Source organism: Geothrix terrae (genome assembly GCF_022808775.1).
Lineage (GTDB): Bacteria > Acidobacteriota > Holophagae > Holophagales > Holophagaceae > Geothrix > Geothrix terrae.
Genome location: NZ_JAKZLA010000002.1, coordinates 171836 through 227294, shown reverse-complemented (window position 1 = coordinate 227294; position 55459 = coordinate 171836). Strand labels below are relative to the sequence as shown.

The 55459-nt window shown below is 69.3% G+C and carries 52 protein-coding genes and 1 tRNA gene (2 of these 53 cut by a window edge); 25 read left to right on the top strand and 28 right to left on the bottom strand.

Features of this window, described 5'->3' with window-relative positions; genetic code table 11:
- The 7 genes in view from MLE42_RS04095 to MLE42_RS04065 are tightly spaced (at most 13 nt apart) and all read left to right on the top strand, a layout consistent with a single transcriptional unit that may run on beyond the window.
- On the top strand, positions 1-248 hold the 3' portion of the coding sequence (locus tag MLE42_RS04095) for a hypothetical protein (protein ID WP_243286613.1). 331 nt of this gene lie to the left of the window's left edge; only the last 248 of its 579 coding nucleotides appear in the window; the start codon falls outside the window, past its left edge; its stop codon occupies positions 246-248.
- Positions 249-253: 5 nt separating this feature from the next.
- On the top strand, positions 254-2083 hold the full coding sequence (locus MLE42_RS04090) for an FAD-dependent oxidoreductase (RefSeq protein ID WP_243286612.1): 1830 nt from the start codon (positions 254-256) through the stop codon (positions 2081-2083).
- 13 nt (positions 2084-2096) lie between these two features.
- Positions 2097-2570, top strand: coding sequence for a QcrA and Rieske domain-containing protein (locus MLE42_RS04085; protein WP_243286611.1), 474 nt, complete (start codon positions 2097-2099; stop codon positions 2568-2570).
- Positions 2567-3337, top strand: a complete 771-nt coding sequence (locus MLE42_RS04080; RefSeq protein ID WP_243286610.1) for a cytochrome b N-terminal domain-containing protein — start codon at positions 2567-2569, stop codon at positions 3335-3337. The genes MLE42_RS04085 and MLE42_RS04080 overlap by 4 nt, the downstream gene beginning before the upstream one ends.
- Entirely contained in the window at positions 3334-4047 is a 714-nt protein-coding gene (locus MLE42_RS04075) for a cytochrome b family protein (RefSeq protein WP_243286609.1), read from the top strand. Before MLE42_RS04080 ends, MLE42_RS04075 begins: the two co-directional genes overlap by 4 nt.
- 10 nt (positions 4048-4057) lie before the next feature.
- The gene (locus MLE42_RS04070) at positions 4058-6070 is read left to right on the top strand and encodes a c-type cytochrome (protein WP_243286608.1); all 2013 of its coding nucleotides are present in this window, start codon (positions 4058-4060) and stop codon (positions 6068-6070) included.
- Complete coding sequence (locus MLE42_RS04065) at positions 6067-6570, top strand: c-type cytochrome (RefSeq protein ID WP_243286607.1); 504 nt, start codon at positions 6067-6069, stop codon at positions 6568-6570. Before MLE42_RS04070 ends, MLE42_RS04065 begins: the two co-directional genes overlap by 4 nt.
- Here the strand turns inward: MLE42_RS04065 and MLE42_RS04060 are convergent.
- Entirely contained in the window at positions 6567-7409 is an 843-nt protein-coding gene (locus MLE42_RS04060; protein ID WP_275975701.1) for a DNA-processing protein DprA, read from the bottom strand. The genes MLE42_RS04065 and MLE42_RS04060 overlap by 4 nt on opposite strands.
- A gap of 133 nt (positions 7410-7542) precedes the next feature.
- On the opposite strand from MLE42_RS04060, the gene rpmB reads away from it, so the two are divergent.
- From rpmB to MLE42_RS04025, 7 genes are all read left to right on the top strand, one after another.
- Positions 7543-7734, top strand: a complete 192-nt coding sequence (gene rpmB / locus MLE42_RS04055; protein WP_243286606.1) for a 50S ribosomal protein L28 — start codon at positions 7543-7545, stop codon at positions 7732-7734.
- An 80-nt stretch (positions 7735-7814) separates the two neighbouring features.
- The gene (gene tsaB / locus MLE42_RS04050; protein WP_243286605.1) at positions 7815-8525 is read left to right on the top strand and encodes a tRNA (adenosine(37)-N6)-threonylcarbamoyltransferase complex dimerization subunit type 1 TsaB; all 711 of its coding nucleotides are present in this window, start codon (positions 7815-7817) and stop codon (positions 8523-8525) included.
- Positions 8522-8944 (top strand): GNAT family N-acetyltransferase, encoded by a 423-nt coding sequence (locus MLE42_RS04045; RefSeq protein WP_243286604.1) that lies wholly within the window; start codon positions 8522-8524, stop codon positions 8942-8944. Before tsaB ends, MLE42_RS04045 begins: the two co-directional genes overlap by 4 nt.
- A gap of 110 nt (positions 8945-9054) precedes the next feature.
- A complete protein-coding gene (locus tag MLE42_RS04040) occupies positions 9055-9531 on the top strand; it encodes an RrF2 family transcriptional regulator (protein ID WP_243286603.1) in 477 nt (158 codons plus the stop codon).
- Between the two features lie 43 nt (positions 9532-9574).
- Positions 9575-10894, top strand: a complete 1320-nt coding sequence (locus tag MLE42_RS04035) for a cytochrome ubiquinol oxidase subunit I (RefSeq protein ID WP_243286602.1) — start codon at positions 9575-9577, stop codon at positions 10892-10894.
- Positions 10895-10905: 11 nt separating this feature from the next.
- Entirely contained in the window at positions 10906-11931 is a 1026-nt protein-coding gene (gene cydB, locus MLE42_RS04030; RefSeq protein WP_243286601.1) for a cytochrome d ubiquinol oxidase subunit II, read from the top strand.
- Between the two features lie 241 nt (positions 11932-12172).
- Positions 12173-12802 (top strand): OmpW/AlkL family protein, encoded by a 630-nt coding sequence (locus tag MLE42_RS04025; RefSeq protein ID WP_243286600.1) that lies wholly within the window; start codon positions 12173-12175, stop codon positions 12800-12802.
- A 67-nt stretch (positions 12803-12869) separates the two neighbouring features.
- Here MLE42_RS04025 and MLE42_RS04020 read toward each other — a convergent pair whose 3' ends face one another.
- From MLE42_RS04020 to MLE42_RS04005, 4 genes are all read right to left on the bottom strand, one after another.
- Positions 12870-13595, bottom strand: a complete 726-nt coding sequence (locus MLE42_RS04020) for an oxygen-binding di-iron domain-containing protein (protein ID WP_243286599.1) — start codon at positions 13593-13595, stop codon at positions 12870-12872.
- Between the two features lie 34 nt (positions 13596-13629).
- Positions 13630-14094, bottom strand: coding sequence for a cupin domain-containing protein (locus tag MLE42_RS04015; RefSeq protein WP_243286598.1), 465 nt, complete (start codon positions 14092-14094; stop codon positions 13630-13632).
- 295 nt (positions 14095-14389) lie between these two features.
- Positions 14390-16138 carry a B12-binding domain-containing radical SAM protein gene (locus MLE42_RS04010; RefSeq protein ID WP_243286597.1) on the bottom strand — a complete coding sequence of 583 codons (1749 nt, stop codon included), beginning with the start codon at positions 16136-16138 and terminating at the stop codon, positions 14390-14392.
- 82 nt (positions 16139-16220) lie between these two features.
- On the bottom strand, positions 16221-17444 hold the full coding sequence (locus MLE42_RS04005) for a DNA methyltransferase (protein WP_243286596.1): 1224 nt from the start codon (positions 17442-17444) through the stop codon (positions 16221-16223).
- A 38-nt stretch (positions 17445-17482) separates the two neighbouring features.
- On the opposite strand from MLE42_RS04005, the gene MLE42_RS04000 reads away from it, so the two are divergent.
- Positions 17483-19594, top strand: coding sequence for a sensor histidine kinase (locus tag MLE42_RS04000; protein ID WP_243286595.1), 2112 nt, complete (start codon positions 17483-17485; stop codon positions 19592-19594).
- A 756-nt stretch (positions 19595-20350) separates the two neighbouring features.
- Here the strand turns inward: MLE42_RS04000 and MLE42_RS03995 are convergent.
- Entirely contained in the window at positions 20351-21448 is a 1098-nt protein-coding gene (locus tag MLE42_RS03995; RefSeq protein ID WP_243286594.1) for an NADH:flavin oxidoreductase/NADH oxidase, read from the bottom strand.
- Between the two features lie 328 nt (positions 21449-21776).
- On the opposite strand from MLE42_RS03995, the gene MLE42_RS03990 reads away from it, so the two are divergent.
- Positions 21777-22286, top strand: a complete 510-nt coding sequence (locus tag MLE42_RS03990; protein ID WP_243286593.1) for a MarR family winged helix-turn-helix transcriptional regulator — start codon at positions 21777-21779, stop codon at positions 22284-22286.
- A gap of 173 nt (positions 22287-22459) precedes the next feature.
- On the top strand, positions 22460-23362 hold the full coding sequence (locus tag MLE42_RS03985; protein WP_243286592.1) for an NAD-dependent epimerase/dehydratase family protein: 903 nt from the start codon (positions 22460-22462) through the stop codon (positions 23360-23362).
- A 35-nt stretch (positions 23363-23397) separates the two neighbouring features.
- On the opposite strand, the gene ric is transcribed toward MLE42_RS03985, so the two are convergent.
- Positions 23398-24102, bottom strand: a complete 705-nt coding sequence (ric, locus tag MLE42_RS03980) for an iron-sulfur cluster repair di-iron protein (RefSeq protein ID WP_243286591.1) — start codon at positions 24100-24102, stop codon at positions 23398-23400.
- Between the two features lie 115 nt (positions 24103-24217).
- On the opposite strand from ric, the gene MLE42_RS03975 reads away from it, so the two are divergent.
- Positions 24218-24874: a Crp/Fnr family transcriptional regulator gene (locus tag MLE42_RS03975; RefSeq protein WP_243286590.1), complete on the top strand. Its 657-nt coding sequence runs from the start codon at positions 24218-24220 to the stop codon at positions 24872-24874.
- Between the two features lies 1 nt (position 24875).
- On the opposite strand, the gene MLE42_RS03970 is transcribed toward MLE42_RS03975, so the two are convergent.
- From MLE42_RS03970 to MLE42_RS03955, 4 genes are read right to left on the bottom strand one after another with little or no spacing between them, the layout of a single operon-like run.
- Complete coding sequence (locus MLE42_RS03970; RefSeq protein WP_243286589.1) at positions 24876-25400, bottom strand: adenine phosphoribosyltransferase; 525 nt, start codon at positions 25398-25400, stop codon at positions 24876-24878.
- 2 nt (positions 25401-25402) lie between these two features.
- On the bottom strand, positions 25403-25675 hold the full coding sequence (locus tag MLE42_RS03965; RefSeq protein WP_243286588.1) for an acylphosphatase: 273 nt from the start codon (positions 25673-25675) through the stop codon (positions 25403-25405).
- Positions 25676-25679: 4 nt separating this feature from the next.
- The gene (gene surE, locus MLE42_RS03960; RefSeq protein WP_243286587.1) at positions 25680-26441 is read right to left on the bottom strand and encodes a 5'/3'-nucleotidase SurE; all 762 of its coding nucleotides are present in this window, start codon (positions 26439-26441) and stop codon (positions 25680-25682) included.
- A 29-nt stretch (positions 26442-26470) separates the two neighbouring features.
- Positions 26471-27604 carry a diguanylate cyclase gene (locus MLE42_RS03955; protein WP_243286586.1) on the bottom strand — a complete coding sequence of 378 codons (1134 nt, stop codon included), beginning with the start codon at positions 27602-27604 and terminating at the stop codon, positions 26471-26473.
- A 155-nt stretch (positions 27605-27759) separates the two neighbouring features.
- On the opposite strand from MLE42_RS03955, the gene MLE42_RS03950 reads away from it, so the two are divergent.
- From MLE42_RS03950 to MLE42_RS03925, 6 genes are all read left to right on the top strand, one after another.
- Positions 27760-28329, top strand: a complete 570-nt coding sequence (locus MLE42_RS03950) for an RNA polymerase sigma factor (RefSeq protein WP_243286585.1) — start codon at positions 27760-27762, stop codon at positions 28327-28329.
- Positions 28326-29432, top strand: a complete 1107-nt coding sequence (locus MLE42_RS03945) for a hypothetical protein (RefSeq protein WP_243286584.1) — start codon at positions 28326-28328, stop codon at positions 29430-29432. Before MLE42_RS03950 ends, MLE42_RS03945 begins: the two co-directional genes overlap by 4 nt.
- 66 nt (positions 29433-29498) lie before the next feature.
- The gene (locus tag MLE42_RS03940) at positions 29499-31868 is read left to right on the top strand and encodes a VIT and vWA domain-containing protein (protein ID WP_243286583.1); all 2370 of its coding nucleotides are present in this window, start codon (positions 29499-29501) and stop codon (positions 31866-31868) included.
- Positions 31869-31981: 113 nt separating this feature from the next.
- Positions 31982-32695: a protein-L-isoaspartate(D-aspartate) O-methyltransferase gene (locus MLE42_RS03935; RefSeq protein WP_420843075.1), complete on the top strand. Its 714-nt coding sequence runs from the start codon at positions 31982-31984 to the stop codon at positions 32693-32695.
- Between the two features lie 31 nt (positions 32696-32726).
- Positions 32727-33017, top strand: a complete 291-nt coding sequence (locus MLE42_RS03930) for a Trp family transcriptional regulator (protein WP_243286581.1) — start codon at positions 32727-32729, stop codon at positions 33015-33017.
- 27 nt (positions 33018-33044) lie between these two features.
- Positions 33045-34418 carry a TrpB-like pyridoxal phosphate-dependent enzyme gene (locus MLE42_RS03925; protein ID WP_243286580.1) on the top strand — a complete coding sequence of 458 codons (1374 nt, stop codon included), beginning with the start codon at positions 33045-33047 and terminating at the stop codon, positions 34416-34418.
- 78 nt (positions 34419-34496) lie between these two features.
- Here MLE42_RS03925 and MLE42_RS03920 read toward each other — a convergent pair whose 3' ends face one another.
- The 14 genes from MLE42_RS03920 to MLE42_RS03855 all read right to left on the bottom strand — a co-directional run bounded on the left by MLE42_RS03920 (position 34497) and on the right by MLE42_RS03855 (position 51078).
- On the bottom strand, positions 34497-36008 hold the full coding sequence (locus MLE42_RS03920; RefSeq protein WP_275975700.1) for an efflux transporter outer membrane subunit: 1512 nt from the start codon (positions 36006-36008) through the stop codon (positions 34497-34499).
- Entirely contained in the window at positions 36005-39175 is a 3171-nt protein-coding gene (locus MLE42_RS03915) for an efflux RND transporter permease subunit (protein ID WP_243286579.1), read from the bottom strand. Before MLE42_RS03915 ends, MLE42_RS03920 begins: the two co-directional genes overlap by 4 nt.
- Before the next feature lie 12 nt (positions 39176-39187).
- Positions 39188-40378, bottom strand: a complete 1191-nt coding sequence (locus MLE42_RS03910; RefSeq protein WP_243286578.1) for an efflux RND transporter periplasmic adaptor subunit — start codon at positions 40376-40378, stop codon at positions 39188-39190.
- Between the two features lie 72 nt (positions 40379-40450).
- Positions 40451-41104, bottom strand: a complete 654-nt coding sequence (locus tag MLE42_RS03905) for a TetR/AcrR family transcriptional regulator (protein ID WP_243286577.1) — start codon at positions 41102-41104, stop codon at positions 40451-40453.
- 386 nt (positions 41105-41490) lie between these two features.
- Positions 41491-42156, bottom strand: coding sequence for a TetR/AcrR family transcriptional regulator (locus tag MLE42_RS03900; protein ID WP_243286576.1), 666 nt, complete (start codon positions 42154-42156; stop codon positions 41491-41493).
- Positions 42157-42536: 380 nt separating this feature from the next.
- Positions 42537-42613: transfer RNA gene (locus MLE42_RS03895), tRNA-Pro, on the bottom strand.
- Positions 42614-42648: 35 nt separating this feature from the next.
- Complete coding sequence (locus MLE42_RS03890) at positions 42649-43050, bottom strand: MerR family transcriptional regulator (protein WP_243286575.1); 402 nt, start codon at positions 43048-43050, stop codon at positions 42649-42651.
- A gap of 106 nt (positions 43051-43156) precedes the next feature.
- Complete coding sequence (locus tag MLE42_RS03885) at positions 43157-44536, bottom strand: sigma-54-dependent transcriptional regulator (protein WP_243286574.1); 1380 nt, start codon at positions 44534-44536, stop codon at positions 43157-43159.
- A gap of 47 nt (positions 44537-44583) precedes the next feature.
- Positions 44584-45171: a molecular chaperone TorD family protein gene (locus MLE42_RS03880; protein WP_243286573.1), complete on the bottom strand. Its 588-nt coding sequence runs from the start codon at positions 45169-45171 to the stop codon at positions 44584-44586.
- 12 nt (positions 45172-45183) lie between these two features.
- Positions 45184-46164, bottom strand: a complete 981-nt coding sequence (nrfD, locus tag MLE42_RS03875; protein WP_243286572.1) for an NrfD/PsrC family molybdoenzyme membrane anchor subunit — start codon at positions 46162-46164, stop codon at positions 45184-45186.
- A 9-nt stretch (positions 46165-46173) separates the two neighbouring features.
- The gene (locus MLE42_RS03870; protein WP_243286571.1) at positions 46174-46725 is read right to left on the bottom strand and encodes a 4Fe-4S dicluster domain-containing protein; all 552 of its coding nucleotides are present in this window, start codon (positions 46723-46725) and stop codon (positions 46174-46176) included.
- 12 nt (positions 46726-46737) lie between these two features.
- A complete protein-coding gene (locus MLE42_RS03865) occupies positions 46738-48924 on the bottom strand; it encodes a molybdopterin-dependent oxidoreductase (RefSeq protein WP_243286570.1) in 2187 nt (728 codons plus the stop codon).
- Between the two features lie 80 nt (positions 48925-49004).
- The gene (locus MLE42_RS03860) at positions 49005-50693 is read right to left on the bottom strand and encodes a DUF3373 family protein (protein ID WP_243286569.1); all 1689 of its coding nucleotides are present in this window, start codon (positions 50691-50693) and stop codon (positions 49005-49007) included.
- Between the two features lie 64 nt (positions 50694-50757).
- Positions 50758-51078, bottom strand: a complete 321-nt coding sequence (locus MLE42_RS03855) for a c-type cytochrome (RefSeq protein ID WP_243286568.1) — start codon at positions 51076-51078, stop codon at positions 50758-50760.
- Between the two features lie 286 nt (positions 51079-51364).
- Between MLE42_RS03855 and MLE42_RS03850 the strand changes: the two genes are divergently transcribed.
- On the top strand, positions 51365-51742 hold the full coding sequence (locus MLE42_RS03850; protein ID WP_243286567.1) for a (2Fe-2S) ferredoxin domain-containing protein: 378 nt from the start codon (positions 51365-51367) through the stop codon (positions 51740-51742).
- A gap of 21 nt (positions 51743-51763) precedes the next feature.
- Here the strand turns inward: MLE42_RS03850 and MLE42_RS03845 are convergent, their stop codons facing one another.
- The 3 genes from MLE42_RS03845 to MLE42_RS03835 form a co-directional block, all read right to left on the bottom strand.
- Positions 51764-52339, bottom strand: coding sequence for an NTP transferase domain-containing protein (locus tag MLE42_RS03845; RefSeq protein ID WP_243286566.1), 576 nt, complete (start codon positions 52337-52339; stop codon positions 51764-51766).
- Positions 52336-53382: a GTP 3',8-cyclase MoaA gene (moaA, locus tag MLE42_RS03840; RefSeq protein WP_243286565.1), complete on the bottom strand. Its 1047-nt coding sequence runs from the start codon at positions 53380-53382 to the stop codon at positions 52336-52338. The genes MLE42_RS03845 and moaA overlap by 4 nt, the downstream gene beginning before the upstream one ends.
- Before the next feature lie 74 nt (positions 53383-53456).
- Positions 53457-55459 carry the 3' portion of a sensor histidine kinase gene (locus MLE42_RS03835; protein ID WP_243286564.1) on the bottom strand. Its footprint extends 1054 nt past the window's final position, so the window shows 2003 of its 3057 coding nt (coding positions 1055-3057); the start codon falls outside the window, past its right edge; it ends in the stop codon at positions 53457-53459.

The window sequence follows — 55459 nt, the reverse complement described above, 5'->3', positions numbered from 1 at the left end:
GCAGCTACACCTTCAAGAACGAGTGCCAGGCGACGCTGCTGTGCAAGGTCCACCCCGAGATGGAAGGCTTCGTCGTGGCCGTCCCCACCCCGTACTTCGCCGTCACCAAGGCGGACGGCAGCTACGAGATCAAGAACGTCCCCGACGGCCAGCTCACTGTGAAGGTCTGGCACCCGAAGCTGAAGGCGACCCAGAAGAGCGTCAAGGTGGCGGGCAGCACGCAGGCCGATTTCGAGATCGCGAGGTAGCTCCCTTGGCCGACGTCAGCCAGGAATGGCTTGAACGGAACTTCCCCTGCAAGTGGGCGTGCCCGGTCCATACCGAGGCGGGCAAGTACGTGACGCTGATCGCGGAGGGGAAGTACCGGGAGGCCTACGCGGTCGCCCGGCGCCCGAACCCGCTCGCCTCCATCTGCGGGCGGATCTGCGCGGCGCCGTGCGAGGCGGTGTGCCGCCGGGGCGAGCTCGACGCCCCGGTGGCCATCCGCGCCATGAAGCGGTTCGTGACGGAGAAGTTCGGCGTCGAGAGCATGATGGACTTCTCCGTGCTGTCCGAGATCTACGGCCACCGGAAGGACCGGTACGCCGAGAAGGTGGCTGTCATCGGCTCGGGCCCCGCAGGCCTGGCCTGCGCCCACGACCTGGCGCTCCTGGGCTACCCGGTGACCATCTTCGAAGCGGCCCCCGTGGCCGGGGGCATGCTGCGGCTGGGCGTGCCCGAGTACCGCCTGCCCCGGGCCCTCATCCAGCTCGAGGTGAACGCCATCCTCTCGCTGGGGGTGGAGCTGAGGACCAACGCCCGGCTGGGCAAGGACTTCACGCTGGAGGACCTGAAGGCCCAGGGCTACCAGTCCATCTTCCTGGGCGTGGGGGCCATGCAGAGCCGCGATCTGCGGACGCCGGGCATCGAGCTGGACGGCGTGCTGAAGGGCATCGACTACCTGCTGAACCTGAACCTGGGCTACAAGGTCGACATGGGCCGGAAGGTCGTCGTCATCGGCGGCGGCAACGTGGCCCTCGACGTGGCCCGCACCGCGGCCCGGGGCGGCGAGCAGGCGAACATGGAGCGCAGCCTGTCCATCGTCCAGGCCCTGGACGTGGCCCGGAGCGCCGTGCGCTTCGGCGGCCGTGAGGTCACGGTCTGCTGCCTGGAATCCGAGCAGGAGATGCCGGCCTCCCCGGAGGAGGTGGAGGAGGCCCACAAGGAGGGCATCCACTTCCGCTACCGCGTGGGGCCCAGGCGCATCGTGGGCGAGAAGGGCGCCGTGACCGGCATCGAGTTCACCCGCGTGGCCCGCGTGTTCGACGAGACCGGCCGCTTCGCGCCCCAGTTCGAGGATGGCTCGGAGGAGATCTTCGAGGCCGACACGGTCATCGTGGCCATCGGGCAGACGGGCGAGTTCTCGTTCCTGCGCCCCGAGGACGGCATCCAGACGGCCCAGGGCCGGATCATCTTCGATCCCGATACCCTCGCCACCACGGCCCCCGGCGTCTTCACCGGCGGCGACGCGGCCTTCGGCCCCCGGATCGCCATCAGCGCGGTGGCCGACGGCAAGCGCGCCGCGCGGTCCATCGACGAGTTCCTGCGGGGCCGGCCGTGCCCCGAGCCCGAGATCACCGTCGAGATCGACCAGGAGGATCGCTACGAGCGCGCCTGGGACTACGAGGGGATCCCCCGCCAGCAGCCGCCCATGCGGCCGACCTCCCGCCGGGTGGGCTTCGCGGAAGTCGAGGAGTGCTTCAGCGAGGGCGCGGCGCGCCAGGAAGGCCTGCGCTGCCTCCACTGCTGGACGAACACGATCTTCGAACAGAACCCCGACGAGGGCACGGAGTGCATCCTCTGCGGCGGCTGCCAGGACATCTGCCCCGAGGACTGCATCGAGATCGTGCCGTCGCGGCTGGAGGGCGAGGCGCCGGCCTCGGCGCGGGAGCTGGCGCCGCTGCTGCTGGACGGCGAGCGGGCCGGCTCGATCTTCATCAAGGACGAGGAGACCTGCATCCGGTGCGGCCTGTGCGCCATGCGCTGCCCGGTGGGGACCATCACGATGCAGAGCTTTGCAGGAAAGGAGCGCGCCAGTGCGTGACGCGGAGGAAGGCATGGCATTGCCGCTCAAGTCGGGCGAGGAGTCGCGCCGGGAGTTCCTGGCCCGGCTGGGGCTGGGCGCCTGCGCCCTGACCGCCGCGGGGGCCGCCCTCACGGTGCTGGACTACATGGAACCGAAGGTGCTCTTCGAGCCGCCGACGGAGTTCAAGGCGGGCCACCTGCAGGACTACCCGGAGGGCACGATCCGCTTCGACGAGGAGCACCGGGCCTACATCGTCGGCGGCCAGGGCGGCGTCTTCGCGCTGTCCGCCGTGTGCACCCACCTGGGCTGCATCACCCGCTACCACGCGGATGAGGGCGTGATCGCCTGCCCCTGCCACGGCAGCCGCTTCGACCCGGAGGGCAACGTGGTCCACGGCCCGGCCCCCCGCTCCCTCCCCTGGCTGGAGGTGAAGGCCGACGCGGACGGGAACCTCACGGTCGACACCAGTGTGGTCGTCCCCCACGGAAAGGTGCTGAAGGTATGAACGGGAACGCTTTCTCCCTCTCCCAGCTGGGCACCCTGATCCGCGGATCCGCGGTGTACCGCTCCATCGTGCGGCACGGCGCGGCGGACACGAACCGCAACCGCTCGCTGGTCATCTTCGAGAACCTCTTCCTCCACGTCCACCCGGTGAAGGTGCGGGAGAAGACGCTGAAGTTCAGCCACACCTACTGGCTGGGCGGGATCACGGTCTCGGCCATGGTGGTGCTCATCGCCACCGGCATTCTGCTGATGTTCTACTACCACCCCTCGGTGCCACAGGCCTACCGGGACATGAAGGAGCTGAAGTTCGTGGTGGACAACGGGGTGTTCTACCGGAACCTCCACCGCTGGGCCGCCCACCTGATGGTGCTCGGGGCGATGCTGCACATGGCCCGGGTGTTCTACCACCGCGCCTACCGGCCGCCCCGCCAGTTCAACTGGGTGATCGGCGTGGTCCTGCTTCTGGTGACGCTGCTGCTGTCGTACACCGGGTATCTGCTCCCCTGGGACCAGCTGGCCTTCTGGGGGGTCTCGGTGGGCACCAACATGGCGAAGGAGGCCCCCATCCTCGGGCCGCCCATCCGCTTCCTCCTGCTGGGCGGGAACATCGTCTCCGAGAACGCCCTGCTGCGCTTCTACGTCCTCCACTGTGTCCTCTTGCCCGCGTCCCTCATCGGCCTCCTGGGCGTCCACATCTGGCGGGTGCGGAAGGACGGCGGCGTGCAGGGTCCGCCTGAACCCCCCGCCGACGACGAGGTGGAACCATGAGCCAGCCCATGCCCCCCCTGCGGGTCGTCGAGTCCAACGATCCCGTGGCCGTGCCCAAGCGCGTGGCCCTGGTGCGCCCGGACGCGAGGGCCACGCTCCGCCGCGTGGAGGAGCGCTGGGTGATGACCTATCCCAACCTCATCCTCCGCGAGGTGATCTGCTTCCAGGTCGTGGTGGTCGCCCTCTCGATCATCGCGCTGCTCTTCAACGCCCCCCTCGAGGGGATCGCCAATCCCCTGGAGACGCCGAACCCCTCGAAGGCGCCCTGGTACTTCCTGGGCCTCCAGGAGCTGCTCCACTACTTCCCGCCGGTGGTCGCCGGCGTCGTCTTCCCCGGCCTGGTGGTGGTGGCCCTCGTGGTCATCCCCTACGCGAAGATCAACCTGTCGGCGCGGCCCCTCTGGTCGGGGGACAAGGCGCGGACCCGGAACTGGGTGGGCGGGGCGGCGGGCTTCCTGGCCGTGTTCTTCGCGCTCTTCGGCTGCTGGCCCATCGTGGTCCCGACCCTCCTGATCGGGGCGGCCATGTTCTCGGTCTACGGCGGCGGGCAGGAGGGGCGCCTGCGCCGGTTCCTCGTGAGCGTCACCCTGCCGGAATGGATCATGACCTGGTTCATCCTCGTGGCCACGGTCCTCACGCTCATCGGCACCTTCTTCCGTGGTCCCGGGTGGTCGCTCGTCTGGCCCTGGAACATGTATCCCCCCGCTTGACGGAGTTCCCGTGCCTCTGCGACGCATCTTCGCCATCACCAGCATCCTGTTCCTGGCGGTCCTGGCGGTCTCCCCGCTGAAGAACGCCCTCCGCCCCTACCGGGGATTCCAGCGGGCCTTCGCCCGGCTGGGGGCTTCGCGGGCCAAGAGCCTGCAGGCCGCCAAGGCCTACCAGCAGCAGCCCGTGGCCATCCACCAGATCTGGCTGCCGGACTTCGAGAACCGCGTGGACCGCTGCACCACCTGCCACCTCGGCGTGCAGGACGCCGCCATGACCGGCGCCCCGGAGCCCTTCCGCCTGCACGCGGCGACCTACCACACGCCGAAGGACATCGGCCGGTTCGGCTGCACCGCCTGCCACGGCGGGCAGGGGCTGGCCACGCTGGAGAAGGACGCCCATGGCGAAGTGGCGGATGCCGGATCGCCCATGGTGCCCCTCCCGTTCATCGAGTCGGGTTGCGGCCGCTGCCATGCCGCCGAGAAGGTGGCCGGCGCCGCGACCCTGTCCCTGGGCCGGGCGGCCCTGGAACGGAACGGCTGCTACGCCTGCCACGCCGTGAAGGGCCACGAAGCCTTCCGCTCGGAGGCCCCGCCCATCGAGGCCGTGGGCCTCAAGACCGGGGCCGAGGCCCTCCGGCGCTGGCTGAAGGATCCCAAGGCCGTCGATCCCAACGCCACCATGCCGCGCTTCCAGCTCAGCCAGGCCGAGATCGAGGAGCTCGCGAACTACGTGTTCAGCCTCGCCCCCGGCCGGGCGCTGGCGGACAAGGTCCAGGCGGCCGGGGCCGAGCCGGCCGGCGACGTGGCGAAGGGCAAGGCGATTTTCGCCGAGGCCCGCTGCATCTCCTGCCACACCCTCGAAGGCAAGGGCAACGGCTCGGCGCCCGAGCTCTCCAAGGTGGCCTCGCGGGCCTCGGCCGGCTGGCTGCTGGCCTTCATCCGCGACCCCCACGCCTTCAACCCGCGGACCCGCATGCCCCAGTTCAACTTCTCCGCCGACGAGGCCCGCCACGTCGTGGCCTACATGGAATCGGAGTTCAAGGACTTCGACGCGCCGAAGGAGATCCTCGACCCGCTCCGCGTGAACCAGACCCTGGCGGAGAAGGGGAAGGTGCTCTTCCGGCAGAAGGGCTGCTACGCCTGTCACGACCCCGGCGCGGCGGCGGACCGGTTCGGCCCCGCCCTCGACGGCATCGGCGACAAGCGCGCCGCCTCGCTGGATTTCGGCAAGCGGACGGACATCGCCCGCACCCTGCCGGCCTGGCTGGAAGCGAAGGTCAAAGCCCCCGGCTCCTTCCAGGACGGCCTGAAGATGCCCACCTTCGCCCTGTCGCCCAAGGAGGCGCAGGCGGTGGTCACGGCCCTGCTGTCCCTGGGCGCCCGCCCGGTTCCCCAGGCCTACCGCTCCACGCCGGCCGTGCGGGCGAGCCTCCTGCCCGGCGGGGCCGTGGGGGCCCTGATGGACAAGTACCGCTGCCTGTCCTGCCATCAGATCGGCGACCGGGGCGGGGACATCTCCACCGCGCCCCTCACCGCCGAAGGCAGCAAGGTGAAGCAGGACTGGCTGGTGAATTACCTGGTGCTCTCGACCACCATCCGCCCCATCCTCACCGACCGCATGCCGGTGTTCCGGATGACCCGGGAGGAGGCCGCCCAGATCGCGCAGGCCTTCGAGACCTTCTACCTGGATCCGCGCATTCCGGAGGATCCCTACGCGGGCCAGCCCGCGACCTCCAGGGACCCGGTGGAGGGCAAGCGCCTCTACGACACGCTGGGCTGCCGCGCCTGCCACATCCTCGGCGCCGGCGGCGGCTACTACGGGCCGCCCCTCACCGAGGCCGGCACGCGCCTGAAACCGGGCTGGACCTATGCCTGGCTCAAGGGCCCCCAGAAGTGGCGCGCGGATGTCCGCTGCCCCAACTACGGCCTGAGCGACGCCAGCGCGCTCCAGCTGACGGCCTACCTCGACACGCTCGTCAAGTCGTCCACGGCCTCGAAAGCCAAGCAGGGAGGCACGCGATGAAGTCCCGGTTCCAGATCCTCGGCCCGGTCCTCTTCCTGCTCGCGGCGGGGGCCTGCTCCCGCCACAAGGCCGCGGCCCCGGCGGCTCCTCCAGCCGAAGCCGCGGCCCCGGCCCCGGCCGCCGACGCCCCCCCGGCGGCTCCTCCAGTCGAAGCCGCGGCCCCGGCCCCGGCCGCCGACGCCCCCCCGGCGGAGGCGCCCCTGTCCTACGAGCTGCGGCTGGGGAAGGGCGTCTACCAGCACCATTGCCAGACCTGCCACGGTGAGACCGGGGCGGGGGACGGCTTCAATGCCTTCAACATCGATCCCCATCCCCGCGATCTGTCGGACCCCGCCTTCCAGAAGGCCAAGACGGACGCGGACCTCAGGGACGTCGTCCAGCGGGGGGGCCTGGGGGTGGGCCTGTCCGCCATGATGCCGCCCTACGGGAAGACGCTGAGCCCGGACCAGATCGACCAGGTGGTGGGGTACCTGCGGACGCTGAAGCGGACGGAGGGTTAGGGCCAGCGCGGAAGGTCCCTGAGCATCGCGAGCACCTCTTCGGGACCTCCGCAGGCATGGGCTGCGCCCTCCCCCAGGAGGGCATCCGGTCCTTCGGATCCCGGCACCACCCAGAGCTCCTTGCCCAGGTCCAGGGCGAGGCGGGCGGTGACCATGGACCCGGACTGCCACCGGGCCTCCACCACCAGGACGCCCTCGGACCAGGCCGCCAGCAGCCAGTTCCGCCGGGGGAAGTGCCACTTCCGGGGCGGGGCCTCGGGCGGGAAGGGAGTGATGACCCCGCCCCCGGCGGCCACCATGCGGTCCATGAGGGGGGCGTGCTCCGGCGGGTAGGGATGGTCCAGGCCCGAGCCCAGGACGCCCCAGGTGCCCGCGCCGCCCGGGCCCGCCTCCAGCGCCCCCTGGTGCGCGGCGACGTCGATGCCCCGGGCCAGGCCGGAGATCACCGCCACACCCGCCTCGGCCAGCACCTTCGCCCAGCTCCGGGCGCGGTCCCGTCCGTGCCGGCTGGCCTGGCGGCTGCCCACGATGGCCAGGCTGTGACGCGCGCCGGGCACCGGCGGGGGCAGGTTCCCCCGCACCCACAGGGCCACGGGGTAGGGCAGGGGCGCCAGCAGGGCGTCGGCGCCCTCGTCGCCCGGCAGCAGCAGGCGGGCGCCGCGGTTGAGGGCCTCCTGGCGCCGCCGGGGCAGGCTGGCCTCCAGGCGGACCAGGGCCGTGGCCTGGTCCGGGGACAGGGCGGGCTCCACCCCCGCCTGGACCGCCGCCCAGGCTTCGGCCTTCTGGCGCTCGGGCCAGTCCAGAACCGTGAAGGCTAGGGCCCAGAGGGCGAGGTCCATGGGATTCTCGGGCGTGGAAGGCTATCCTGGATGCGGCGGGGCGCGTGGTGCAAGCCCTTTCCCCTTGCATTTCCCAGACATCCGATTACACTGGGTCTCTTGGCTATTTCCCTTTCCGGCCCGTGAGGTTCCCATGTCCCGTCAGTGCGAAGTCTGTGGCAAGAAGCCCCAGTTCGGGAACAACGTCTCCCACTCCAACAACGTCACCAAGCGCCGCTGGAACCCGAACATCCAGCGCGTGCGCGCCCTGGTGGGCGGCGCCCCCAAGCGCCTGCGCGTCTGCACCTCCTGCATCCAGGCCGGCAAGGTCCTGAAGGCGGTCTAGGGCTTTTCTCCATACGCGAAGCGGCGGCCGGACGGCCGCCGCTTCGCGTATGGGCTCGGTGCGCCTGTCAGACTGATCTCATGCTGCTCGCCCTCGACACCACCACGGAAATCCTGCACCTGGCGCTGATCCGGGGGAACCGCGCGTGGACGCGGCGGGTGGTCTCGGGCGTGGGACGGGGGCACAGCGAGCGGCTGATCCCCACCCTGGACGAGCTCATGGCCGAGGCCGGCGCCGCCCCGGACGACCTCACCGGCGTGGCCGCCTGCCTGGGGCCCGGGGGCTTCACCAGCCTGCGCATCGGCGTGGCCACGGCGGAGGGCTTCGGCCTCACGGGCCTGCCCACCTGGGGCTTCTCCGCCTTCGCGCTGCGGGCCGAGGCGTTGCGTCAGGCTGGGGGAGGGACGGGCGTCTCAGGGCCCCGGTGGATCCTCCTGGACGGCCAGCGGGGCGAGGCCTTCCACCAGCGCTGGGGGACGGACGGCCCCTTGGAAGCGGCCGCCAAGCATCCCCTGGCGGACCTGCCCGGGCGCGTGGGCGAGGAGCCCTGGTGGGCCCCGGAGGCCTTCGCGCCGAAGGTGGCGGCCGTGCTGCCGGATCACCGCATCGCGCTGGCCGACGAGGGCGCGGCCACCCTGGCGGGCCTGGTGGCCCTGGCCCGGCGGGTGGTCCAGGGCGCGCCGGAAGCGCCCCTGACGCCCTTCTACCTGCGGGAGACGGATGCCGAGGTGAACTTCCCCCACGCCGCCGCCCACCTGCCGGAGGCCCTGCGGAAGGGCGTGGCGCGATGACCCGGCCCCACGCGGTCCATCGGCTCCTGGAGGGGGCCGCGATGCCGCCCTGGGTGGTGGCCCTGGACCGCGAGGCCTTCGGCGAGCCCTGGGCCGATCTGGCCGGCCACGAGGCCCTGTGGGTGGTGCCGGAGGTGGGCTTCGCCCTGTGGTCGCGGGCGCCCCGGGCGGGGGAGGCGGAGCTGATTCGCATCGCCGTGGCCCCGGCGGCCCGCGGCCGCGGCCTGGGCCGGGCCCTGCTGATGACCAGCCAGCGGGAGCTGGCGGCGGACGGGATGGACCGCCTGTACCTGGAGGTGCGCCCCTCGAACGAGGCGGCTGTGCGGCTCTACGAGGCCTGCGGCTGGTCGCCCTGTGGGCGGCGCCCCCGCTACTACGCCGACGGCGAGGACGCGCTGCTGTACCAGCGCCTGGGCTGAGGGCCGGCCGGGTTCAGGCTACGCATGGATCCCTTAAATTGACGACCGAGGGGTATTGACCAAGGTGACCGTTGGGGTAATGTTATCTCCACGGTCACATTCGAGGTCCCATGGTCGGCATCTCCAGACAGACGGATTACGCGGCGCGGCTGGTGCTCCACCTGGCCTCGCTGCCGGAGGGGACGCGGGCCTCCATCGCCGAGATCGCCGAGGCCCGCCTCCTGCCCGCGCCCTTCGTCCGCCGCCTCATCGGCGGCCTGGCCAAGGCGGGCATCCTCCAGACGGCCCGGGGCACGGGGGGCGGCATCGCCCTGGCCCGGCCCGCCTCGGAGATCTCCCTGCTGGACGTGGTGACCGCCCTCGAGGGCCCCATCGTCCTCAACCAGTGCCTGGACGGACACCACCACTGCCCGCTGGCCCACGGCTGCCCCATCCAGGCGGCCTGGGCCGAGGCCGCCCGCACCCTCGAGACCCACCTGGCCGGCGTGCGCTTCGATGCCCTGGCCCGCTCTCCGGAGACCCACCTCGCCGCCCACCTGCGCTGCCATACGGCGCTCAGGACCAAGGCGGCGTCGAGCTGTTCCTGATCCCCTAAGCCCCATCCCCAACTCAGACCCGTAGGAGGAGTCCGTGGACGCCTTGACCTTGTCGCGCCTGCAATTCGCGGTGGCGACCTACTTCCACTTCCTGTTCGTGCCCTTGACCCTGGGCCTCTCGATGCTCGTCGCCCTCATGGAGACGCAGTACGTGCGCAGCGGCGACGAGGACTACCAGCGCATGGCGAAGTTCTGGGGGAAGCTCTTCCTCATCAACTTCGCCGTGGGCGTGGTCACGGGCCTCACCCTGGAGTTCCAGTTCGGTACGAACTGGTCGCGCTACTCCGCCTACGTGGGCGACATCTTCGGCTCGCTGCTGGCCATCGAGGCCACGGCGGCCTTCTTCCTGGAGTCCACCTTCATCGCCGTGTGGCACTTCGGGTGGAACAAGCTCTCGAAGAAGGCCCATGTCACCGCCATCTGGCTGGTGGCCATCGCGTCGAACCTGTCGGCCTTCTGGATCCTGGTGGCCAACGCCTGGATGCAGCACCCCACGGGCTTCGTGCTGCGGAACGGCCGCGCCGAGCTGGCGGACTTCTTCGCCGTCATCACCCAGCGCTTCGCCATCCTGGAGTTCATCCACACCCTGGGCGGCGCCTACCTCACGGCGGGCTTCTTCGTGCTGGGCATCTCGGCCTGGCACCTGATCCGCAAGCAGGAGACGGCCTTCTTCAAGAAGTCTTTCCGCCTGGCAGCGGCCTGGACGCTGATCTTCGCGCTGTTCGAGATCGCCCAGGGCCACATGAACGCCGAGATCCTCGGCACCGCCCAGCCCACCAAGCTGGCGGCCATGGAGGCCCACTGGGAGACCGGCCGCAACGTGCCCATGCACCTGCTGGCCTGGCCCGACGCGGCCAATGAGCGCAACACCGTGCAGTCGCTCTCCGTGCCCAGCGGTCTCAGCCTGCTGGCCACTTACTCCACCGGCGGCGAGGTGAAGGGTCTGAAGGACTACCCCGCCTCGGAGCGGCCCCCGGTGCTGCCCGTGTTTCTGAGCTTCCGCGCCATGGTGGGCCTGGGCGTGCTGTTCCTGGCGCTGGGCCTCTGGGCCTTCCTCAAGCGCCACCGCATCGAGGACCAGCCGCGGTTCCTGAAGGTACTGCCCTGGCTCATCCCGCTGCCCTACCTGGCCAACGAGCTGGGCTGGACCATCGCGGAGCTGGGCCGGCAGCCCTGGATTGTCTACGGCCTGATGAAGACCTCCGACGCGGCCTCGCCCCTGGCGACCGCGCAGGTGGGCACCTCGCTCGTGGCCTTCTTCCTGGTCTACGCGCTGCTGGGCGCCGTGGACTTCTACCTGCTGTTCACGTTCGCCCGCAAGGGCCCTGACGCCGCCACCGCGGCCGCGAAGTGAGGGAGGCGACCATGCTGGAATCCATCTGGTTCGTGATCTGGGGCGTGGCCTGGGCCGTGTACTTCATGCTCGACGGCTTCGACCTGGGGCTGGGCACGCTGTTCCCCTTCCTGGCGAAGGACGAGACCGACAAGCGCATCCTGGTGAACGCCATGGGCCCCTTCTGGGATGGCAACGAGGTATGGCTCATCACGGCGGGGGGCGTGACCTTCGCGGCCTTCCCGCGGGCCTACGCCATCATGTTCTCGGGCCTCTACACGCCGCTGATGCTGCTGCTCTTCGCGCTCATCCTGCGCGGCGTGGCCTTCGAGTTCCGGGGCAAGGTGGACAGCGCCCGCTGGCGCGCCACCTGGGACGCCTGCCTCGTCGTGGGCTCCTTCCTGCCCGCGCTGCTGCTGGGCGTGGCCTTCGCCAACATCTTCCAGGGCCTGCCCCTGGACGCCGCGGGCCTCTTCCACGGCAACCTCCTCACGCTGCTGAACCCCTACGGCCTGCTGGGCGGCGTGCTCTTCGTGCTGATCTTCGCGGTGCACGGCGCCCTGTGGCTGGCCACCCGCACCGAGGGCGACCTGCAGGCCCGCGCGGGCCGCATGGCCACCACCTTGTGGCTGGTGGAGGCCGTCGTGGCCGTGGCCTTCCTCGTCCTGACCTGGTTCAGCACGCGGCTCTGGCAGCACGTGCTGGCGAAGCCCGTCCTCCTCGCCCTGCCCCTGATGGCCGTCGCGGGCCTGCTGCTGACCCGGGTCTTCGCGGCCAAGGGCGCCTGGTGGAAGGCCTGGTTCGCCTCCTCGGCGCTCATCCTCGGCGCCGTGCTCTTCGGCGTGGCGGGCCTCTTCCCCGACCTGCTGCCCTCCAGCCTGGACCCCGCGGCCTCGGTGACGGCCTTCAATGCCGCCTCCAGCCCGCTGACGCTGAAGATCATGCTGGGCGTGGTGCTCTGCTTCCTGCCCGTGGTGATCGGCTACCAGCTGTGGGTGTACCTGGCGTTCCGGGACACGGTGACCGCCGAGAGCATCTCCCGCGGACCTTCCTACTGATGCTCTCCGGGGGCTCCTTCCGCCACGCATGCGTGGCAGGGATCTAGGGGCGCGCTTGCGCACACACCCTGGGCCCCCGCGCCCAATCGCGGCAGATCCACGGTTGGGCTTGTTCTCCAGCACCATCGTACCTCTGCCTGACCTGACCCATCGCGTGTGAACCGGCTCCCCGTCCCATGGCGGGGCGGGGGGCCTTTGTGTCCCATGCCCCGCTTCCGGGGCGATGCCAAGGAGAAGTCCCATGAAGTCCCTCATCCTGCCGGTGGCCCTGGCCGCCGGGTTGCTGAGCTCTGCCCCGCTCCAGGCCCAGGAAAGCCCGTGCAAGGAAAGCCCGTGGATGGTGCGCCTGCGCGCCGTCTCGCTCCAGCCCGCGAACCAGTCCGATGCGGCCTCCGGCCTCCCGGCGGACGCCATCCACGTCAGCTCGAAGACCATCCCCGAGGTGGACGTCAGCTACTTCTTCACGAAGCATGTCGCGGCGGAACTGGTGCTCACCGTGCCCCAGGAGCACGACGTCACCCTGTCGGGCACGAAGATCGGCACCTTCAAGGAGCTGCCGCCCACCCTCACGGCCCAGTGGCACTTCCTCCCGGGCCAGACGGTGGATCCCTACGTGGGCCTGGGCCTGAACCTCACCCTGATCTCCGACGTGAAGCTGGCGGGTGGTGCCCTGGACCTGGACAAGACCAGTGTCGGGCTCGCCGCCCAGGTGGGCGTGGACTTCAAGGTGGCCAGGAACTGCTTCATCAACCTGGATGTGAAATACGTACAGATCCAGAGCGATGTCAAGGTTGCCGCCACCGGAGCCAAGGTCACGACCGTGAAGGTGGATCCCATGCTCTACGGAGTCGGCGTCGGTTACCGGTTCTGATTGCTTCGGGGAGATTCTCCCTGCCACGCCTGCGTGGCAGGGGGTTGGGGCGCTCGGCGCCTCCGTGTCAGCGGACGCCTGCGGGCTCCGCCAGCGCCGCCGAGAGGGCCTGCAGCAGGGCCGCGCCATCGCCGCGGAAGGCGCTGCCGTGCATGGTGGCGAGGGTCTGCGGCTGGAGTTCCGCCAGGCGGGCCAGGGTGGTCCGGGCCTTGTCCTGGCAGGCGTAGTAGTCCATGCCCGCGCGCATGGCCTCGCTGGGGCCGAGGATGTCCCCTTCGGTGACCGGCGGGAGCTCTGCGCCGGGCTGGGTGAACAGGTCTCCGCAGAGGAGGGTGCGGGCCGCGGGGACCCAGATCAGCCCGGCATCCCACCCGTGGGGCACGTGGGGGGTGTCCAGCCACTGGACCTGGTGGCGCCCCAGGTCCAGTTCCTCTCCATCCGCCATGGCGCGGGGCGGGCGGTCGGCCATGTCTACCATGGACACCATGGCGCTCACCCGGCTGCACAGGGGGACGGCCGCGGGGGCCACGGCGAGGAGGTCATTCATGGCCCCGCACTCGTCGGCTTCGACGTGGGAGTACCCCAGGAAGCGCAGCGAGGACGCCGGCAACACCCGCTCGATGGCGGTGCGGGTGGCCTCGAAGAGGCTGCGCGGGCCCGTATGGAACAACAGGGGCGCCTCGTCCCGGATGAGGATCTGGTTGAAGGTGAACCCGCCGGGGATGGCAGGAATGGGAACACCTGTGCTGATGCGGAAGATGCCATCGGCGATTTCGTCAATGCGGGTGGTCATGGAGGCCTCGTGGGTCCAATGGAATCCAGTCGGGCTACTTCTTCGCCGCGGATTCGGCTTTTTCCGGCACCACGTCCCACTTCCCGCGGACGTCCACGGAAAGCACGCAATCGGCGCCGGGCATGCACTTGGTGATGTGTTCCTTCTTCCCCTTGAACACGAAGAAGGAGCCCGCCGGCAGCAGGGTCTCCTTGCCATCGACGGTGAAGGACATGGTTCCCGAGAGCACCGTGGCGAAGTGGTCGGAGGTGTGGTGGTGCAGGGGGGCGACGAATCCATCCTTGAGCTTGATCAGGAAGTGGCCCGCCCCCTTGGTGGGATCCCCGTCGAGGGTCGCCATCTGCGCGCCCGGGACATCAGGCACGTCGGTCCACTGGATGTCACCGGCGGGAAGCAGGACGGCGGTGCCGGCCTTCTTGCCGTCCTTGGCGAGGGCGGGTGGCGCGAGCGCGGCCAAGGCCAGCGTCAGCGCGGATACGGCCAGGATGCGTGTCTTCATGGAACCCCTCCTTGGGGATGTGGTGATTCGATCGTCTGAGGGGGCGGACCTCGTCCAGACACAACAACTCGACCAGCCGCCCACGCAGGGAAGCTGCCGTGCGGCGCCTCCTCGAAGGTACGGTCCAGACGAATCTGGACCCCCCTGGAGGCGGTCTTCCAACATGGGTTGTTGCGACGGCGAGTCAATGTGTGGAAATAGAATTCAATGTCTGTTTTTTACTTTGTCCATGGCGTTGCTGCGGGCCGGCGCGATACAGGCGGCGGCCAGAACCTGCGCAGGCGGATCAGGCGCGTCAGCCCTGGGCCGGGACCTCACGGGCGAAGCGCGAGAGGCGTTCCTCCAGGCTGGCCCGGAAGGCGGCCACGGCGTCGTCGGCGTAGGCGCGGAAATCCCTGGGCAGGCGCTGGTACCGGGCCTGCATCTGGGTCAGCGCCCGGTCGCGGAAGGCCTTGAGCTCGGCCAGGCGCTGGGGCACGTCCTGGGCCGCGACGGCCTGCAGGCGCGCCTCGAAGGTCTGGGCCCATTCATGGAGGCTGGCCTTGAAGCTCTCCAACTCCAGCAGGCTGCGGGTGATCTTGAAGTAGTGGTGGCCCTTCACGGCCAGGGTGACGGTCTCGGGCACCATGAGGGGCCGCGCGAAGAACCCCTTCACCAGGAAGCGCCAGTAGGCCCAGCCGTAGCGCGAGAAGGTCTGGACGACGAGGGAGCGCACGAAGGCCCGGAGCTCCATGACGTGCAGCTTCCGGCGCGTGGCGCGGTGGGGCTTCAGGGTCTTCAGGAGCCGCAGGCAGCGGTCGAAGTAGTGGTCCGGGTGGTAGATCTCGGCCAGGAGGTGCTTGTAGCCGTCGACGAGCTTCCGGGGCTCCATCTTCGGGAGGAAGTTGAGGCGCAGGTCGTGGGTGTTGTTGCCGCCGCCGGAATCCCCCGTGAGGCGGCCCTCGGCCGCGAGGCGGCGGTGCAGGCGGGTCTTGGGCAGGGCGGTGAGCAGGCCCACCATGGCCGTGGGGATGGCGGCCTCCTGGATGAACCGCGCCTGGCGCTCGAAGATGTCGCCGCGGTCGCTGTCGAAGCCCACGATGAAGCCGCCGCAGACCTCCATGCCCTTGCGCTGGATCGTCCGGATGCTGGCGAGCAGGTCGGCCCTGAGGTTCTGCTGCTTGCCGGCGGCCTTCAGGGCGCAGAGGTCGGGTGTTTCGATGCCCAGGAACACCATGTTGAAGCCGGCCTGGACCATCTGGTCCATGAGGGGCTCGTCACTGGCCAGGTCCAGGCTGGCCTCGGTGAAGAAGGAGAAGGGGTGGTGGTGCTTCCGCTGCCAGGGGATCAGCTCGGCGAGCAGGGCCTTCACCTCCCGGCGGTTCCCGATGAAGTTGTCGTCCACCAGGAAGAGGGGGCCGCGCCAGCCCTCCCGATGGAGGAGCTCCAGCTCGTGGAGGAACTGCGCCGGGGTCTTGGTGCGTGGCCGGCGGCCGAAGAGCTCGATGATGTCGCAGAACTCGCAGTCGTACGGGCAGCCGCGGGAGAATTGCAGGGCCATCTCGGCGTAGTCCTTCCGCCGCACCAGGTCGAAGCGCGGCGCGGGGGTGCGCGTGAGGTCGGGCTTTTCCGCGCTGGTGTAGAGGGGCTTGGCTTCTCCCTTGGCGTAGTCTTCGAGGAACAGCGGCAGCGTGACCTCCGCCTCGTTCAGCACGAAGTGGGCCACGCCCTGGATCTGGTCATGGCAGCTGGTGGGGTAGGGCCCGCCCGCCACCACCGGCTTGCCCAGCGCGTTGCAGCGGCGGATGACCTGCGCCATGGATTCCTTCTGGACGATCATGGCGGAGATGAAGACCAGGTCCGCCGCGGCGAGGGCGGCGTCCGTCAGCGGCGCCACGTTCAGGTCCACCAGGGAGACCTCGACATCTGGGGGCAGCATCGCCGCCACCGTGAGCAGGCCCAGGGGCGGGAACACCGCCTTCTTGCCGATGAAGGGCAGGGCGTAGCGCATGCTCCAGTAGGTGGGCGGCATTTCCGGATAGACCAGCAGGACTCTGAGTCCCAATCCCGCCCCCTTCCTGGTTCAGAAACCGGAATCAGGGTCGGTCCTTCCCGGGCACCGCGCCAACCTGCATAGGTCGGGCCAATCAGGCCTTCTCGAACAGCACGATGCGGTTGCTGTTGGTGCCTTTGTCGTTGTTGTCCACGCCCCAGATGTGGGCGGTCTTGGTGAAGACCTGGGTGTTCACCAGCACGCCGTGGGCGCGGAAGCCCGCCGCCAGGCCCAGGGGCAGGGCGACCTCGTCGAGCTTCAGCCTGCCGCCCCGCACCTCGCCCACCTCGAAGGCCACGAAGCCGCCGGGCCGGGTGACGCGGAAGAGCTCGGCGAAGGCCTCGCCCATGGCCTGCGACCAGGCCTCCACCGTGCGGTGGGTGCTGAGGCCGCGGCCGATGGCCTGGGCGTCCAGGCCGTTGAACCAGCAGCGCAGCCAGTTGTCGCCCACGTAGTCGACCACATCGAGGAAGGGCGGCGAGGTGACGGTGAGGGTCACGGAGCCGTCCGCCAGCGCCGGTGTGGACCGGGCCTCGCCGGTGAGGAAGATCGCGTCCTCGGCCGCCGTCGCCAGGTTCCGCAGGGCCAGGGCGTCGAGTCCGGCGAGGAGCTGCCGCGTCTTCTTCAGGATGAGGGCGTGGGTGTCACGGTAGGGCGGCACCTGCTCGCGCTTCGCGTTGATCAGGCGCTGCTTGTCGGCGCTGACGGCCTGGTTGGGGGGCAGGGTGTAGACGGAGAAGAAGCCGGGGCTGTGGCCCGTGAGGCGGTTGGTGGCCACCATGCGGATCCAGGCGTCCAGGGCGTCCAGCTCGCCCGCGGCCTCGCGCTCCAGGCACCAGGCCCGCAGGCCGCGGATCTCGGCCTCGGTGTCGGCGTGGAAGAACATGGACAGGTCCAGCCCGTCCGAGGCGCCGGTGCGGGGGATGTCTGCCAGACGCGCGGCCACGGCGGCGGGCTCCGGCGGCATGAGGCGAGGCTCCGCCAGCAGCCGGGACAGGGGGTTGAGGTCGTTGGCGGCCACGCGGCGCCCCATGAGGGCGGCCTCCAGCGCGGTGGTACCCCGGCCGCTGAAGGGGTCGTAGACCCGCTCGCCGGGCAGGGTGAGGCGCTCGATGAAGTGGCGGGGCAGCTGGGGCTTGTAGCAGGCCCGGTACGAGATCTCGTGGAGGTTGGCGGCCTGCCGCTGGCGGGAGGTCCAGAACTCGGCCGAAAGGCGGGGGTGCCGGCCGGAGACCGTCTCGACCTCGTCCCAGGCCGCGTCCTCCACCGGGGCGAGGTCCGCCAGGAAGGCCCTGCTCGCGGCTGTCTCCTTCTCCATCCCTGCCCTTCCCAGATCAACCAGGATAGCCTGCTGGCATGGTCCCCAAGCCGCCCAAGCGCCACCCCGAGCTGACCCGCCTCTACGTGGCCGTGGGGCTGGGCGTGCTGATCGTCATGATCATCCTCAGCTACAAGGCCGTGGGGAACCGCGTGGCGGAGGGCGGGCTGGACGCGCCCTCGCGCTGGGCCCTCATCGCCCTGGGCCTGGCCAACGTGCTGGCCATCGGGACCCTGCTCTTCATCGTGGCCCGCAGCCTGGCCAAGCTCTACTTCGAGCGCAAGAGCGGCATCCTGGGCTCCCGGCTGCGCACCCGCATGGTGCTGACCCTCTTCATCGTGGGCATCGTGCCCAGCCTGATCCTCTTCCTGGTGGGCCGGAACTTCATCAACAAGAACGTGGAGCGCTGGTTCAGCCCCGAGACGGAGGTGGCCATCCGCGACGGCCAGAAGGTGGCCGGGGACCTCCGCGCCGCCGCCGAGGCCCGCCTGGACTTCGGCGCGGGCCGCCTGCTGGAATCCCCCTCGGCGGAGGCGCCCGTCCTTCGAGCCGCGACCAACCTCGACCTGGTGGCCTTCCTCGGACCCAGGGCCGGCGAGGCTGCGAAGGGCGGCGAGGGCGGAAAGGGCGGCGAGGGCGGCGTGAAGGCCATGGACCTGCGCACCGGCCTCGAGCCGCCGGACCTGGCCGGCCTGGGGGCCGAGGGCGCGCGCGAGACCCGCGAGGGCCTCTGGCTGCTGCGCACCGTGCCCCGGGGCGACGGGACCTGGGCCGTGGGCATCCTCATGCCGCGGGAGACCCTCGAGCGGGTGCTGGCCCTGGAGCAGCGCTACCGGGAGAGCCAGCAGATCCGGGCCGCCCGCGCCACGCTCCAGACCCTGCCCCAGAGTACGTTCCTCTTCCTCACGCTGCTGACGCTGTTCTTCGCCGTGTGGTCGGGCCTGGCCCTGGCCAAGTCCCTGAGCGAGCCCATCCGCGCCCTGGCCAAGGCCGCCCAGCGCGTGGGGAGCGGGGACCTGGAGGTGCAGATCCCGGAGATGGGCGAGGACGAGCTGGCCTTCCTGGCCCGCACCTTCAACGCCATGATCCGCGACCTCAAGGCCAGCCGCGCCGCCATCGAGGCCCAGGCCAGCCGCATCGAGCAGCAGCGGGCCTACCTGGGCCAGATCCTGGCGGCCCTGCCCGTGGGCGTCATGAGCTGGCGGGCGGACGGCGAGCTGCGCACCTTCAACGCCGCGGCCAAGACCTGGACGGGCCTCGAGTCCTTCGACCCCTCCGAGGAGAGCTGGGGTTCCCTGGCGGCCCTGCCGCGGCTGGGCCGACTGCCCGAGCTGCTGGCGGCGGTCCGCGAATCCGGCCGCGGCGTGCAGGAGGAGCTGCGCCTCGGCGGCGAGGGCGAGGGCCGCCCCGTGCGCGCCATCCTCGAGCCGCTGGAGGGCGGCGGCGTCCTGGCCGTGCTGGAGGACCTCTCCCTGCTGGCCCAGGCCGAGAAGCGCGCGGCCTGGCAGGAAGTGGCCCGGCGCATGGCCCACGAGGTGAAGAACCCCCTCACGCCCATCCAGCTTACGGCCCAGCGGCTGCTGCGGCGCACCCGCGAAGGGCGCCTGGATCCGGAGGCCGTGCAGGAGGGCGCGGAGACCATCCTGGCGGAAGTCGCCAGCCTCTCGCGCCTGGTGGACAGCTTCAGCCGCTTCGCCCGCCTGCCCTCGCCCCAGTTCGCGCCTTGCGATCCGGCGGAGCTGCTGCGCCAGGTGCTGGCCCTCTACGAACCCAACCAGCCGGGCATCCGGTGGACCCTGACCTTCCCGCAGGGCCCCCGGGAGGCCTTCTGGGACGCGGACATGGTGAAGCGGGCCCTCATCAACCTGGTGGACAACGCCGTGGCTGCCGTGGAGGGCCAGGGCCACGTCTCCCTGTCGCTCACCGACACGGACGGGCGGCTGCGCTTCGACGTGGAGGACGATGGGGCCGGCGTGGCCGAGGCGGAGCGGGACCGGCTCTTCGAGCCCTACTTCTCCACCAAGTGGAAGGGCACAGGCCTGGGCCTGGCCATCGTGCGCCGCATCGCCCACGACCACGGCGGGGACGCCTGGTACGAGCCCCTGGCGCGGGGCAGCCGCTTCAGCCTGGCTCTGCCGCCCCAGCTCTGACCGCCCCGATTCCGAGGCTCCGGCTCCGGGGCTCCGGTTCTGAGATCCGGCCCGCCGGGTCAGGTGGTGCGCCGCCGTCGGCGCCGCAGCCAGAGCCCCACGGGACCGATCACCAGCCAGGCCAGCACGACCATCTTGAACAGCGGCGACACCGAAGGCTCCGAATGGGGGCCATGCCCCCGGACCAGCCTCTCATGGGTGTGGGTTCCGGTGTCCGGAACCGTCGGCCGGCCATCGAGCGCCTTGCTGGTCACGGAAGGCACGGAACAAGGCAGGTACGTCCGCTCCGAAAGCACGGGCTGTATCCAGGGGGCGCCAGCGCCGCGCTTCTGGACGCGGATCAGGCGCCCCCGGGAGCACTTCCGGCCATGCCGGAAGCCTGGACTTTGGACAATACGAGCATCTGAACGCCCCGGAAATCCAGGGCGTTTCGTTCGAGGAACTCGAAATAGCGGTCATCGTGGCTCAGGGACGTGACCGATGTTTTTCCTTGGTCCTCGGAATTTCAGGCAGTCCAAGGCGGATCTGACCGACTCTCGTGAGATGAGTCAGCGGAGGGCGGCCTGAAGTAAGGCGATGGCAGGTTCTGGTCTACGGTCGCAGGTACGCTCCCGCAGTCCCAACCGGGGCTGAGGGAATGCACCGCAGTTCACAGCCTTGATACCCATTGAACGATATTCCTGATTCCTCCAAAAGCGTGGACGCCCAGCTCTCAGTGCGCCCACGCTTTTGGGGGCCGGAAGGTCGGATTTCGGCTCAGTGGTAGCGGGAGAGCCAGTGGGCGTAGGGCGGCGGAAGCGTCAAGGCGGCGGCCTCCGGAAGACCGAGGTCGCGCGCTGCGTGGTAGGGCCAGTGTGGATCGTCCAGCAAGGGGCGCCCCAGGGTAAGCAACTCGAGTTGCCCCGCCCGAAGCAGGGCATCAGCCGCCTTGGGGTCACGGGGCAGGTTCCAACTGGTGGCCACCGGCAATCCAGTCGCCTCATGCACCTGGCGCGCAGTCGGTACCATGAACTCAGGCCTCCAGGGGATCTGCGCTTCGGGGGTGTTGAACCCGAGCGAGACGTCAACGAAATCGAGCCCTTCGGCCTTCATCTGCTTGAGCAGGGCGACGGCCTCGGCGAGCATCGCCCCATCGTCCCCGTGGAACTCGATCACGCCCAACCGCACATTGAGCGGCAGGTTCGCGGGCCAGACCGCGCGTACGGCGCGGAACGTCTCCATCAGGAAGCGCGCCCGGTTCTCGGCGCTGCCACCGTAGAGATCGGTACGCCGATTGACGAGTGGCGAGAAAAACTCCTGCGCCAGGTAACCATGGGCGAAGTGCAACTGCAGCCACTGGAAACCCAGGTCGCGGGCGCGCTCTGCGGCGCGCACGGTGTCCTCCTGCACCCGACGGATGTCCTCCAGGGTCATGGCCCTCGGGACCCGCGGTAGGCCCTTGCCGAAGGCGACGGCGGAGGGGGCGAGGGTCTCCCAGGCATTGGGCTGGCCCAGGGCAATATGGTCATCCCCTTCCCAGGGGCGATTGGCCGATGCCTTTCGGCCTGCGTGGGCGATCTGGATGCCGGGTACCGCGCCACCGGCCTTGATGGCGGCCACGATCGGGCGCATGGCAGCCGCCTGGTCGTCGTTCCACAGGCCCAGGTCGGCCCAGGTGATTCGGCCTTCCGGGGAGACGGCGGTGGCTTCAACCACGATCAGGCCGGCGCCTCCGCGTGCGAGGGAGGCGTAGTGGGCTTGGTGCCATTCGTTGACCAGGCCGTCCTGGGCCATGTACTGGCACATCGGTGGCACGGCGATGCGGTTGCGCAGCGTCACGTCTTTGAGTTGGTAAGGGTCGAACAATCCAGGCATGGCTTACTCCTTCACGAGTTTCAACAAAGCCGCGGCGACCGGCTCAGAGAGGCGGGGTTCTGTCCGGTCGGCGACAGTCAGGCCCGGCACGATCACCTCGTTGCAGACGTAGTTGTTGGCGCTTCCTGGGGTATAGCGCTCGGGCTAGGTCACAGATTCCATGGTTCATCCTTTCGGGAGTGGGTTGGGGAGGGGCGCCTGGCGGCTGGTCCGGGCTGCCAGGCCGGGGAGTAGAATAATTGCATACGCGTGTAATTCAAAATTAAAAATTTAGCGATCGTGAAATATATCGTCCTGGTATCATCTAGGTGCAGTGCCCGGAGGTTCAATGCCTGCCGATTCCCCTAGACCAACCGCACTGGCCCAGCACTGGTGCGCCCTGTCTCTCCTGCATGAGCGCATCCAAGCGCACCTGGAGCGCACCCTTCAGGACCGACACGACCTGAGCGTGCGCGAGTACTCCCTGCTCACCGTGCTTAGCCGGCAGCACGAGGGGACTGGAGGCCATCTGCAAATGAAACAGGTGGCGGATTCGGTCCTTCTGAGCCAGAGCGCCACCACCCGCTTGGTGACCCGGCTGGAGGATCGGGGCCTGCTGCAGCGCGACTTCTGCCCCATCGACCGCCGAGGGATCTACACCAACGTCACCCAAAGTGGCTTCGCGATGTTAGAGCAGGCTCGGCCCACCTACGACGAGGCGCTGGACCAGGCCCTGGGAGAGGCGCGCCGCGATCCGCAGATGCTGCCACTGGTGCAAGCGCTGGATGTGCTGGAAGTGGTCAGTCAGCCGACGACTCGAGGTCGACCACATAGCGGTAGCGCACCTGCGTGGCCCTAAAGATAAACACCATTACGATGTTACGTATTGGCGGACCTTAAATTGTCCAAACTCCAGACTTCCGGCCATGCCGGAAGCCGTCTCTTGCGGGCCGTGCGGCAAGGGCCACGGCCCCTTCCGTGTCTTCCGTGACCAGCGCTTTGCTCCGGAATGCGGCGGGCTATGCTGGCCCCATGAAGACCGAAGTAAGCACCTCCGCAGGCACCCACCTCCTGATGGGCTGCGGCTACACCGGGGCGCGGCTGGCCCGGCGCCTAGCGGCGCGGGGGCCCGTGTTGGGACTGGTGCGCTCAGAGGCCTCCGCTGCGGCGCTCGCCGCCGCCGGGATCCCCGCGCGGGCCCTGAACCTGGACCGCCCGGGCCCCTTCGATCCGCCCGGCGACCTGGCCTCCGTGGTCTACCTGGCGCCCCCGCCCTCAGATGGCGAAGGCGACCCCCGCCTGTGGCGCTTCCTGGAAGCTCTCGGCCCGGCTCGCCCGCGGGCGCTCGTCTATCTGAGCACCACGGGCGTCTACGGAGACACGGGCGGCGCGGCGGTGGACGAGGCCGCCCCGACCGCGCCCGGGGATGCGCGTTCGCGCCAGCGGCTGCAGGCGGAGGCTCAGGCCTTGCGCTGGTGCGAGGCGCGGGAAGCCCGCTGCGTGATCCTGCGCGTGGCGGCCATCTACGGCCCCCACCGCCTGCCCCTGGACCGCCTGCGCCGCGGCGAGCCGGTGCTCCGGGCGGAGGACTCGGGCCCGGGCAACCGCATCCACGTGGACGACCTGGTGGCGGCTTGCCTGGCGGCCCTGGCGCGGCCGGTGGCGGGCGTGGTCAACGTGGCGGACGGCTGCCCCGAGGGCATGGCCGCCTTCACGGCGCGGGTGGCGGCCCTGGTGGGCCTGCCCGCCCCCCGGGAAGTTACCTGGCAGGAGGCCCAGGAGGCCCTGAGCCCGGGCCTCCTGGCCTTCCTGCGGGAGTCCCGGCGGGTGCTCAGCCCGCGCCTGGTGCGTGAGCTGGGCGTGACGCCCCGGGGGCCGGAGGCCGGCATCCGGGACAGCCTGCGGGAGATGGGGCTGCCCGCCTCCGGAGGCTGATTCGAATTGGAGTCAAAGGAAGGGCGCCGCGAGACCTACAGCTTGGCTTCCAGCTCGATGGCGGTCGGGTAGAGCCAGCTGTTCTCCTTGTGGATGTGCCGGTGCAGGTCGTATTCCAGCTCTGCCAGGCCGTCCAGCAGGGCCCGCCAGCTGTTGCAGGCGCCCGGCGGGGGCACGAATCCGTCCGTGAGGTGCCGGAACAGCTCGAGGTTCTCCCCGTGCTGCAGGTGCTCCTCCAGCATGCGGGCGATGGGCATCTGCACGGTGGGGGGGGCGGGCCACCGCTGGCCCTTGGCCAGGGCCAGGAACATGGGGAAGAGCATCTGCTCCTCCTTGGCCAGGTGGTCGAAGGTCTCCTGGGCGAACGCCTGGAAGGCGCGGTCCAGCTCGATCAGGCGCGGGTCCTCGTCGCCGTGCACCTTCGCCACCTTCCCCGTGAGGAAGAGCAGGCGGGGCAGGGCCTCCTTGGTGTAGTCGTGGTGGACCCGGAGGACATGCTCCACGGCCGTGGGCAGGTCCATCATCCAGCTCCGGTCCTCATCCTCCGGAGCCTTCGCTTCCATCTCCTGCAGCGCGGCCACCACGCCCTCCAGGGCGATCCCCTTCTGCTGGCAGGCTTTGCCCAGGGCATCCTGGCCCTTGCAGCAGTAGTCCAGCCCCACTTTCTCGAAGACCTTCGAGCGGCTTGGCTTCTCCAGCACCAGCTCGCCCACGCTGCGGTTCTCCCATTCCTGGCTCATCGGGTCCTCCTCTGTCCATCCGGACGCAAGGAAAGAATCCCGCCCGGAGAATCCCACCGCCTTGACCGATCTCAAGACGCCGTCGCAACGGACCCGGAAGGCGCACAATGGAGCCATGGCCACCCGCTACCAAGGTCTCTGGTCCAAGGCCCCCCTCTTCCGGACCCTGGATGCGGCGCAGATCGCCCGGGTGGGGGCGCTGGTGGAGATCCGCTCCCTGGACCCAGGCCAGACCCTCTTCCTGGCCGGAGAACCCTGCACGGGCTTCTTCGTGGTGCTGGACGGCGCCATCCAGCTCCTCCGCCCCGCGGAGGATGGGGGCGAGACCCAGCTCAACCTGCTGCGGCCCGGGCAGTCCTTCGCGGAAGCCGCCCTGTTCGCCGGAGCCGAGTTCCCCGCCACGGCCCGGGCCTTGGAGCCGACCCTGCTCGCCAAGGTGCCCAGGGTCCCCTTTCTGGCCCTGCTGCGCTCGGACGCGGAGCTTTGCCTGCGGATGTTGGAGAGCCTGGCCGCCTGGCACCATCGGCTCACCTTCCAGATCCAGACGCTCCGCGCCCAGGACACCGCGGGGCGTTTGCGTTCCTGGCTGGCGGAGGAATCCCGCCGGGCGCCGAACCGGGAGATTCTCCTGCGGGTCTCGAAGAAGGTGCAGGCGGCTCAGCTGGGCATGGCGCCGGAGACCTTCAGCCGCCACCTGCGCCAGCTCATGGATGCGGGGCAGATCGCAGTGGAGGGATCGAGGATCCGCATCCTGGGGAACCTGGACGAGTGAGTCAGTACCGCAGCACGCTGAAGACCGGCAGCCCCTCGACCTTCTCGCGGCCGGGCAGGGAGGTCAGCTCGATGAAGACCGTGAGGGCCACGGGCTGGGCGCCGGTGCGGTTCACGAGGCGCTGGGCGGCGGCGGCGGTGCCGCCCGTAGCCATGACGTCGTCGACGATGAGCACCCGGTCGCCGGGGCCGAAGGCATCCTTGTGGATCTCCAGGGCATCGCTGCCGTACTCGAGGCCATAGGCCTCCTTGTGGGTGGGCATGGGCAGCTTGCCGGGTTTGCGGGCGGGTACGAAGCCCACGCCAAGCTTCTGGGCCAGGGCGCTGCCGAAGATGAAGCCCCGCGATTCCAGCCCCAGCACGTGGGTGGGCTGGAGGGTGAGCACGGGCTGGGACATGGCCTCCACCGCCTCGCCGAACGCCTCGGCGTGCGACAGCAGGGGCGTGATGTCCCGGAAGAGGATCCCGGCTTTCGGAAAGTCCGGAACATCGCGGACGAAGGCAGTGAGGGGAGTCGTGAGGGTCATGGCTACCTGATGATCTGGAAAGGAAGGGGAAGCGAGGATCGCACATCCATGGCCTCCCAGTCCAGCCGTCGTACCGCGGCAAAGGCCGGGCCTTCCGCCAGACGCGCCCGGAAGGCCGCCAGGGCGGCCTCGGCGCCTTCCACCTCGCCGCTCACCGACCCATCCGGATCGTTGCGCACCCAGCCCGCCAGGTCGAGGGCCCGGGCCTCCCGCTCGACGAAGCGGCGGTAGCCCACGCCTTGGACGGCGCCGTGGACGCAGAAGCGGATGGGCACCGGACTAGTCTCCCGCCGGCCCGTTGAAGGTCGAGTCGAAGTCGGCCTGCCGCGCCAGGGTCTCGGGGCAGCCCAGGTCCAGCCGCAGGGGCGTGACGCTGGCGAAGCCCTCGAACACGGCTTCGGCGTCGCTGCCGGGGGCCTTGGCGTAGGTGGGACCCGCATCGCCGCCGATCCAGAAGTAGGGGGTGTTCCGGGGATCCGCCCGGCGCTCCACCAGGTCGTGGTAGGCGCGGCTGTCCTGGCCCGTGAGTCGGAAGCCCTGGGGGTCTCCCTTGGGGAAGTTCACGTTCCAGATGCGGTTGGCCGGCAGGTCCATGGTCTCCCAGCGTTCGAGGAAGCGGCCGATCCAGGGCTCGGCGTCCTCCAGTCGGCCCTGCGGGTGGATGGAGAAGGCCGCGGCCCGGGCGCCCTGGAGGCGGCCTTCGAAGGCCGCGCCCACGGTGCCGGAATAGAACACGTCCTCGCCCAGGTTGAAACCGTGGTTGATGCCGGAGAGCACCCAGTCCGGGCGGCGTTCCAGCACCTCGCAGACGCCCAGCAGCACGCAGTCCACGGGGGTGCCGTCGCAGGCGTGGCGGTCGGGCCCGATCTCGTGCAGGCGGAGGATGTTGTGCAGGCTCAGGGCCGAGGAGATGGCCGAGCGGTTGCGATCGGGGGCCACGGTGACCACCCGGCCGAAGCGGGAGGCCACCCGGGCCAGGGCCGCCAGCCCCGGGGCCCAGAGGCCATCGTCGTTGGTGAGCAGGATCAGGCGTTCGGGCATGGAGCCAGTGTACCCGCCGGGCGGGGGCGTCAGTCCTGGGCCAGGTATTTGTAATAGTCCCGATCCGAGCCGAGGATGTGCCCCTTCACCAGGTCGAGGGCCAGGAACCCGAGGATGGCCGGCAGGTCCGCGCTGTCGCCCCCCATCTGCTGCTGGAGGGTCTTGGCCTTGGCGAGGAGGCGGCCGTGCTCCTGGGCGTGGGCGGCGAAGTGCGGGTATCCCACCCGGATCAGGATGTCCTCCTCGTCGTGGAAGTGCTGGGCCACGTGGGCGATGAGAAGCTGCATGTGGAGCTTCGTCTCCTCGGGGTACCGGCCCTGGTTGATGGAGGCCAGGAGGCCGTTGGAGAGGCGGTAGAGCTCCTGGTGCTGGTGGTCGATGCGGGCCTCGCCGCAGGCCAGCGCCGGATCCCAGACGAGGGTCAGGAAGGAGGGCCGGTCTTCTCCGGCGGCGACGCCTACGTCCAGGGAGGCCTCGGTCTGGTTCCGGCCCCGGGCCTTGGCCCGGTAGAGGGCCTCGTCGGCGCGGCGGATCCAGCCTTCCAGGGATTCCTTCTCCTGGCGCTGGGCCACGCCCAGGCTGATGGTCACCACGCCGGCCTGCGGAGTGACGCGGGCCTCCACGGCCTGGCGGATCTTCTCGGCCAGGATGGTGGCCCCCGCCAGCGTGGTGGCCGGGCAGAGCGCGATGAACTCCTCGCCGCCCCACCGAGCCAGCGCGTCCGAGGCGCGCAGCTGGCTGCGGACGGCCTCCGTGACGGACTTGAGCACCTCGTCGCCCACCTCGTGGCCGAAGGAGTCGTTGACGCGCTTGAAGTGGTCCAGGTCGTACAGGATGAGGCTGATGGGCGCATCGCCGCGGCCGGCCGCGGCGATGAGCTGGGCGGCGCCATCCTCGAGCCAGCGGCGGTTCCAGGTTCCGGTGAGACGGTCCGTGGCGGCCGTGCGCTCCAGCTGATCCAGCGCCCGCCGGAGCTCGGCGTTCGCCCGCTCGCTGGCCTCCCGGGCCCGGGCCAGGGCCTCCAGCTGGTGCTGGCAGTCGGGATCGATCAGATCCGCCGGCCGGGGCCGCCGCCGGTACCACAGGCCCGCGGCCAGGGCGCCCAGCAGCCCGGACAGGAGGGAGGCGAGGAGGACCACTAAGATCGACAGTGCCAGGGGCATGGGATTCTCGGAGTGGGGTGGGACGGGCCATGCTCGGATCAGGACCGGCGCGTATCCATCTTGCCGTCCGCACCCCTGCCCCGGCCAGTCAGCCTTGGCGGTTTTCCTGCCAGGATGGAGCGCGCCCCATCTCCGCCATGGATCCCGACCTCCCGATGACCTCCGCCCTCCCAATCCCCGACGGGGAGGCGGGGGACGTGGCGGCGCCGGACCGGCTCGAGGTCCTGACCCGCCTCCGTGAAAGGATCGTGGCCTTTGCGGCATCCCGGGGTGCAGGCGCCCATGCGGAGGACCTGGCGCAGGAGGTGCTGGTGCTCATCCACACGAAGTACGGCCATCTGGAGCGGGCGGAGGACCTGGTGCCCCTGGCCTTCCAGATCCTGCGCTTCAAGCTGGGGGCCCACCTCCGCAAGGCGGCCCGCCGGGGCGAGTTCGACGCCGTGGACGTGGACGCCTTCCCCCCCGCCTCGGACGCGCCGGATCCCGCGGCCATGCTGGAGCGGAAAGAGCTGCTCACCCGGCTCATGGGTGGCATCGCCCGTCTGGGCGAGCGCTGCCGCGAGCTGTTCCGGCTGAAGCTGGAGGGGCGCAGCTTCCCGGAGATCCAGGGCCTGATGGGCGCCGCCACGCTCAACACCATCTACACCTGGGACCACCGCTGCCGGAAGCAGCTGCTCGAGGCCCTGGGCGGCCGGTGGGAAGGGCCGGGAAGGGGGGCGTCATGAAGCGCGCCACGGCCGAGAAGCTCCTGGGCGGCTACGCCACCGGCACCCTCACCGCCGAGGAGTGCCGCACGCTGTTCGAGGCGGCCCTGGCGCACCAGGATCTGTTCGACGCCCTGGCCGACGAGGAGGCCCTGCGGGAGCTGCTGGCGGATCCCGCGGCGCGGACCCAGGTGCTCGCCGCCCTCACGGCTCCGGCCCCGAACCTGGCCCCGAATCCAGCCTCGGCGAAGGTCGTACCCTTCTGGCGACGGCCCGGCGTGCTGGGCGCGGCGGCCGGGGTGCTGATGGCCTCCCTGGCGGGCCTGACCTGGCTGCGGAATCCCCAGGCACCGCCTCCGGCCCGGCAGGCGCCACCTCCGGCCCGGCAGGCGCCCGCGAGCCCGAAGGCCCTGTCCTTCGAGGTCCCTCCGGAGGCGCCCGCGGAACCGACACGCGAGCGACGCACGCCGACCCCTCCAGGCCCGAAGAAAGCCCCCGCACCGGAGGCCGCGCTCCCGCCGGCCGCCGGCATCTCCGCCTCCGACGCCGCTCCCGTGCCCGCCGCCGCGGCGCCGGCGCCCGTGCCGGTGCCTGCGTATATCCCGCGGCCGGTCCCGGTGGTCCGGGATAACGCCCAGGACAAGGCCCAGGATCCCGTCGGGAAGGCGGCCGGGGCCCCGCCGGACCACCCGGCCCCGCAGGCGCTGATGGAGGTCCGGTCCACCGCCTCCCAGGTTCCGGCCCGGGCCAAGGCCGCCCGGGTTGAAGCCAAGGCCGAGCGCCGGTCCAGCGGAGCCCCGGCCCCGGAGCTCCCCACCTGGACCCTCACCCCCCAGCCGGACGGAACCACCCTGGTGACCGTGACCGCCTCGCCCCAGACGCAGGTGTGGCTCCTCAGGCGCGGGGACGGGGGCGTGGAGGTCCTCCAGGATCGTGCCGCGGCGTTCAAGGAGGTCCGGGAGGCCCAGCGACGCTACCAGGTGCGGCTGAGGGAGGGGGATGCCCTGGACCTCTATGTGACGGCCCATCCCGTCGCAGTTCCCGAGAATCTGCCGGAGACCGGCCCCGTGGGGGGCTTCCGGGCGCGCATCTTCCCCGCCGAGAAAAAAGGTCCGGATCGGTGAAAGGGATCTGAGGGCGGCGGCATTCCCTCCTGAACCGCGCCGTCGCGCGGCCATCGGGAGGATCCCATGTCGCACCGCGCCGCCGCCCTCATGCTCGCCTGCTGGACGGGGCTGACGCCCCTGGCCTGCGCCCGCAGCCGTCCCGTGGCCTTCCGGCCCGACCCCCAGGGCGAGGCCTCCGCGGACCGCACCCTCTCGCCCTACTTCTTCGTGAAGGGCGAGGATGCCGCCCTGGATCAGCTGCCGCTGAAAGCCACCTCGGCCAAGGTGGCCATCGCGGGCGTCATCGCCGACGTGACGGTGACCCAGGTCTACCGCAACACCGGCACGAAGCCCCTGGAGGCCCTCTACGTGTTTCCGGGCTCCACGCGCTCGGCGGTCTACGGCATGACCATGCACATCGGCGAGCGGGTGCTGAAGGCCCAGATCAAGGAGCGCGGCCAGGCCCGCGCCGACTACGAGCGGGCCAAGCAGGAGGGCCGCAGCGCCTCCCTGCTGGAGCAGCACCGGCCCAACGTCTTCCAGATGAACGTGGCCAACATCCTGCCCGGCGACGAGATCCGCGTGGAGCTGCGCTACACCGAGCTGCTGGTGCCCACGGAGGGCACGTACAGCTTCGTCTATCCCACGGTGGTGGGCCCGCGCTACGCGGGGAAGGCGGGCACGGAGTCCAGCACGGGCGAGCCCTGGGTGGCCAATCCCTACACGCATGCCGGCGAGAAGCCCGCCACCACCTTCGATCTGGAGGTGAAGCTGTCCGCGGGCCTGCCCATCCAGCGCATGGCCTGCGACACACACAAGACGTCCATCGCCTACGACGGCAAGGCCGAGGCCACGCTGAAGCTCGACCCCAGCGAGGCCCACGGCGGCAACCGCGACGTCATCGTGAAGTACCAGCTGGCCGGGAACGCCGTGCAGTCCGGGCTGCTGCTGGACCAGGGCCCCGATGATGGCCAAGGGGGGAACACCTTCCTGCTCATGGCCCAGCCGCCCAAGCGGGTCACGCCCAAGGACCTGCCGCCCCGCGAGTACGTCTTCATCATGGACGTCTCCGGCAGCCAGATGGGCTTCCCGATCGAGGTCTCCAAGGTGCTCATGAAGGAGATGATCCAGGGCCTGCGGCCCCAGGACCTCTTCAACGTGATGGTCTTCGAGGGCACCTCGGCCTTCTGGTCGCCCAGCGGATCGCGGCACGCCACGCCCGAAGCCACGGCGCAGGCCCTGGCCTTCGTGGGATCCCAGCACGGCGGTGGCGGCACGGAGCTGGGCAGCGCGCTGCGCAAGGCCCTCGGCCTGCCTCGAGCATCCGGCATCTCGCGCACCTTCGTGGTGTCCACGGACGGCTACATCAGTGCCGACGGCCAGGTCTTCGACCTCATCCGGAAGAACCTGGGCGCCGCGAACCTCTTCGCCTTCGGCATCGGCAGCTCCGTGAACCGGCACCTCATCGAGGGCATGGCCCACGCGGGGCAGGGCGAGGCCTTCGTCATCACCCGGCCTGAGCAGGCCGCGGCCGAGGCCGAGCGCTTCCGCGCCTACGTGTCGTCGCCGGTGCTCACGAACGTGAAGCTCACCACGAACGGGTTCCACATCCAGGACCTCGAGCCGCTGCAGCTGCCGGACGTGCTGGCGGACCGCCCGGTGATCTGCCTGGGCAGGTGGACGGGCGAAGCCAAGGGCACGGTCACGCTCTCGGGCATGACCGCCGCGGGGCCCTGGAGCCAGACCTTCGAGGTGGGGAAGGTGAAGGACCGCGACCACGGCGCCCTGCGCCAGCTCTGGGCCCGCCAGCGCATCCAGAGGCTCTCCGACTACGACCAGTTCGGCGCCGACGAGGGTCGCAAGGCCGAGGTCACACGGCTGGGCCTGGCCTACCACCTGCTGACGGCCTACACCTCCTTCGTGGCGGTGGACACCCAGGTGCGGAACGCGGGTGGAGCCTCCACCACCGTCACCCAGCCCCTGCCCCTGCCGGAAGGCGTGTCCGACGCGGCCGTGGGCGGCATGGGCGGCGTGGCCACCAAGACCATGGCCTACGCTCCGGCGCCGCGGATGATGTCCCTGGAGGCGCCCGCCTCCGCGGCGGCGGAAGTCGTGGCCCAGGACCAGGTCCGGCGCGAGCGGGCCAAGGGGGTCAAGGCGGCGCCCCGGCTCCGCATCCTGGCCTTCTCGGGCCTCACGGGGACCTCGGATCCGCGCCACCTGCGGGGCGAGCTGGAGGCCCGGCTCAAGGACCCGGCCGTGGTGGCGGCCCTGGCGGCCATGCCCGCAGGCACCGAGCTGGAACTCCAGGTGGACGCCTCCGGGCAGGTGACCGCCGTGACCTTCAGCCAGGCCTTCCCGGGGGCCGCGAAGGCCCAAACCCTGATCCGGACCTGGCGCCTGCGGACCTGGACCGGCGGCCTGGCGGGGCAACTCGAGCTCACCCTCGGCTGATTTCAATCTTTCGACCCACGCGCATCCCGGGCTTGCCTGGGATGCGCGCTGGCGTGGACCCCCGTACGGGGTACCTTCGAACCATGCGATGGCATCTGGGAGTGACCTTGATGCTGACCCTCGGGGGCTGTGACCCGGAACCCGCCCGGCCCGCCGCCCCATTGGCGGATCCGGTGGCGAATCCGGTGGCAGATCCGGTGCTCGCGCAGGCCCGCATGCGCATGGTGCGCGAGCAGATCGTGGCCCGGGGCGTCGCCGATCCCCGGGTGCTCGAAGCCATGGGCCGGGTGCCCCGGCACGAATTCGTCCCGGCCGCCCAGCGCAGCCAGGCCTACGAGGACTGGCCTCTGGCCATCGGCTACGGCCAGACCATCTCCCAGCCCTACATCGTGGCCTTCATGACGGCGGCGCTGGCTCCGCGGCCCGGGGACCGGGTGCTGGAGATCGGCACGGGCTCGGGGTACCAGGCCGCCGTGCTGGCAGGCCTGGTGGCCGAGGTCTACACCATGGAGATCGTGGAGCCGCTGGCCCAGCGCGCCGAGGCGGACCTCAAGCGGCTCGGCTACACCAACGTGAAGGTCCGCGCCGGGGATGGCCATCTCGGCTGGCCCGAGGCGGCGCCCTTCGACGCCATCATCGTCACCTGCGCGCCCGAAGACGTGCCCCAGGCGCTGGTGGACCAGCTCAAGGTGGGCGGCCGCATGATCATCCCCGTGGGTTCCCAGTGGGGGGCCCAGGAGCTGTACCTGCTGCGGAAGACGGCCACGGGGCTGAGGCGCCAGGGGGTGCTGCCCGTGCGGTTCGTGCCGATGGTGAAAGGCCATTGACGAGGCCGCCATCCCCTGATGAACTGTTTCTATGCATAGAAACAGTCTGGACCGCCTGCCGGAACTGGCCTCGCTCTTCGACGAGGCGCGGGATCCGCGCCTGGTCGAGCAGTTCCTGCGGGAGATCCTCACGCCCTCGGAGATCCACGGCATCAGCTCCCGCTGGGAGCTGGTGAAGCGGCTGGACGAAGGCGAAAGCCAGCGTGCCATCGCCGCGGAGCTCGGCCTGAGCCTGTGCAAGATCACCCGGGGTTCCCGGGAGTTGAAGAAACCCGGTTCGGCCCTGCGGGCCATGCTGGACCGCCACCGACGCCAGGGCTGAGTCCCGTTCCCGTTCAAGGAGTTTCTCGTGTCAAGCCGCGCCATCCTCTCCGACCAGGAGATCCCCCGCCAGTGGTACAACCTCGCGGCGGACCTGCCCCACGCGCCGCTGCCGCCTCTGGGACCCGACGGAAAGCCCGTGAACCCGGAGGCCCTGGCGGCCGTGTTCCCCATGAACCTCATCGAGCAGGAGATGAGCCAGGAGCGCTGGATCAGCATCCCGGACGAGGTGCTGGAGATCCTGCTGCGCTACCGCCCCACGCCCCTGCACCGGGCCCGGGCCCTGGAGGCGGCGCTGAAGACGCCCGCCCGCATCTACTACAAGAACGAGAGCGTGAGCCCCGCGGGCAGCCACAAGGTGAACACTGCCATCGCCCAGGCCTACTACAACAAGGTGGCCGGCATCCGGCGCATCACCTCGGAGACGGGCGCGGGCCAGTGGGGCAGCTCCATCGCCTTCGCCTGCGGGCAGTTCGGCCTGGAGTGCAAGGTCTACATGGTCCGCGTAAGCTTCGACCAGAAGCCCTTCCGCAAGATGATGATGCGCACCTGGGGCGCGGACTGCGTGGCCAGCCCCAGCCTCGAGACGGCGGCGGGACGCGCCATCCTCGCAGAGGACCCCAATTGCACCGGCTCGCTGGGCATCGCCATCAGTGAGGCCGTGGAGGCCGCTGTCAGCGATCCCACGGGCCAGACCCGCTACACCCTGGGCAGCGTACTGAACCACGTGCTGCTGCACCAGACCATCATCGGCCTGGAGGCCCAGAAGCAGCTCGCGGCCCTGGGCGAGACGAAGGTGGACAAGGTGATCGCCTGCGTGGGCGGCGGCAGCAACTTCGCGGGCCTCAGCTTCCCCTTCGTGAAGGAGAAGATCGCGGGCGCCGACATCGACATCATCGCCGTGGAGCCGGCCTCGTGCCCCACGCTCACCCGCGCGCCCTACGTGTACGACCACGGCGACGTGGCGAAGATGACGCCCCTGATGGCCATGCACAGCCTCGGCCACACCTTCATGCCCCCGGGCATCCACGCCGGCGGCCTGCGCTACCACGGCATGGCGCCCCTGGTGAGCCAGACGGTGGTGGAGGGCCTCACCCGGGCCGTGGCCATCCAGCAGCTCGAGTGCTTCGATGCCGCCGTGCGCTTCGCCCGCACCGAGGGCATCATCCCCGCGCCGGAATCCAGCCACGCCATCGCCCAGGCCATCCGGGAGGCGGAGCAGGCCCGCGAGGAGGGCAAGGAGCGCGTCATCCTCTTCAACCTCAGCGGCCACGGCCTCATGGACCTGAACGGCTACGCGGACTTCCTCGATGGCAAGCTCTCGGACCACGCCCTCTCCGACGAGGAGATGGCCCGCAGCCTGGCCTGCCTGGAGGGGCTGCCGAAACCGGCCGCGCGGTGAAGATGCCCGTCTTCACGGGAGAAAGCCCCCACGGTTCCCGGCCGGGATCGTGGGGGCTTTGAGCCTGGCGCGATCCGGTCAGGAGGCCGGCGCCGCGGGGGCCTTCGCAGGCGTGGGCGCGGGTGCGGGCGCGGGTCGGCCGGGGCGGTCCCAGCCGCCGCCCAGGACCTTGTAGAGGCTGACGAGGTTGCCGTACTTGGCCTGCCGGAGGGCGATGAGGCCCTGCTGCGCGGCGTAGTACGACCGCTGGGCATCCAGGACCCCCAGGTAGCCGTCGATGCCCGCGGTGTAGCGGGCCTGGGCGAGGCGGTAGGTGCCTTCCAGGGCCTGCGTGAGCGATTCCTGGGCCGCCAGCTGGTCGTCGAGGGTGCCCCGCTGGGCCAGGGCGTCGGCCACTTCCCGGAACGCCACCTGGATGGCCTTCTCGTACTGGGCCAGGGCGATGTCGCGGTCGGCGTTCGCCGCCTTGAGGTTGGCCCGCCGCGCGCCCGTGTCGAAGATCGGGAGGACGATCTGGGGCGAGAAGGTCCAGGCGTCGGAGCCGGACTGGAACAGCCCGGAGAGCTGGCGGTCCATGGTGCCGACGTTCGTGGTGAGCGAGATCCGGGGGAAGAAGGCCGCCCGGGCCGCGCCGATGTTGGCGTTGGCGGCCTTGAGCTGGTTCTCGGCCATGAGGATGTCGGGCCGGCGGGCCAGCACCTCGGAGGGCAGGTCCGGGGCGACGTCGGCCAGGGCGGTCACGCTGCCCAGCGCGTCGGGCAGCCATTCCGCGGGCACCGTCGAGCCCACCAGGAGCTGCAGCGCGTTCTGGTCCATGGCCACGGTGCGGGTGTACCGGGCCATGTCGCCCCGGGCGGTGTCCACGCTCACCTGGGCGCGGAAGGAGTCGATCTCGGACACGACCCCCACCTCGTACTGCCGGCGGACGAGCTTGTAGGCCGCTTCCTGGTTCGCGAGGGTCTCCTGGGCGAGCTTCAGGCTCTCGCGGTCCGCCGCGAGCGCGAGGTACACGTTGGCCACTTCCGCCAGCAGGGAGACCTGGGCGCTGTTGCGGGCCTGCTCCGTGGCGAGGTACTGCTCCAGGGCCCGGTTCTTGAGGCTCCGGACGCGCCCGAAGAAATCCAGTTCCCAGGCGCTGATGCCCACGTTGGCGGCGTACTGCTCGGCCACGATCCGCTGGCCGGTGCCCGAGACGCTGGCGGGCAGCCGCTGGCGATTGCCGTAGCCCACCGCGTTGACCGTGGGAAGCAGCTCGGCCCGCTGGATCCGGTAGTAGGCGCGCGCCTTCTCGGTGTTCAGGGCCGCGATCCGGAGGTCCCGGTTGTTGCGCAGGGCGAGGTCGAGCACCTTCCGTAGCCGCTCGTCCGCGAAGAAGGCCTGCCAGGGGAGGTCCGCGGCCGGCTGGCCCGAGGCGGCGACGCCCGCCTGGCCTGGCGCGGTGGCGCCCTTGTAGGCGGCGCCCTCCGGCCAGGCTTTCGGAACGGGGGGCTCCGGGGTGCGGTACCGCGGGGCCATGGAGACGCACCCGGTCAGGGCCAGGGTCAGGGCCATGGTGAGGGGAAGGATGGACCAGGCTTTGGGCGACATCATGGCTGCCCCTCCTCGGAAACCGCGGCCTGCGCCGGGGCGGGCTCCTGGGCCTTCTTCCTGAACAGCTGGCTCACCAGGACGAAGGACAGGGGGATGTAGAAGATGGCGATGAAGGTGGCCGACAGCATGCCGCCGACCACGCCGGTCCCGATGGCGTTCTGGGCCGCGGCGCCGGCGCCCCGGGTGAGGGCCATGGGCAGCACGCCGAAGGTGAAGGCCAGGGAGGTCATCAGGATGGGCCGGAGCCGCAGGCGGGAGGCCTCCATGGCCGCTTCGAGGAGGCCAGCGCCCTGGGCCATCTGCTCCTCGGCGAACTGCACGATGAGGATGGCGTTCTTGGCGGTGAGGCCCAGGGTGGTCAGCAGGCCGATCTGGAAGTAGACGTCGCTGGACAGGCCGCGGGACCAGGTGGCCAGGACGGCGCCGAAGATGCCCAGGGGCAGGATCAGCAGGATCGAGAAGGGGATCGTCCAGCTCTCGTAGAGGGCTGCGAGGCACAGGAAGATCACCAGGATCGAGACCGCGTAGAGGGCGGGGGCCTGGGCGCCGGCCTGGCGCTCCTGGTAGGAGAGGCCCGTCCACTCGAAGCCGATGCCCGCGGGGAGCTTCTTGGCGAGCGATTCCATGGCCAGCATGGCGTCGCCGGTGCTCTTGCCTGCGGACGGCTCGCCCTGGATGTTCACCGACGGGAAGCTGTTGTAGCGCTGGAGGTTGGGGGATCCGTAGCTCCATTCCCCGGCGGAGAAGGCCGAGAACGGAACCATCGCGCCGGCGGTGTTCCGGACGTAGAGCTTGTTCAGGTCCTCCAGCTGCATGCGGAAGGGCGCGTCGGCCTGCATGTAGACGCGCTTGACCCGGCCGCGGTTGATGAAGTCGTTCACGTAGGAGCCGCCCCAGGCGCTGGCGAGGGTATCGCTGATGACGGGCAGGGGGACGCCCAGCGCACCGGCCCGGTCCTGGTTCAGCCGGACGTTGTACTCGGGCTGGTCGTCCAGGCCGTTGGGGCGCACGGCCTTGAGGTTGGGATCCTGGGCCGTCAGGCCCAGCAGCTGGTTGCGGGCCTCCATGAGCTTGGCGTGGCCGACGCCCCCGCGGTCCTGCAGCTGGAAGTCGAAGCCCGTGGCGTTACCGAGCTCCAGGATGGCGGGGGGGGCCACGGCGAAGACCATGGAATCCCGGCGCGAGGAGAAGGTGCGCATGGCCCGGCGGATGACGGCCTCCGCCTTCAGCTCAGAGCGGTCCCGGAGGTGCCAGTCCTTGAGCTTGACGAAGGCCATGCCGTTGTTCTGGCCGCGGCCGGCCACGCTGAACCCGCCCACGGTCAGACAGGAGGCGACCGCCTCCTTCTCGTCGTCCTGGAAGTAGTGCTGGACCTCGGACAGGACCTTCTGGGTCTGCTCCAGCGTGGATCCCGCGGGAAGCTGGACGAGGGTCATGATGATGCCCTGGTCCTCCTCGGGCAGGAAGGCGGTGGGCAGCCGCAGGAACAGCACGCCCATGCCGGCCACGATCACGCCGTAGATGACGACGTAGCGGCCCCACTTGGAGAGCACGCGCTCCAGCTGGCCCACGAAGATGTGGTTGAGCTTGTAGTAGGCCCGGTCGAACCACAGGAAGAAGGGGCGCGTGACCTTCCACCCCTTCTCGGCGGCTTCGTGACCCTTCTCGACGGGCTTCAGGAAGGTGACGCAGAGGGAGGGCGTGAGGACCAGGGCCACCACCACGGACAGCATCATGGCGGTGATGAGGGTGAAGGAGAACTGGCGGAAGATGATGCCCGTGGACCCGCCGAAGAAGGCCATGGGGCCGAACACGGCGGACAGCACCAGGCCGATGCCCACCAGGGCGCTGGTGATCTGGCCCATGGACTTCCGGGTGGCCGCCAGGGGCGGTAGGCCCTCCTCGTGCATGATGCGCTCGACGTTCTCCACCACGACGATGGCGTCATCCACCAGGAGGCCGATGGCCAGCACCATGGCGAACATGGTGAGCATGTTGATGGACATGCCCACGTACTGGAGGATGGCGAAGGTGCCCAGGAGCACCACGGGGACCGCGATGGTGGGGATCAGGGTGGCGCGGAAGTTCCCCAGGAAGAGCAGCATCACCAGGAAGACGAGGATCACGGCCTCGATGAGGGTCTTCACCACTTCGTTGATGGCCACGGACACGAAGGGGGTCGTCTCGTAGGGGTAGTCGACCTTCACGCCCGGCGGGAAATAGGGGGAGAGCTCGTTGAGCTTGGCCTTGATGAGCTTCGAGGTGTCCAGGGCGTTGGCGCCGGAAGCCAGGCGGATGAGCATGCCGGCGGCGGGCTGGCCGTCGAGCCGCGTGTCGCTTTCGTAGGATTCGGTGCCCAGCTCCGTGCGGGCCACGTCCCGCAGGCGGATGGTGGAGCCGTCGGGATTGATGCGCAGGGGGATGGCCCCGAACTGCTCGGGCGTCTGGAGGAGCTCCTGCACGTTCACGGTCACGTTCAGGCGCTGGCCCTTGACGGCCGGCAGGCCGCCCGCCTGGCCTGCAGAGATCTGGGCGTTGTAGGCCCTCACGGCCTGCCGGATGTCGTCGGGGGTGATGTGGTAGCCCACCATCTTGTCGGGGTTCAGCCAGATGCGCATGGCGTACTGGGTGCCGAAGGACAGCACCTCGCCGACGCCCTCCACGCGGCTGATCACGTTCTCCACGTTCGAGGCCAGGTAGTCGCGCAGGTCCTCGGCGTTCATGCTGCCGTCCGTGGAGGTGATGGACAGGATCATGAAGATGTTCTTGGTGGACTTCGTGACCGCGATGCCCATCTGCTGCACGACCTGGGGCATCAGGGGCTTGGCCAGCTCCAGCTTGTTCTGGACCTTGGCCCAGGCGGCATCGGGATCGGTGCCGGGCTGGAAGGTGAGCGTGACGCTGCCGTGGCCGGCGGAATCGCTGGTGGCGGACATGTAGAGCAGCCGGTCCAGGCCCGTCATCTTCTGCTCGATGATCTGGGTGACGGTGTTCTCCACGGTCTTGGCGGAGGCGCCGGGGTAGAAGGCGTCCACGGAGATGGAGGGCGGGGCCACGGGCGGGTACTGGGAGATGGGCAGGGTGGTGATGGCCAGGAGGCCCGCCAGCATCATGACGATGGCCACCACCCAGGCGAAGATGGGCCGGTCGATGAAGAAATTGACCATGGACGGCTCCTCTTACTTGCCGGCCGCGGGGGCGGGGGCCGATGTGGGGCTCGGGGCGGGGCTCGGGGCGGGGGTCGAGGCGGACACGACCTTCACGGCCGAGCCCGGGCGGATCTTCTGCAGGCCTTCCACGACCACGCGGTCCCCGGCGGCGAGCCCTTCAAGGACCAGCCACTTCGAGCCGATGGCGCGGTCCACCTTGAGCGTCCGCTGCTCGATCTTGTTGGACGGGTCCACCACCATGGCGATGGCGTTCCCCTTGGGATCGCGGGTGACGCCCTGCTGGGGCACCAGGATGGCCCGCTCGGCCACGCCCTCCTCGACGATGGCGCGGACGTACATGCCCGGCAGCAGGACATGGCGGGGGTTCGGGAAGACCATGCGCAGGAGCTGCGAGCCCGTGCTGGGGTCCACGGTCACATCGGAGAACTTCAGGATCCCCGTCTGGGGATAGGGCGTGCCGTCCTCCAGCAGCAGCTTCACGCGGGCGGAATCCGAGCTGCCCTTGATGCGGTTGGCGGCCAGGTTCCGCTGGATGCCGAGCAGGATGGCGCTGGACTGGGGCGAATCCACGTAGACCTGATCCAGCTGCTGGATGGTGGTGAAGGCGGCGCCCTGGTAGGCCGCGGCCAGGGCGCCGGGCGTCACGCTGGACTTGCCCGTGCGCCCCGAGATCGGCGCGGTGATGCGGGTGTAGCCCAGGTTGATGCGGGCGGACTCGACGCCGGCCTTCAGGGACTGGACCTCGGCCTCGGCCTGCTTGAGGGCGCCGGAGGCGTCGTCGTAGTCCTGCTGGCCCACGGCGTGGACCGCGAGCAGCTCCTTGAACCGCTCGGCGCGCTTCCGGATGGCGGGCAGGTTGGCCTCGGCCCGGGCGAGGGCGGCGGCGGCCGTGTCGTAGGCGGCCTGGTAGGGCCTGGGGTCGATCTGGTAGAGCACATCGCCCTGCTTCACGTCGGCCCCCTCGGTGAAGAGCCGCTGCTGGACGATGCCGTTCACCTGGGGATGGACCTCGGCCACGAGGAACGCGGACGTCCGTCCCGGAAGCTCGGAGGTGATCGCGACCTTTTCAGGCTGCAGGGTCACCACGGAGACCTCGGGCGTGGCCTTCGCCTGTTCCTTCTTGCCGCAACCGATGGTCAGCGCACCTGCCACCAGGACGCCGGCGACGACGATCGTTCCGCCTCGATAGGGAATCTGCATGGGAGTGCTCCAGGAAGGGCTGAGAAAAATCTGGTTGCCTGAGGGGGAATCAGGAACGACGGATCGTCAGTATCAACGCTGACGGAGGCCGTGATAAGTGAAATCAGCCAGGCGGTCGGCCATGACCTCGAGGGTCAGCGAGGGGTCGGCTGAAGTCCAGGCCAGGTGCTTGATCTCGGGCATCAGCGCATGGTGGATGCAGCTGCCATGGAGGGCGATGCCCCAGAAGTCGATCTCCTCGGGGGACAGGTCGGGACGGATGGCCCGGAGGCAGGCCCGGGCTTCACGGACGTAGGGCTCCATGCGCGCCTGGAGGAGGTCCTTGACCTCGTGCCGGGGGGCCTGCAGTTCGTTCATCCACAGGCGGCAGGCCGGTTCCCGCAGGGGATCCGAGGTGTCGAAGTGGGCGTCCACGCCGCGGAGGACCCTCTGGATGTGGGCACGGAGGCGCGCCCGCCCATCCTGGGGATCCACCGTGGCCGGGTCCGGGGGGCTCCCGTCGCCCGTCTTGGCGGCGAAGTGGGCCAGCACGTAGCGGAAGACCTCCCGGTACAGCCCCTCCTTGCTCTTGAAGTAGTAGGAGATGAGCGACGAGTTCTTTCCGGCCATGGAAGCCACGAGCCGGATGGAGGTGGCTTCGTAGCCGTACTTGGCGAAGCAGGTCAGGGCCGCCTCGATCAGGGCATCGCGGGTGTCGGGGGATGGGGTGGCATCGGAGGGGCACATGCGGCATTCACCCTTAGTCGTTCGACCGACCAATAGAATCAACCGATCGAGCAATTTTGGCAAGATCGATTTCAAAAAACATATAATTCAAACAATTAATCTACTTGTTGGTTTAAGTAAAATTACACTGTGTTGCTAAATGCAATAATAAATATTGATCAATCGTACTAACAAATCGAATGAGGTCACGGACCATCGCCTTCCATCCCGACTGCCTCGCTGGCCGGAGGCCCCCTTTCCCCGGGACCTCAGGCTCGGCCCCCAGGGCAGGTCGGCCCATTCCGCCAGCGACCTCGAAAACAGAGCCGCCCCGGCATGGCGAAGGCCCACGTGGGACCGCCCGGGCCAGCGCGGATGGCACCTCGGACACCGGGAGCGGCGCTTCTTCACCCTTCGCGGGAGATCGGCGGGCTGGTCCTCAGGCCGTGCAGACAGAAATCCACCAGCAGTTCCGCCTCCTGGAAGTGGCTGCCGAAGGGTGGGTACTCGCCCCACAGCACCTTGTTGAGGCCCGACATGGTCCCGTGGCCGGCCACCTGGCCCATGATCGTGGCGCCGAGGAAGGCCACCTGCGCGGCGTTCAGCTCCGGGCGGAGCACCTGGATGCAGTCCCGGATCAGGTTGGTGGCGGGGCCCAGGTACTGCTGGATGAGCGGGCGGAGGCTGGCCCGGGGGGAGCGGAACTCCCTCACCCAGAGGCGGGCCCGATGGTCCTGGAGAGGCCTGGCCGCGACCGCATCCGGGGCCGCCTGCTGATACATGAAGTGGATCTGCTCCCGCAGAAGGCGGATGGCCGCCTGCGGGTCCCGCTGCTCCAGGCCCGAGGACAGCGCGGGATTCGGGAGCTGCGGCGTGGAGGTTTCGAAGATGTGCTTGAACACCTCCAGGTACAGCCCCTCCTTGTTCCCGAAGTGATGGGAAAGGAGCGAAAGGGGCCGGCCCGCCTTCTCCGCGATCATCCGCATGCTCGTGCCGTCGAATCCGTGGTCGGCGAAGCACACCAGGGCAGCCTGGAGCAGCGATGTGCGCGTGTCTGAGGTTTTGGGTTCCATGCTGGACCCCAGGATAGCCATACTTCCCTCCGATCCGCGGGGCGGACTGGCCGGGCATCAGGGACCGTTTCCGGGGCCCCGCTCGACATCTTCGGGTTCTGGGATCTGATCGGCGCACTCAGCTCAGCTTCCGGTGCGGCCTGAGTCCAGAGAGAGTGGCGCCCCTGCAATCCCACTCGGAGGTTCGCCGTGCTCCGTATTTGATCTCGACCCATCAGGGGAGGATTCGAACGCGTCTGGCTTTGCCAGCCGCCGGTCCCGCTTCGGCGTGCCATCAAGGCACGCCTCGGGCGGTCCCACTCGGAGGTTCGAATCCTCTCGACCCGAAGGGTCGAAACACCAGAAAAAGGGGCCCGGATGGGCCCCGTTTTCTGGTGTTTTGGTCGGCGCGAGAGGATTCGAACCTCCGACCCCTACCACCCCAAGGTAGTGCGCTACCAGGCTGCGCCACGCGCCGTGAACCATTGACTCTAGACCGGGTGGGGCCTCAGGTCAAGGTTTGACTGGATGGGACAGCCGTTCGTACAGGGTTCGCACGGACTTGAGGATGGGCTGGAGGTCGGAGCTGGTCCGCAGAAGCCGGGGGATGGTGGGCTTGGGCTTCACGGCGGGGGCCGCGGGAAGCTCCTCCGCGTCGAGGCCGAGATCGAGGCGCTGCACGAGGTGGCCGTGGGCCAGCAGCTCGGCGCAATCGGCCACGGTGAGGCCTTCGGCCAGCCAGGCCTTGATGCGCCTCAGGCGGGGCAGCTCGTCCACGTGGTAGTAGCGGAGGTTGCCTTTGCTGCGCCGGGGCTTGATGTCCGGGATGACGTCTTCCCAGTAGCGCAGATCCTTGGGGCCGACGCCGATGAGGATGGCGGCTTCTCCAATCTTGAACCACTTCTTGTCACTCACGGCCTGCCTCCGGCCGTCGTGATTCGCTCCCTGTGGGGGCCCCGCTCCGGGACCCACATGGTCGCGAGAGTCTTGAACCGCTTCTTGTCCGCCATCGGGACCCTGCCTAGCTCTCCCTGGGCTCGATGCCCAGGGCCTTGAGGCGCTTGTAGAGGTTGGAGCGGTCCACACCCACGCGCTCGGCGACGCGGGTCATGTTGCCGTTCTGCAAGCGCAGCTCACGCTGGAGGTACTGGGCCTCGAACCAGTCGCGGGCCTCCTTGAGGCTGGGGAACTCGGGAAACGAGAAGGGATCGGGCTCGGCCAGATGGCGGGTCGCCAGGGGGCCCAGGTCGCGGGGGCCGATCTCGGCGCCGCGGCCCAGGATGACGGCGCGCTCCATGAGGTTCTTCAGCTCGCGCACGTTGCCCGGCCAGTCGTGGCGCAGCAGGGTGTCCTTGGCCTCGGGGCCCAGGTGCCGGGGCGGCCGCCCGTACTGGCGGCCGATGCGGCTGATGAAGGACTCGGCCAGGGGCAGGATGTCCTCGGGGCGCTCGCGCAGGGGCGGGATGCGCAAGGGCACCACGGCGAGGCGGAAGTAGAGATCCTCGCGGAAGCGGCCCTTGGTGATCTCGCCGGCGAGGTCCTTGTTGGTGGCGGCGATGACCCGCACGTCCACGCCCACGGCGCCGCCACCGCCCACGGGCTCCACGCGGCCCTCCTGGAGGGCGCGCAGGACCTTGGCCTGGGTCTTCAGCGACATGTCGCCCACTTCGTCGAGGAACAAGGTCCCGCCGTCCGCCTCGCGGAACTTGCCCTTCTGGTCGCGCACGGCGCCCGTGAAGGCGCCCTTCTGGTGGCCGAACAGCTCGCTCTCGATGAGCTCCTCGGGGATGGCCGCGCAATTCACCTCCACGAAGGGGGCGTCCTTGCGGGGGCTCTGCTGGTGGATGAGGCGGGCCACTTCCTCCTTGCCGCTGCCGTTCTCGCCCGTGAGCAGCACGCGGCCCTCCGTGGGCGCCACCAGGGCCACGTCGGCCATGAGCCGCTTCATGGCGGGGCTGTCCGCCAGGAAGAAGCGCCCACCCTCGACCGCGGCATGCAGCCGCTGGTTCTCCTGCTCCAGCCGGGACTGCCGCAGGGCGTTGCCGGTCACCAGCAGGAGGCGGTCCAGGTCGATGGGCTTCTCGAGGAAGTCGAAGGCGCCCAGCTTGGTGGCCTGGAGGGCCGTGTCGATGCTGGCGTGGCCGGAGATCATCACCACGGGCAGGTCGGGACGGATCTGCTTGGCCTGCTTCAGCGTCTCCAGACCGTCCTGGCCCGGCAGCCACACATCGAGCAGCATGAGCTGGATGCCCTCGCCATCCGGGTTGTGGAGCAGGTCGATGGCCTGCTCGCCCCGCTCGGCCTTCACCACGTGGTAGCCCTCGTCCTTGAGGGCTTCGCCCAGGGACCGCCGGATGCCCGGCTCGTCATCCACCAGGAGGATGGTCGTGGGGACAGTCATGGCTCCATGCTGGACGCGGGGCAAGCCTTTGTCCAGCAGGGGGTTGCCTAGATTTCCGCCAATGCCTTCTCGGTTTCCGGCAGCAGGGCAGCGGCCAGTTCCGAAGCGGCCAGGTAGTAGGGATGAGCCTGCACCTGGGGCAGCTGCTCGGCCACCACCGCCGTGAAGGGGCGCAGGTGCTCCCGGATCAGCCGCTGGGCCAGCGCCGCGAAGCGTGACCGCTCGGCCAGGTCACCTTCGATCACCTGGGCCAGGAGGTAGCCGAGGCAGGAGAGCTCCAGGCCCAGGTGATCGGGCGGAATGCCGAGGTCCTCCTGGAGGCTGATGTCCGCCTCGTCATAGATGGCCTTGAGGGGCCCGAGCACTTCGGGAGCCATGTGGTGGCCCCGGGCCTGGACGGACTCGAAGAGGTGGACCGTGTCCGTGTCCTTGGCGTGGAGGAATAGCCGGGCGTATTCCACGGGCTGGTCCGTGGCGGCGAGGGTGGACCCCGCCATCCGGCCCAGGGGCGACGCCAGGGAGGGGCTGGCGCAGCCGTCCTGCAGCTGCTCCAGCCCCTCCTTGAGGTCGGCGTCGGGCTCCAGGAAGGCTTCGGCGAGGATCTGGGCGAGGTCCGCCAGGAGCGCGAGTGACATGAGTGATCCTTCCTAGCGGAGCAGCCCCATCCGGTGGAAGCTGCTCACCTGGCCAGCGTAGACGAAGATGTACCGGAGCAGGAAGCCTCCGAAGAGCACGAGGCCGGCGGCGGTCAGGGCCATGCGGCGGCTGCCGTGGAACTCGTGGCCCTTGAAGATGCTGGGGAAGAGCTCGTAGACCTCGATGGCCAGGGGCACCAGGAGGCCCAGGAAGAGGAAGAACACCCAGAAGACCACGGTGTAGGGGCCGCCCAGGATGAGGGTCAGGGCGTCCTTCACGGCCTGGGAGGAGAGCTGCCCGTGGATGATGTAGGGCAGGATGATGAACAGCTCCAGGGAGATGAACACCACGTCCAGGGTCACCAGGAACTTGGTCTCGTGCTTCTCGATGGGGTTCTTCCGGTCCAGCAGCATGGCGAGCAGGAGGGCCGCGGAGCCGCTGGAGAGGGCGGAGAACAGGAACATCTGGGCCACCAGGTTGGTGTTCCAGAACGGCCGGGCCGAGACGGCGCCCAGCAGCACGCCGGTGTAGATGCCCACGCCGATGGAGAAGGGGAATCCCACCATGGCGATCTTCTCGCGCCAGGAGGAGATGTCCACGTTCAGCCGGTGCACCTGCTTCCAGGTCGCGGGGACCTTGCTGAAGATCCACTTGCGCTCATCCTCCTTCAGCCAGGCGAAGAGGTAGACGAAGGCGATGAGGGTGAAGATGGTGAGCAGGTAGGAGCCGATGGACATCGGGCTCTGCCAGCGGAAGTGCAGGAACAGCTTGTAGAAGCGGTACCAGTTCCCCAGGTCGAGGATGAGCAGGCCGGAGCCGATGGCCACGGGCCACGGAGCCAGCAGGGCGCCCATGCGGGCGACCTTGGCGTAGACGGGCTTGTCGTCGACGGTCAGGTAGTTCGCCAGGCCCGCGGCGAAGAAGAGCCCCGCGGAAAGGCCACCCAGGAACAGGTAGACGACGATGAGGAGACCCCAATTGAACTCGTGCATGGCTTCCTCCTAGAGCAGGTAATAGAGTTGGGGGCCGTTGCCCGTCTGGGGTTCCTTCACGCGGTAGCGCCGCGTGGAGAGCAGCTCGTGGATCCGGGCGGTCGGATCCTCCAGGTCGCCGAAGACGCGCACCTTGGAGGGGCAGGTCTCGACGCAGGCCGGGATGTCGCCCTTGTCCACGCGGTGGCTGCAGAAGGTGCACTTGTCCACCACGCCCTCCTCCTCGTTGAAGTAGCGGGCGTCGTAGGGGCAGGCGACCATGCAGTAGCGGCAGCCGATGCACTCGTCGTAGTTCACGAGGACGATGCCGTCCTTGCGCTGCCAGGAGGCCCCGGTGGGGCACACGCGGACGCAGGAGGGATCCGCGCAGTGGTGGCACTGCTCAGGCTCGAAGTTGATGCTCAGCTTGGGGTACTCGCCCTTCCGCTCCTCGTTGATGCGGTTGCGGAAGTTCCCCACGGGGACCTTGTTCTCGGCCTTGCACGCCACGACGCAGGCCTTGCAGTTGATGCATTTCCTGGAGTCGATGACGAGGGCGTAGCGCTTCTTCTTGATGGCCATGGTTCACCCTCCTCAGGCGTTCGCGACTTTGACGAAGGTTTCGTGGAAGGCCGCGTTCCCGGAGACCTTGTCCCAGGCCGTCTCGAGGATCACGGCATCGCTGGCGCCCACGTTGTAGACGAGGCTCTGCATCTTCGACTTCTTGCCGAAGCCGTGGAGCATGAACACGCAGTCCGGGCGGATCTCCTCGGTGACGCGGGCCTTGAGCTTCACGCTGCCCACGCTGCTGCTGACCGTGACGTAGCTCCCGTCCCTGATCCCCAGCCGTTCCGCCGGCTTCGGGTTGATCCAGAGGTCGTTCTCCTTCATGAACTCGTGCAGCCAGACGTTGTTGGACTGGTTGGCGTGGGTGAAGTAGCCCACGCGGCCCAGGATGAGGCGGAACTGGTCGTTCCTGGGCTGGGGCTGCGCCGTGTAGACGGGCAGCGGATCGTGGCCGGCCTCCTGGAGGCGGTCCGAGAAGAGCTCGATCTTGCCGCTCTTGGTGACGAAGCGGTGGTCGGGATTCAGCGTCTTCCCGTAGCTGGGCTGGCCGCTGGCGGCCCAGACGCCGTGCTTCTTCATGTGCTCGGCGGCCATGGGGATGGGCAGGTCCTTGAACTCCGCCTCGACCCACTGGTCGATGGTGTAGTCGAAGTAGTCGCCGAGGCCCAGGCGCTTGGCGAGGCCCTGGACGATCTCCAGGTTCGGCTTCGTGTCGTGGATGGGCTTCACCACCTGCTGGCGGTAGACCACGGCGGGCCAGATGCCGGGCATCACCTCCACGGGATCCGTGCGCTCCAGGTAGGCGCTCTCGGGGAAGACCACGTCCGCATACCAGGCCATGTCGCTCATCTGGACGTCGATGACGCCGATGAAGTCCATCTGCTCGATCATCTTCATGGTCTTGGACTGGTCGGGCAGGGAGTTCATGGGGTCCTGCTTGTAGACCATCCAGCCCTTCACGGGGTAGGGCTTCCCGCTGAGGACGTTCTCGCGGAGCTTGAGGTAGACGCCGTCGCCCTTGGCGGCGAGGGGGAAGGCGGTGTCGATCTCGTCCACCCGGGGGGCCTTGGGCTCGTCCCAGGGCATGAACAGGAACTCGCCCTTCGGCAGCTTGGCGTTGGGCACCATGCCGCCCATCTGGTCCCAGTTGCCCACGATGGCGTTGAGGATGGCCTGGGCGCGGCGCATCTGGAAGTCGTTCTGGTACCACGAGGACCGGCGGCCCGCGTAGTAGAGGGCCCGGGCGCCGGCATCGGCGAACTCGCGGGCGATGCGGACGATGTCCGCGGCGGGGATCTCGGTCTCCTTCTCGGCCCACTCCGGCGTGTACTGCTTCACATGCTCGGCGAGCTGGTCGAAGCCCGTGGTGTAGGAGGCGACGAAGTCCTTGCTGTGGCGGTTCTCCTTGATGATCACGTGGATCATGGCCAGGATGAAGGCCAGGTCGCTGCCGGGCTTGATGGGGTACCACTCGTCGGCCTTGGCGGCGGTGACGGTGAAGCGGGGGTCCAGGTAGACCAGCTTGGCCTTGCGCTCCATCACCCCGCCGATGAGGTCCATCGTGTCGGGCGTGATGATGCTCTCGAACCGGTTGGCGCCGGACATGATGACGAACTTGCTGTTCAGCAGGTCGAAGCTCGGGACCGTGCCGAAGGTGGCGCTGTAGGCCAGGTTCACGGAGGCCAGGCAGAGCGTAGGATGGCGCACGATGTTGGGCGATCCGAAGGCCAGGCCCAGGTTCTTGAAGAAGACCTCCTGGAAGCCCTCGGTGGAGGACCAGAGGGTGCCCTGCGGGCCGTACTTGTCCTTCACCTCGGACAGTTTCTTGGCCGCGAAGTCGAACGCCTCGTCCCAGCTCACGGGCTTCCACTTGCCCTCGCCGCGCGCCCCCACGCGGATCATGGGCTGCTTGATGCGATCGGGGTCGTAGACCTGCTTGATGGCCGCGTTGCCGCGCGCGCACAGCATGTCACGGGATTTGGGGTTCTCGGGGTTGGGGTTCAGCTTCTTGACGAAGCCGCCCTCGACCACGGCGATGGCCGAGCACTTGTTCGGGCACAACTCGCAGGTGGTCGGGATCTCCTTCGTTTCTGCGGCGGAGCTGCGCCCCTTCTTGAAGTATCTGAGGCATCCCACCTGTGTGGCGGCGACGGCCCCCGCGGTGGCGCCCGCGCTTTTCAGGAACAGCCGGCGATCCATGCGAATCGTTCCCATCGTGGTCTCCCTGGTGATGCGAGGAAGGGTGGTGGAGGATGGGCCGGAGGGTCGCCCCCCCGGCCCGGGTGTTTCAGACGCTAGAAATGCACTTCGATGGAGGCGTAGAGGTTCTTGACCGTCTCCGGGTAGGCGTACTGGAGCATGGGGTTGTTGCCCAGGTTCATGGCGGAAACCCAGTCCTGGCCGGGCTGCACGGAGGGGCCGATCTGCCAGCCGCTCATCGCGGTGGTGTACTTGTAGTCGATGTAGCCCAGCCGGAGAGCGGCGTTATGGGCGAACCGCCACTGGATGTAGCCTTCCCACACGTCGCCGCGGGCGCCGAGCTTGTCGGTGTACTCGCCGGTGGCGGGGGTGTAGGTCCACCAGCGCGGAGAGCCGTGGTTGAACTCCACGCCCATGCCGAAGGTCGGGGTGGGGTCGTAGCGCATGCCGGCGTAGTAGGCCGTGGCGGTCTGACTATTGACGGGGTCGCCCATCAGGCCGCCGAAGCCGGACAGCTGCACGGTGTTGCCGCCCATGGAGGCTGGCATGGTCCAGTAGGCGCCGTACTGCGAGACCTGGCCGTTCGGATGGCTCTTGAGATATCCGCCGCTCACGAAATAGGTGAACGTGTCACCTATCTTGTGCTTCCAGGTGGCGGTGAACTGATCCATGTCGCCGAGGTTGGCGGTGGCGGTGACGTACTGAGTCGAGGGCGTCTGGCCGGGGATCGGGAAATTGATGGTGTTCCCGAAGGGGATGTCGGTCATGTTGCCCATGCGGTTGTAGCCCAGGTAGAGGTTCGCGCTCTGCACGGACTCGCCGATCTGGAAGAGCAGGGGCATGTCGAACATGGCGCCCAGCACGGTGGTGTCCTTCAGGGGCCCGATGTTGCCCACAACCGGCGTGATGGCCGAGGGGTTCGTCCCATTGAAGTTGGTGAAGTTCATGCCCACGATGGTCTGGTTGGACTTGACGTTTCCGCCGCCGCCGAAACCGCTCTCGTAGCCCACGCCGTAGCAGAAGCCGAGCAGGGTGCCTTCAGGGAAGCCGATCTTGTCGAGCTGGAACTTCCAGCCGATGCCGTCGATGGTGGCATTCACGGCCAGGGCCTGCGGGGTGGCCTGACGCTCGCCGCCCTCGCGGACTTCGAACGGCGGGCCATCGGAGGTGTTCTGGCGGCCGATGGACAGGATGCTGGCGACCGAGTTGAAGTGGTAGACCAGGCTGGCCCGCTCCACCCGCAGCGCATCCGTGGCCGGAGTCTGGCCGGTGGTGAAGGACGTGCTGATGGTGTTGGGCGAACCGTTGAAGGTGGGCACATCCGCGCCGCCATGGATCTTGTACATCACGAGCCGGCCCATGATCTTGGCGTTCTCGTTGATGGTGATGCCCATGTTCAGGCGGAGCCGGGTGGACCACTGGACGGAGTTGGTCCAATCCTGTGCGCCGACCGGCTGGGCGATGGGCGCGAAGGGGTACGGATTGGAGGCGCTGGGGGTGTTCTGCATGAACCCCATGAACTGGGTGTAAGGCTTGAAGTGCTGCTGAGTGCTGTCGAAGCGGGTGCGGAGTTCCCCGCCCCACTGGATGTTGTCGCCGGCGACCTTGGTTTCGACCTTGGTCAGGCGGGTGTCCACTTCCTGTGCGGCGGCGGCCTTCTCTTCGACGGCCTTCAGCTGGACCTTCAGCTGCTCGATCTGCTTCTGCAGGTCCTGGGCGGACTGGGCGCTGAGGGCCGCGGGCGCCAGCATGGCGACGAGGGCGAGCGCGATTCGGGAGTTCATGGTGTGTGTCTCCGGGGTGGGGGGTTGAGGGGCAGGGGTCGGAGGAACGCTGGATGGACGGAGATCAGCCGCCGCAGGTCTCGGGCTGCGGAGAGTCGGAGGCGTGGTTCACGAGGAAGGTCTGGATGTCCTTGACCTGCTCGGGCTTCACGACGGAGTCGATCTTCTCGGCGCCCTTCTTGTGCTTGCCGGCGGCGAAGTAGGCCTTCCACTGGGCCTGGGTCTTGGAGAGGGGGGTGATCTCCTTGGCGGCGCTGCCGGGGGTGTGGCAGGACTTGCAGGTCTTCTTGAAGAAGAATTTGCCCTTGGTGTCGCTGCCGCCCTGAGCGGCGAGGGGCACCGTGAGCGCCGCGAGCACGGCGAGGAGCTTCAGGGTGTTCCGCATGGAGCACGTCCTTTCTGGGGTGGGTGAGGGAGGGATGGCGCCCGGCCAGGCAGGCCGAAGGCACTGGATCCCGGGGATCCTGTGGGAGCTTGCTACGGGCGCGGTTGAGAGCGCCGCTGAATAGAGGATGAACGGGTGATTAACGAGGTCAAGTCGTACGTGACTATGGTCACCAATAATTAAATAACCACTAAGTAATTTGAATGAAAACCTTCGATTGGCATGGATCTGGAACCTCCCATGGGAGCTGGAATGGACTGCTATCTTGAGGGTTGCGAGGCCCTCCATGGATGCATCCCGTCCCCTCCCCACCCCCGAGCAGGACGCCGCGGTGACCCCGGTGATGGGGCCCTCGCTGAAGCGGCAGGTGCTGGTCTGCACCGCCAAGAGCTGCACGGCCAACGGCTCCGAGGCGGTGCTGGAGGCCTTCAAGGCCCACCTGATCGAGGAGAACCTGCTGTTCTACAAGGGCAACCGGGAGGGCGAGGTGCAGTGCATCCACTGCGGCTCCGTGGGCTTCTGCGCCATCGGCCCGGCGGTGCTGGTGTACCCGGACGGCATCTGGTACGCCCACGTCACGCCCGCCGATGTGCCCGAGATCATCGAGAGCCACCTCAAGGGCGGCGTGCCCGTGGAGCGCCTGGTGCGCAAGCGGCTGGGGTGAGGTTTCTCGCGGCCCTAGCCCCTAGCCCTCATCCTCGAAGGCGCGCCGCTCTTCCGGTGTGTCCACGTCCAGCCACTCGGGGCCCTCGGCGGGCAGGACCAGGTGCGGCAGGGACTCCGCCAGGGCCATGAGCGAGCGGGACGTCGCGGCGGCGATGGCCGGGCGGAGCGCGCTGGCGACCCATCCGCCCAGGGGCTGGAGGTGGCCCTGATGGCGCGCCATCACCCAGTGGAGGGCCTGGGGATCGGCGGCCTCGGCACGGCGGGCCCAGGCCTCCAGGCGCTCCGGTGTCCAGCGCACCTGGTCACAGGCCAGCACCCACCAGCGGCGGGCGGCGGGCACCTCCACCGCGGCCCAGGTCCGGAGGGCGACGGCCGGTCCTTCACGACGGTCCTCCACCACCGTCAGGTCCGGGCGGTCGGGCAGGGGCTCTCCCAGCACCTGGACGGGTCCTTCCGGGAACACGGCCTCGAAGACCTGGACGAGGCGCGCCCCCCAGGAGCCGCCCGCCGGGTGCGCCAGGGCGTGCTTGGCCTCGCCCATCCTGCGGCCCCGGCCGCCGCTCAGAAGCAGCAGGCCGGCGCGCTGGGACTTCATCCACCCACCTGCCACATGCCGCTCGTGAGCACCGGGGCCTCCCCGCGGCGCATGGGGTGGCAATCCAGCTTCTCGGTGAGGGCCTGGCGGACGAGCCGCGCGAGATCCTCGTGCGAGGCGTGGTTCCGCAGGGGCTCCAGGAGATCCGCGGGCTTGTTCCCGAAGAGGCAGGCCTTCAGCTCGCCGCGGCTGGTGAGCCGCACGCGGTTGCAGCGGTCGCAGAAGTCCGCGCTGAGGGTCGAGATGACACCGACCTTGCCTTCGCTCCCTGCCAGCTTGAAGATCCGCGCTGGACCTTCTTCCAGGCCCACCACCGGCTCTTCCTCCAGGGGTGTCCCGAGGCCCTCCTGGACGGTGCGCAGGATCTCGCCGGCGGGCATGAACTGGTCCCGCCCCCAGCCATTGCCCTGGTAGGGCATGAACTCGATGAAGCGCACCTGGATGCCCTCCGCCTGGGCCAGCCGGGCGAGGGGGACGATCTGGTCCTCGTTCCAGCCCTTCAGGACCACCGCGTTCAGCTTGGTCTTGAGGCCCGCGGACCGGGCGGCTTCGATCCCGGCCAGCACGCGGGACAGGCCATCCTTGCGGGTGAGGCGCTCGAAGGAGCCGCGCTCCGCGGCGTCCAGGCTCACGTTCACACCGCACAGGCCCGCGTCCCGCAGGCCCCTGGCCCGGCGGGCCAGGTGGATGCCGTTGGTGGTGAGGTGCACCCGACCCTCCACCTCGGGGCTGATGCCCGCGACGATGGTCTCCAGGTCCCGGCGCATCAGGGGCTCGCCGCCCGTGAGGCGCACCTTGCGGATGCCCAGGCTGGTGAAGACCTGGGCGATCTGAACCAGCTCGTTCCGGCTCATGGCCGGGGGGGCGGCGCGCTCCTGGGCCCCGGTCCTCGGCTTGCAGTAGACGCAGGCCAGGTTGCACTGCTCGGTCACCGAGATCCGCAGGTAGGTGATGGCCCGGCCGAGGCCGTCCTTGAGGCCATCCTTCAGCCTGAGCATCCGGGGGGGCTGGCTGTTCATCGGCATGGGGAAAGAGGGGGGCACAAAGTCTCCGGGTCCACCCAGGATGCGCGGAACGGCCCCGACCTGCCTGAGGTTTATGCCCTCGGTCACAGGGGTCAGGCCTCCTGCAGCGGGAGCTCCACCATGAAGCGGGCGCCCCGGCCGGGCTCGCTGTCGATCTTCATCTCCCCCCGGTGCGCGTCGATGAGGCTCCGGCAGATGAAGAGGCCGAGCCCCCATCCATGGGCGGCGTCGCCGGCCTGGGTCTGGCGGAAGGGCATGAGCAGCTCCTCGACCTTCGAGACATCCAGCCCGCGCCCGGTGTCCCAGACCTCGAGGCGCCAGATCCTGCTCTCCCATTGCACCGAGGACCTGACGCCCACCTCGCCTCCGGCCGGGGTGAACTTGAGGGCGTTCTCGAAGAGGTTCAGCAGGATCTGGTGGAGGGTGGCCGTGTCGGCGAGGATGTGGGCCCGCCCGGCGTCCGGGGAGACCTCGAGGTGGAAGGTGAGGCCCCTGGCCTCGGCCTTCAGGCGCAGCACGTCCTCGAAGCCCTCGGTGACCTCGGCGGGGACCGTGGGCACCAGCTTGAGGCTCTGCAGCAGCGCCTCCGAGCGGCTCTGGTCCAGGAGGTTCCGCAGGAGCGTCTCGATGCGGTTCGCCTCCCGCTCCATCACGTCGAGCAGGTTCAGGTTGGGGCGGGGGATCAGCTCACGCAGGCGGTCCAGGGTGAGGAGGATGGTGGTGAGGGGCGAGCGGAGATCGTGCGTGACCATGTCCAGCAGCTTCAGCCGGCTTTCGAGGCTGCGCTTGATCTGCTGGTGGGCGTGCTCCAGGGCGCGGTTCTGCCGGTCCAGCATGAGGGTCCGGTTCTCGATGGTCTCCTCGAGCTCGCGGGAACGCATGGCGAGGCTGTGGCCGCGCCACCAGAGCGCCCAGGCGAGCAGGCCGATCAGGGCCAGGGCGATCAGCCCGCGCATCAGCCAGCGCTCGTACCACGCAGGGCGGACTTCGATGGAGACCGGCGCCGCCTCGGCCCAGGTCACGCCATCGCTGGAGGCGCGCAGGTAGAACTCGTAGTGGCCTGCCCGGAGGTTCCGGTACTGGAGCGTGAGGCCCTGGTTCACAGGCTGCCAGCCGTCGTCCACGCCCTGGAGGCAGGCCTGATAGTGGAGCTGGGAGGGCACCAGCGGGTCGCCGGTGTCGAAGCTGAGGTCCAGGTAATCCGGCCGCGGCGGCACGGCCGCCTCGTCCGGAAGCGCCTGGGAACCCCCGGGCCACCGCACGTCGAGAAGGGTGGGGGGCCGCAGGGGTGTGTTGTGGAATGCCAGGGCGTCCTGCAGGATGCAGACGCCTCCGATCATGCCGATCCACAGGCGGCCCTTGGAATCCAGCAGGAAGCCGTCGTGGTTGGTCTCCTCCGAGATCAGGCCCTGGCTGCGGCTCAGGTGATGGAGGTTCCGGCCCTCCAGCAGGGTCACGCCCTTGTTGTGGCCGAAGGCCATGTGCCCGCGCCCCACATCGGCGATGAAATTAATCCCCTCGTCCGGCAGGCCCTCGTTGAGTCCGAAGCTCGTCCACTGGTCGTCCCGCCACAGGTGGAGGCCCTTCATGGTTCCGATCCAGAGCCGTCCCCGGGAATCGATGGCCATGGCCGTCACGGTGGAACTGGCGAAGGGCGCGTCCGGGAAGGCCCGCTGGAGCTTCCCGCCGGCCAGCTCCCACAGCCCGTAGCCCGTGGCCAGCAGGAGGCGACCCTGGTACCTCAGGATGTTGGAGACGGTCTCGTTGCCTGCCTCGGGGGGCAGGCGGTGGTGGGCCAGCAGGCGTCCCCGGCCATCCAGCTCGAACAGGCCCTGGTCGGTGCCCGCCAGGATGCCAGAGCCGTTCCGCACCAGGGTCAGCACCGCCGCTTTGGACATCTGCGCCGGGCCCGCAGGCGACACCCGGCCGTTCCTCCAGTGGGCGAGGCCGCGATCCGTGCCCACCCAGGCGCCGCCCGCGCCATCGGCGAGCATGCCCCAGGTCTCCGTGGCGGGGAGGCCGTCGCGCTGGGTCCAGTGGGCGGTGATGTTGCGGCCATCCTCGACGAGGTAGACGCCCGTGCTGGCGGCGAGGA

Excerpts from the sequence above, each read along its gene's own strand:
- MLE42_RS04085 (WP_243286611.1), top strand. The coding sequence starts at position 2,097 with ATGGCATTGCCGCTCAAGTCGGGCGAGGAGTCGCGCCGGGAGTTCCTG.
- MLE42_RS04080 (WP_243286610.1), top strand. The coding sequence starts at position 2,567 with ATGAACGGGAACGCTTTCTCCCTCTCCCAGCTGGGCACCCTGATCCGC.
- MLE42_RS04075 (WP_243286609.1), top strand. The coding sequence starts at position 3,334 with ATGAGCCAGCCCATGCCCCCCCTGCGGGTCGTCGAGTCCAACGATCCC.
- MLE42_RS04065 (WP_243286607.1), top strand. The coding sequence starts at position 6,067 with ATGAAGTCCCGGTTCCAGATCCTCGGCCCGGTCCTCTTCCTGCTCGCG.
- MLE42_RS04060 (WP_275975701.1), bottom strand. The coding sequence starts at position 7,409 with ATGGACCTCGCCCTCTGGGCCCTAGCCTTCACGGTTCTGGACTGGCCC.
- rpmB (WP_243286606.1), top strand. The coding sequence starts at position 7,543 with ATGTCCCGTCAGTGCGAAGTCTGTGGCAAGAAGCCCCAGTTCGGGAAC.
- tsaB (WP_243286605.1), top strand. The coding sequence starts at position 7,815 with ATGCTGCTCGCCCTCGACACCACCACGGAAATCCTGCACCTGGCGCTG.
- MLE42_RS04045 (WP_243286604.1), top strand. The coding sequence starts at position 8,522 with ATGACCCGGCCCCACGCGGTCCATCGGCTCCTGGAGGGGGCCGCGATG.
- MLE42_RS04040 (WP_243286603.1), top strand. The coding sequence starts at position 9,055 with ATGGTCGGCATCTCCAGACAGACGGATTACGCGGCGCGGCTGGTGCTC.
- cydB (WP_243286601.1), top strand. The coding sequence starts at position 10,906 with ATGCTGGAATCCATCTGGTTCGTGATCTGGGGCGTGGCCTGGGCCGTG.
- MLE42_RS04025 (WP_243286600.1), top strand. The coding sequence starts at position 12,173 with ATGAAGTCCCTCATCCTGCCGGTGGCCCTGGCCGCCGGGTTGCTGAGC.
- MLE42_RS04020 (WP_243286599.1), bottom strand. The coding sequence starts at position 13,595 with ATGACCACCCGCATTGACGAAATCGCCGATGGCATCTTCCGCATCAGC.
- MLE42_RS04015 (WP_243286598.1), bottom strand. The coding sequence starts at position 14,094 with ATGAAGACACGCATCCTGGCCGTATCCGCGCTGACGCTGGCCTTGGCC.
- MLE42_RS04005 (WP_243286596.1), bottom strand. The coding sequence starts at position 17,444 with ATGGAGAAGGAGACAGCCGCGAGCAGGGCCTTCCTGGCGGACCTCGCC.
- MLE42_RS04000 (WP_243286595.1), top strand. The coding sequence starts at position 17,483 with ATGGTCCCCAAGCCGCCCAAGCGCCACCCCGAGCTGACCCGCCTCTAC.
- MLE42_RS03995 (WP_243286594.1), bottom strand. The coding sequence starts at position 21,448 with ATGCCTGGATTGTTCGACCCTTACCAACTCAAAGACGTGACGCTGCGC.
- MLE42_RS03990 (WP_243286593.1), top strand. The coding sequence starts at position 21,777 with ATGCCTGCCGATTCCCCTAGACCAACCGCACTGGCCCAGCACTGGTGC.
- MLE42_RS03985 (WP_243286592.1), top strand. The coding sequence starts at position 22,460 with ATGAAGACCGAAGTAAGCACCTCCGCAGGCACCCACCTCCTGATGGGC.
- ric (WP_243286591.1), bottom strand. The coding sequence starts at position 24,102 with ATGAGCCAGGAATGGGAGAACCGCAGCGTGGGCGAGCTGGTGCTGGAG.
- MLE42_RS03975 (WP_243286590.1), top strand. The coding sequence starts at position 24,218 with ATGGCCACCCGCTACCAAGGTCTCTGGTCCAAGGCCCCCCTCTTCCGG.
- MLE42_RS03970 (WP_243286589.1), bottom strand. The coding sequence starts at position 25,400 with ATGACCCTCACGACTCCCCTCACTGCCTTCGTCCGCGATGTTCCGGAC.
- surE (WP_243286587.1), bottom strand. The coding sequence starts at position 26,441 with ATGCCCGAACGCCTGATCCTGCTCACCAACGACGATGGCCTCTGGGCC.
- MLE42_RS03955 (WP_243286586.1), bottom strand. The coding sequence starts at position 27,604 with ATGCCCCTGGCACTGTCGATCTTAGTGGTCCTCCTCGCCTCCCTCCTG.
- MLE42_RS03950 (WP_243286585.1), top strand. The coding sequence starts at position 27,760 with ATGACCTCCGCCCTCCCAATCCCCGACGGGGAGGCGGGGGACGTGGCG.
- MLE42_RS03945 (WP_243286584.1), top strand. The coding sequence starts at position 28,326 with ATGAAGCGCGCCACGGCCGAGAAGCTCCTGGGCGGCTACGCCACCGGC.
- MLE42_RS03940 (WP_243286583.1), top strand. The coding sequence starts at position 29,499 with ATGTCGCACCGCGCCGCCGCCCTCATGCTCGCCTGCTGGACGGGGCTG.
- MLE42_RS03930 (WP_243286581.1), top strand. The coding sequence starts at position 32,727 with ATGCATAGAAACAGTCTGGACCGCCTGCCGGAACTGGCCTCGCTCTTC.
- MLE42_RS03920 (WP_275975700.1), bottom strand. The coding sequence starts at position 36,008 with ATGATGTCGCCCAAAGCCTGGTCCATCCTTCCCCTCACCATGGCCCTG.
- MLE42_RS03915 (WP_243286579.1), bottom strand. The coding sequence starts at position 39,175 with ATGGTCAATTTCTTCATCGACCGGCCCATCTTCGCCTGGGTGGTGGCC.
- MLE42_RS03910 (WP_243286578.1), bottom strand. The coding sequence starts at position 40,378 with ATGCAGATTCCCTATCGAGGCGGAACGATCGTCGTCGCCGGCGTCCTG.
- MLE42_RS03905 (WP_243286577.1), bottom strand. The coding sequence starts at position 41,104 with ATGTGCCCCTCCGATGCCACCCCATCCCCCGACACCCGCGATGCCCTG.
- MLE42_RS03900 (WP_243286576.1), bottom strand. The coding sequence starts at position 42,156 with ATGGAACCCAAAACCTCAGACACGCGCACATCGCTGCTCCAGGCTGCC.
- MLE42_RS03885 (WP_243286574.1), bottom strand. The coding sequence starts at position 44,536 with ATGACTGTCCCCACGACCATCCTCCTGGTGGATGACGAGCCGGGCATC.
- MLE42_RS03880 (WP_243286573.1), bottom strand. The coding sequence starts at position 45,171 with ATGTCACTCGCGCTCCTGGCGGACCTCGCCCAGATCCTCGCCGAAGCC.
- nrfD (WP_243286572.1), bottom strand. The coding sequence starts at position 46,164 with ATGCACGAGTTCAATTGGGGTCTCCTCATCGTCGTCTACCTGTTCCTG.
- MLE42_RS03870 (WP_243286571.1), bottom strand. The coding sequence starts at position 46,725 with ATGGCCATCAAGAAGAAGCGCTACGCCCTCGTCATCGACTCCAGGAAA.
- MLE42_RS03865 (WP_243286570.1), bottom strand. The coding sequence starts at position 48,924 with ATGGGAACGATTCGCATGGATCGCCGGCTGTTCCTGAAAAGCGCGGGC.
- MLE42_RS03860 (WP_243286569.1), bottom strand. The coding sequence starts at position 50,693 with ATGAACTCCCGAATCGCGCTCGCCCTCGTCGCCATGCTGGCGCCCGCG.
- MLE42_RS03855 (WP_243286568.1), bottom strand. The coding sequence starts at position 51,078 with ATGCGGAACACCCTGAAGCTCCTCGCCGTGCTCGCGGCGCTCACGGTG.
- MLE42_RS03850 (WP_243286567.1), top strand. The coding sequence starts at position 51,365 with ATGGATGCATCCCGTCCCCTCCCCACCCCCGAGCAGGACGCCGCGGTG.
- MLE42_RS03845 (WP_243286566.1), bottom strand. The coding sequence starts at position 52,339 with ATGAAGTCCCAGCGCGCCGGCCTGCTGCTTCTGAGCGGCGGCCGGGGC.